The 52,581-nt window shown below is 58.1% G+C and carries 53 protein-coding genes (1 of these 53 running past the window's edge); 32 read left to right on the top strand and 21 right to left on the bottom strand.

What is annotated here, in order from left to right; translation table 11 throughout:
• Positions 1 to 113: 113 nt before the first annotated feature.
• The 12 genes from ABS758_RS12180 to rph all read right to left on the bottom strand — a co-directional run bounded on the left by ABS758_RS12180 (position 114) and on the right by rph (position 13,078).
• Positions 114 to 1,235, bottom strand: a complete 1,122-nt coding sequence (locus ABS758_RS12180) for a branched-chain amino acid ABC transporter substrate-binding protein (RefSeq protein WP_350382849.1) — start codon at positions 1,233 to 1,235, stop codon at positions 114 to 116.
• A 120-nt stretch (positions 1,236 to 1,355) separates the two neighbouring features.
• A complete protein-coding gene (locus ABS758_RS12175) occupies positions 1,356 to 1,880 on the bottom strand; it encodes a Dps family protein (protein ID WP_350382851.1) in 525 nt (174 codons plus the stop codon).
• A gap of 96 nt (positions 1,881 to 1,976) precedes the next feature.
• Positions 1,977 to 2,933 carry a LysR substrate-binding domain-containing protein gene (locus ABS758_RS12170; protein ID WP_350382853.1) on the bottom strand — a complete coding sequence of 319 codons (957 nt, stop codon included), beginning with the start codon at positions 2,931 to 2,933 and terminating at the stop codon, positions 1,977 to 1,979.
• A 13-nt stretch (positions 2,934 to 2,946) separates the two neighbouring features.
• On the bottom strand, positions 2,947 to 5,022 hold the full coding sequence (gene recG, locus ABS758_RS12165) for an ATP-dependent DNA helicase RecG (RefSeq protein WP_350382854.1): 2,076 nt from the start codon (positions 5,020 to 5,022) through the stop codon (positions 2,947 to 2,949).
• Between the two features lie 11 nt (positions 5,023 to 5,033).
• On the bottom strand, positions 5,034 to 5,420 hold the full coding sequence (locus ABS758_RS12160) for a Rid family detoxifying hydrolase (RefSeq protein ID WP_350382856.1): 387 nt from the start codon (positions 5,418 to 5,420) through the stop codon (positions 5,034 to 5,036).
• 68 nt (positions 5,421 to 5,488) lie between these two features.
• Positions 5,489 to 6,265: a ferredoxin--NADP reductase gene (locus ABS758_RS12155; RefSeq protein WP_350382857.1), complete on the bottom strand. Its 777-nt coding sequence runs from the start codon at positions 6,263 to 6,265 to the stop codon at positions 5,489 to 5,491.
• A gap of 50 nt (positions 6,266 to 6,315) precedes the next feature.
• Positions 6,316 to 7,854, bottom strand: a complete 1,539-nt coding sequence (gene ntrC, locus ABS758_RS12150; RefSeq protein ID WP_350382859.1) for a nitrogen regulation protein NR(I) — start codon at positions 7,852 to 7,854, stop codon at positions 6,316 to 6,318.
• Positions 7,851 to 8,804, bottom strand: coding sequence for a nitrogen regulation protein NR(II) (glnL, locus tag ABS758_RS12145; RefSeq protein WP_350382860.1), 954 nt, complete (start codon positions 8,802 to 8,804; stop codon positions 7,851 to 7,853). Before glnL ends, ntrC begins: the two co-directional genes overlap by 4 nt.
• Positions 8,805 to 8,814: 10 nt before the next feature.
• Positions 8,815 to 10,227, bottom strand: a complete 1,413-nt coding sequence (glnA, locus tag ABS758_RS12140; RefSeq protein WP_350382862.1) for a type I glutamate--ammonia ligase — start codon at positions 10,225 to 10,227, stop codon at positions 8,815 to 8,817.
• A gap of 254 nt (positions 10,228 to 10,481) precedes the next feature.
• Complete coding sequence (gene hemW / locus ABS758_RS12135; RefSeq protein ID WP_350382863.1) at positions 10,482 to 11,702, bottom strand: radical SAM family heme chaperone HemW; 1,221 nt, start codon at positions 11,700 to 11,702, stop codon at positions 10,482 to 10,484.
• Positions 11,703 to 11,714: 12 nt separating this feature from the next.
• Positions 11,715 to 12,329 (bottom strand): RdgB/HAM1 family non-canonical purine NTP pyrophosphatase, encoded by a 615-nt coding sequence (rdgB, locus tag ABS758_RS12130; protein WP_350382865.1) that lies wholly within the window; start codon positions 12,327 to 12,329, stop codon positions 11,715 to 11,717.
• Positions 12,326 to 13,078: a ribonuclease PH gene (rph, locus tag ABS758_RS12125; protein WP_350382867.1), complete on the bottom strand. Its 753-nt coding sequence runs from the start codon at positions 13,076 to 13,078 to the stop codon at positions 12,326 to 12,328. The genes rdgB and rph overlap by 4 nt, the downstream gene beginning before the upstream one ends.
• Positions 13,079 to 13,149: 71 nt before the next feature.
• On the opposite strand from rph, the gene ABS758_RS12120 reads away from it, so the two are divergent.
• The 4 genes from ABS758_RS12120 (at position 13,150) to ABS758_RS12105 (ending at position 17,274) form a co-directional block, all read left to right on the top strand.
• On the top strand, positions 13,150 to 14,058 hold the full coding sequence (locus ABS758_RS12120) for a YicC/YloC family endoribonuclease (RefSeq protein ID WP_350382869.1): 909 nt from the start codon (positions 13,150 to 13,152) through the stop codon (positions 14,056 to 14,058).
• A gap of 306 nt (positions 14,059 to 14,364) precedes the next feature.
• Positions 14,365 to 14,613, top strand: coding sequence for a hypothetical protein (locus tag ABS758_RS12115; protein WP_350382870.1), 249 nt, complete (start codon positions 14,365 to 14,367; stop codon positions 14,611 to 14,613).
• Entirely contained in the window at positions 14,610 to 15,569 is a 960-nt protein-coding gene (locus tag ABS758_RS12110; RefSeq protein ID WP_350382872.1) for a c-type cytochrome, read from the top strand. Before ABS758_RS12115 ends, ABS758_RS12110 begins: the two co-directional genes overlap by 4 nt.
• A 13-nt stretch (positions 15,570 to 15,582) precedes the next feature.
• Positions 15,583 to 17,274 carry a cbb3-type cytochrome c oxidase subunit I gene (locus ABS758_RS12105; RefSeq protein ID WP_350382874.1) on the top strand — a complete coding sequence of 564 codons (1,692 nt, stop codon included), beginning with the start codon at positions 15,583 to 15,585 and terminating at the stop codon, positions 17,272 to 17,274.
• Between the two features lie 27 nt (positions 17,275 to 17,301).
• Here ABS758_RS12105 and ABS758_RS12100 read toward each other — a convergent pair whose 3' ends face one another.
• The gene (locus ABS758_RS12100; protein ID WP_350382876.1) at positions 17,302 to 18,189 is read right to left on the bottom strand and encodes an urea transporter; all 888 of its coding nucleotides are present in this window, start codon (positions 18,187 to 18,189) and stop codon (positions 17,302 to 17,304) included.
• 187 nt (positions 18,190 to 18,376) lie between these two features.
• Here ABS758_RS12100 and ABS758_RS12095 point away from each other — a divergent pair, with 187 nt between their 5' ends.
• Positions 18,377 to 19,612, top strand: a complete 1,236-nt coding sequence (locus tag ABS758_RS12095) for an MFS transporter (protein ID WP_417276840.1) — start codon at positions 18,377 to 18,379, stop codon at positions 19,610 to 19,612.
• A complete protein-coding gene (locus tag ABS758_RS12090; protein WP_350382877.1) occupies positions 19,609 to 20,829 on the top strand; it encodes a CynX/NimT family MFS transporter in 1,221 nt (406 codons plus the stop codon). Before ABS758_RS12095 ends, ABS758_RS12090 begins: the two co-directional genes overlap by 4 nt.
• Positions 20,830 to 20,917: 88 nt before the next feature.
• Here the strand turns inward: ABS758_RS12090 and fabB are convergent, their stop codons facing one another.
• From fabB to ABS758_RS12075, 3 genes are all read right to left on the bottom strand, one after another.
• Positions 20,918 to 22,135: a beta-ketoacyl-ACP synthase I gene (fabB, locus tag ABS758_RS12085; protein ID WP_350382879.1), complete on the bottom strand. Its 1,218-nt coding sequence runs from the start codon at positions 22,133 to 22,135 to the stop codon at positions 20,918 to 20,920.
• Between the two features lie 11 nt (positions 22,136 to 22,146).
• Positions 22,147 to 22,659, bottom strand: coding sequence for a 3-hydroxyacyl-[acyl-carrier-protein] dehydratase FabA (gene fabA / locus ABS758_RS12080; RefSeq protein ID WP_417250857.1), 513 nt, complete (start codon positions 22,657 to 22,659; stop codon positions 22,147 to 22,149).
• Positions 22,660 to 22,805: 146 nt separating this feature from the next.
• Positions 22,806 to 23,261, bottom strand: a complete 456-nt coding sequence (locus ABS758_RS12075) for a hypothetical protein (RefSeq protein ID WP_350382880.1) — start codon at positions 23,259 to 23,261, stop codon at positions 22,806 to 22,808.
• A 21-nt stretch (positions 23,262 to 23,282) separates the two neighbouring features.
• Between ABS758_RS12075 and ABS758_RS12070 the strand changes: the two genes are divergently transcribed.
• The gene (locus ABS758_RS12070; protein ID WP_350382881.1) at positions 23,283 to 24,053 is read left to right on the top strand and encodes an NRDE family protein; all 771 of its coding nucleotides are present in this window, start codon (positions 23,283 to 23,285) and stop codon (positions 24,051 to 24,053) included.
• A 33-nt stretch (positions 24,054 to 24,086) separates the two neighbouring features.
• Complete coding sequence (locus ABS758_RS12065) at positions 24,087 to 24,548, top strand: GatB/YqeY domain-containing protein (RefSeq protein WP_350382882.1); 462 nt, start codon at positions 24,087 to 24,089, stop codon at positions 24,546 to 24,548.
• A 13-nt stretch (positions 24,549 to 24,561) separates the two neighbouring features.
• Here the strand turns inward: ABS758_RS12065 and ABS758_RS12060 are convergent, their stop codons facing one another.
• Entirely contained in the window at positions 24,562 to 25,584 is a 1,023-nt protein-coding gene (locus ABS758_RS12060) for an alkene reductase (RefSeq protein ID WP_350382884.1), read from the bottom strand.
• A gap of 172 nt (positions 25,585 to 25,756) precedes the next feature.
• Here ABS758_RS12060 and ABS758_RS12055 point away from each other — a divergent pair, with 172 nt between their 5' ends.
• The 9 genes from ABS758_RS12055 to ABS758_RS12015 all read left to right on the top strand — a co-directional run bounded on the left by ABS758_RS12055 (position 25,757) and on the right by ABS758_RS12015 (position 34,726).
• Positions 25,757 to 26,413 (top strand): potassium channel family protein, encoded by a 657-nt coding sequence (locus tag ABS758_RS12055; RefSeq protein ID WP_350382885.1) that lies wholly within the window; start codon positions 25,757 to 25,759, stop codon positions 26,411 to 26,413.
• 14 nt (positions 26,414 to 26,427) lie between these two features.
• Positions 26,428 to 27,792, top strand: coding sequence for a TrkH family potassium uptake protein (locus ABS758_RS12050; RefSeq protein WP_350382886.1), 1,365 nt, complete (start codon positions 26,428 to 26,430; stop codon positions 27,790 to 27,792).
• An 82-nt stretch (positions 27,793 to 27,874) separates the two neighbouring features.
• The gene (locus ABS758_RS12045; protein WP_350382887.1) at positions 27,875 to 28,690 is read left to right on the top strand and encodes a transporter substrate-binding domain-containing protein; all 816 of its coding nucleotides are present in this window, start codon (positions 27,875 to 27,877) and stop codon (positions 28,688 to 28,690) included.
• 133 nt (positions 28,691 to 28,823) lie between these two features.
• Positions 28,824 to 29,540 (top strand): ABC transporter permease, encoded by a 717-nt coding sequence (locus ABS758_RS12040; RefSeq protein WP_350382889.1) that lies wholly within the window; start codon positions 28,824 to 28,826, stop codon positions 29,538 to 29,540.
• Between the two features lie 32 nt (positions 29,541 to 29,572).
• Entirely contained in the window at positions 29,573 to 30,223 is a 651-nt protein-coding gene (locus tag ABS758_RS12035; protein WP_492329364.1) for an ABC transporter permease, read from the top strand.
• Positions 30,220 to 30,918 (top strand): hypothetical protein, encoded by a 699-nt coding sequence (locus tag ABS758_RS12030; protein ID WP_350382893.1) that lies wholly within the window; start codon positions 30,220 to 30,222, stop codon positions 30,916 to 30,918. The genes ABS758_RS12035 and ABS758_RS12030 overlap by 4 nt, the downstream gene beginning before the upstream one ends.
• A gap of 1 nt (position 30,919) precedes the next feature.
• Positions 30,920 to 32,302 carry an MFS transporter gene (locus tag ABS758_RS12025; protein WP_350382894.1) on the top strand — a complete coding sequence of 461 codons (1,383 nt, stop codon included), beginning with the start codon at positions 30,920 to 30,922 and terminating at the stop codon, positions 32,300 to 32,302.
• Between the two features lie 129 nt (positions 32,303 to 32,431).
• Complete coding sequence (locus ABS758_RS12020; protein WP_350382895.1) at positions 32,432 to 33,667, top strand: ABC transporter substrate-binding protein; 1,236 nt, start codon at positions 32,432 to 32,434, stop codon at positions 33,665 to 33,667.
• A gap of 57 nt (positions 33,668 to 33,724) precedes the next feature.
• Positions 33,725 to 34,726 carry a zinc-binding dehydrogenase gene (locus tag ABS758_RS12015; protein WP_350382897.1) on the top strand — a complete coding sequence of 334 codons (1,002 nt, stop codon included), beginning with the start codon at positions 33,725 to 33,727 and terminating at the stop codon, positions 34,724 to 34,726.
• A 22-nt stretch (positions 34,727 to 34,748) separates the two neighbouring features.
• On the opposite strand, the gene ABS758_RS12010 is transcribed toward ABS758_RS12015, so the two are convergent.
• From ABS758_RS12010 to ABS758_RS11995, 4 genes are all read right to left on the bottom strand, one after another.
• Positions 34,749 to 35,225 (bottom strand): c-type cytochrome, encoded by a 477-nt coding sequence (locus tag ABS758_RS12010; RefSeq protein WP_350382899.1) that lies wholly within the window; start codon positions 35,223 to 35,225, stop codon positions 34,749 to 34,751.
• A gap of 98 nt (positions 35,226 to 35,323) precedes the next feature.
• The gene (locus tag ABS758_RS12005) at positions 35,324 to 37,546 is read right to left on the bottom strand and encodes a glycyl radical enzyme family protein (RefSeq protein ID WP_350382900.1); all 2,223 of its coding nucleotides are present in this window, start codon (positions 37,544 to 37,546) and stop codon (positions 35,324 to 35,326) included.
• A gap of 355 nt (positions 37,547 to 37,901) precedes the next feature.
• The gene (locus ABS758_RS12000) at positions 37,902 to 38,246 is read right to left on the bottom strand and encodes a YnfA family protein (protein WP_350382902.1); all 345 of its coding nucleotides are present in this window, start codon (positions 38,244 to 38,246) and stop codon (positions 37,902 to 37,904) included.
• 20 nt (positions 38,247 to 38,266) lie between these two features.
• Entirely contained in the window at positions 38,267 to 39,322 is a 1,056-nt protein-coding gene (locus tag ABS758_RS11995; RefSeq protein ID WP_350382904.1) for a DMT family transporter, read from the bottom strand.
• A 388-nt stretch (positions 39,323 to 39,710) separates the two neighbouring features.
• Between ABS758_RS11995 and ABS758_RS11990 the strand changes: the two genes are divergently transcribed.
• The 15 genes from ABS758_RS11990 to ABS758_RS11920 all read left to right on the top strand — a co-directional run.
• Positions 39,711 to 40,748 carry a Fe(3+) ABC transporter substrate-binding protein gene (locus ABS758_RS11990; protein ID WP_350383064.1) on the top strand — a complete coding sequence of 346 codons (1,038 nt, stop codon included), beginning with the start codon at positions 39,711 to 39,713 and terminating at the stop codon, positions 40,746 to 40,748.
• A gap of 124 nt (positions 40,749 to 40,872) precedes the next feature.
• Positions 40,873 to 42,540 (top strand): ABC transporter permease, encoded by a 1,668-nt coding sequence (locus tag ABS758_RS11985; RefSeq protein ID WP_350382905.1) that lies wholly within the window; start codon positions 40,873 to 40,875, stop codon positions 42,538 to 42,540.
• Complete coding sequence (locus tag ABS758_RS11980; protein ID WP_350382906.1) at positions 42,537 to 43,337, top strand: ABC transporter ATP-binding protein; 801 nt, start codon at positions 42,537 to 42,539, stop codon at positions 43,335 to 43,337. The genes ABS758_RS11985 and ABS758_RS11980 overlap by 4 nt, the downstream gene beginning before the upstream one ends.
• Before the next feature lie 418 nt (positions 43,338 to 43,755).
• Positions 43,756 to 45,072: a tyrosine-type recombinase/integrase gene (locus ABS758_RS11975; protein ID WP_345797824.1), complete on the top strand. Its 1,317-nt coding sequence runs from the start codon at positions 43,756 to 43,758 to the stop codon at positions 45,070 to 45,072.
• 151 nt (positions 45,073 to 45,223) lie between these two features.
• Entirely contained in the window at positions 45,224 to 46,123 is a 900-nt protein-coding gene (locus ABS758_RS11970) for an Abi family protein (protein ID WP_345797823.1), read from the top strand.
• 48 nt (positions 46,124 to 46,171) lie between these two features.
• Entirely contained in the window at positions 46,172 to 46,465 is a 294-nt protein-coding gene (locus ABS758_RS11965) for a plasmid mobilization protein (protein WP_345797822.1), read from the top strand.
• Between the two features lie 57 nt (positions 46,466 to 46,522).
• Positions 46,523 to 47,206: a TrbM/KikA/MpfK family conjugal transfer protein gene (locus ABS758_RS11960; RefSeq protein WP_345797821.1), complete on the top strand. Its 684-nt coding sequence runs from the start codon at positions 46,523 to 46,525 to the stop codon at positions 47,204 to 47,206.
• Positions 47,207 to 47,218: 12 nt separating this feature from the next.
• The gene (locus tag ABS758_RS11955; RefSeq protein ID WP_345797820.1) at positions 47,219 to 47,854 is read left to right on the top strand and encodes a lytic transglycosylase domain-containing protein; all 636 of its coding nucleotides are present in this window, start codon (positions 47,219 to 47,221) and stop codon (positions 47,852 to 47,854) included.
• Between the two features lie 100 nt (positions 47,855 to 47,954).
• A complete protein-coding gene (locus ABS758_RS11950; protein WP_350382908.1) occupies positions 47,955 to 48,275 on the top strand; it encodes a TrbC/VirB2 family protein in 321 nt (106 codons plus the stop codon).
• A 3-nt stretch (positions 48,276 to 48,278) separates the two neighbouring features.
• Complete coding sequence (locus ABS758_RS11945) at positions 48,279 to 48,680, top strand: VirB3 family type IV secretion system protein (protein WP_345797818.1); 402 nt, start codon at positions 48,279 to 48,281, stop codon at positions 48,678 to 48,680.
• Positions 48,677 to 51,106 (top strand): VirB4 family type IV secretion/conjugal transfer ATPase, encoded by a 2,430-nt coding sequence (locus ABS758_RS11940; RefSeq protein WP_345797817.1) that lies wholly within the window; start codon positions 48,677 to 48,679, stop codon positions 51,104 to 51,106. The genes ABS758_RS11945 and ABS758_RS11940 overlap by 4 nt, the downstream gene beginning before the upstream one ends.
• Positions 51,107 to 51,210: 104 nt before the next feature.
• Positions 51,211 to 51,786, top strand: coding sequence for a hypothetical protein (locus ABS758_RS11935; protein ID WP_345797816.1), 576 nt, complete (start codon positions 51,211 to 51,213; stop codon positions 51,784 to 51,786).
• Positions 51,777 to 51,980, top strand: a complete 204-nt coding sequence (locus ABS758_RS11930; protein ID WP_350382909.1) for a hypothetical protein — start codon at positions 51,777 to 51,779, stop codon at positions 51,978 to 51,980. Before ABS758_RS11935 ends, ABS758_RS11930 begins: the two co-directional genes overlap by 10 nt.
• Positions 51,977 to 52,360 carry a hypothetical protein gene (locus tag ABS758_RS11925; RefSeq protein WP_345797815.1) on the top strand — a complete coding sequence of 128 codons (384 nt, stop codon included), beginning with the start codon at positions 51,977 to 51,979 and terminating at the stop codon, positions 52,358 to 52,360. Before ABS758_RS11930 ends, ABS758_RS11925 begins: the two co-directional genes overlap by 4 nt.
• A gap of 85 nt (positions 52,361 to 52,445) precedes the next feature.
• Positions 52,446 to 52,581, top strand: partial view of a TrbJ/VirB5 family protein gene (locus tag ABS758_RS11920; RefSeq protein ID WP_345797814.1) — the start only. Its footprint extends 575 nt past the window's final position; the window shows 136 of its 711 coding nt (coding positions 1-136); its start codon is at positions 52,446 to 52,448; its stop codon lies beyond the right edge, outside the window.

The following is a 52,581-nucleotide window of genomic DNA, read 5'->3' as shown; positions in this document are numbered from 1 at the left end:
GCCTGAGTCCGGTTCAATACCGAAATCAGGCCTTGGCCACTTAACCCTCGACTGTCCAACTTTTGGGGGTCAGTTCAAAATGAGGGCCTTGTTTTAACTGCATGAAGCCAGGATTACTTGAATACTGTCTTCGAGCCGTCAGCGTGCCATGTGAACACATCAAACTTGAAGGATTTCAAGTCGCCCTGTTTGTTCCAGGAGATGTTGCCAATTGGTGTTTTGACGGAATTGCTATGAAGCCAGGCGGCTACCTTGGTGGGGTCGTCTTTGCCCGCACCCTTGATACCTGCCACGATGGCATCCACTGCAGCGTAGGCGGTGAGCTGGAATGCCCCACCTGGATTACGGTTTTTGTCTTTGAATGCCTTGACCACAGCCGCGTTGGCGGGATCGGTGGTGAAGTCGGCAGGCAGTGTGACGAGCATGCCTTCGACAGCAGGACCGGCAATTGCGTTGATGTCAGGATTGCCCACACCTTCGGGACCCATGAACTTGGCTTCCAGGCCTTGTTCGGCACCTTGCCTTAACAGCAGGCCCATTTCGGGGTGATAACCGCCGTAGTAAATAAAATCTGCACCGGCAGCCTTGAGCTTGGTGATCACGGCGGAATAATCACTGTCACCCGCGTTGATGCCTTCGAACATGACGACTTTTACGCCGGCTTTTTCGAGATCGGCTTTAACTGCGGAAGCGATGCCTTGACCATAGGACTGCTTGTCGTGCAGGACGGCGACGGCTTTGGGTTTGATCTTGCTGACAATGAACGCGGCAGCCGCGGGGCCTTGTTGATCATCGCGACCAATGGTGCGGAAGATCATGTCGTAGTTTTTGCCATCAGTGACGGCCGGAGAAGTGGCAGATGGTGACACCATGACCACGCCTTCGTTGTTATAGACCGGTGCTGCTGCTATGGTGGCACCCGAGCACACATGTCCTACGACGTAGTGGATTTGCTCGTTGACCACACGGTTGGCAACGACAGGGCCTTGTTTAGGTTCGCAGGCATCGTCCATGACGACTGCCTCGAGTTTGTTGCCCAGCACGCCGCCGTTTGCATTGATGGTCTCGATTGCTGTATCTACGCCCTCTTTGACCATATCGCCATATTGCGTCAGTGCCCCGGTATAAGGCCCCGCGATGGCGATCTTGATTGTGTCAGCGGTCGCCGCGGAAGACATCATCATGCCGGCAACCAGCCCTATTGTGGCAACTGTCGGCGTCAAGCGAATGTTCATACAACCTCCTTTGAAAGACCCAGAAAGAATACACGAAACCCCCGTGTGACGGATCATGTCACGTACGGGGGTTTTCCCGAGATTATTTGGAAGGCAGCACCCGGATGCGTGCCGGAAGGTTTATGCCAGCAGGCTGCGCAACATCCAGGCATTTTTTTCGTGGACGTCCAGACGCTGGGTAAGGAGGTCGGCGGTGGGTTGATCGTTGACTGCGTCGGCAATCTTGAATGCCTTGCGGGCGGTCTTGGCCGCTGCTTCATTGCCTGAAACCAGCATCTGAATCATGTCCTGGGCATTGGGCACTGAGGTGGGCTCGGCGATTGAGCTCAGGCGTGCGTATTCGGCGTAGGTACCTGGCGCATAGTGGCCCAGGGCCCGGATGCGTTCGGCGATGGCGTCCAGTGCCTGCCAGGCCTCTGTGTATTGCGTCATGAACAGCTGGTGCAGGGTGCTGAACATGGGGCCTGTGACGTTCCAGTGGAAATTGTGCGTCATCAGATACAGGGTGTAGGAATCTGCCAGCGTATGGGCGAGTTCTGTGGCCACAGCGGCGCGATCTTTGTCAGAGATGCCAATGTCGATGGGCAATCCGGAGGGGCTGGTTTGAGCTTGTGTGGTTGATGTCTTTTTAGATGCTTTTGCCATGAAATACTCCGTTTTAGACGATGTGCTTACACAATAACATGGGGACAAGGGCACAAAATACAAGGGTGTGCGAAAAACTGAAACCTTTGCAATCCGTTAATTCACTAATACTGCGGAGGACACGGATTCGTCCAAATAACCGACGCCGGGCATCTTGCAATGGCGGACGGCCTCGGCCAATGCTTCAATGGCCGCCAGTCTGGGGAAGCTTTTGCGCCAGACCAGTACCACCCGCCGATCGGGCGCGGGCGGGTCAAAGGGGATAAATCGCAGCAATTTGCTTTCGGATCCCTGTACCTCGATCGCGCTGGCGGGCATCACGGTAATTCCGATCCCTGCCGCCACCATGTGCCGGATAGTTTCGAGGGATGAGCCTTCGAATGTGCGTTGAATGCCCTCGCTGGCTGCTGAATATCTGGAAAGCTCCGGACATACTTCAAGAACCTGGTCGCGGAAACAGTGGCCGGCACCCAGCAGCAACATGGTTTCTTCTTTGAGGCGCTGCGATGGAATGCTGGTTTCGTTGGCCCAGGGATGTCGGTGAGGCAAGGCTACAAAAAAGGGTTCGTCATACAGTGCGCATTGAGCCAGGCCCGTTTCCGGCAAAGGTAGTGCCACGATGGCGCAGTCAATTTCTCCCTGACGCAGCAGTTCAAGCAGACGGGTGGTGTAGTTCTCCTGCAGGAGCAAGGGCATTTGTGGTGTGCGACGAATCTGTTCGGGCACCAGATAAGGCAGTAGGTACGGCCCTACGGTGTAAATGATGCCGACCCGCAAGGGCCCTTCCAGCGGATCGTGCCCCTGGCGGGCAATCTCGCGCAAGTTGGCGCCTTCTTCCAGCACCTTTTGGGCTTGCGTCACTACTTTCAGGCCAACTGGGGTGATGCCGATCTCGGCCCCGCCACGCTCGAAGAGCACGACGCCGAGCTCTTCTTCGAGTTTACGAATGGCGACCGACAGGGTTGGCTGGCTGACAAAGCACGCCTCTGCCGCCCGGCCAAAGTGGCGCTCCCGGGCAACGGCAACAATGTATTTAAGCTCTGTCAGCGTCATACGAGTCCTCTTGCTAGCTGTTGAGGTATTGAGTGGCTCCCGCCATCCAGCGTTGCTGGTGTGCGCGGGCATGTTCCGGATAATCCGTGCGCAGGGTCTGGGCGGCCGTACGGGCCTGATCCAGGAGATCTTCGTCCGCGTTGAGGTCTGCAAAGCGCATCAGCAACTGGCCGGATTGCCGTATGCCGAGGAGTTCTCCCGGACCGCGTTGCGCCAGATCCCGGCGGGCGATTTCAAAGCCGTCTGTGGTTTCGTACATGGCGCGCAGGCGGTCGCGTGCGATGGCGGAGAGGGGTGAATGATAGAGCAGGACGCACGTGGATTCCTGGGCGCCCCGCCCTACTCTGCCACGCAGTTGATGAAGCTGGGCCAGACCAAAACGCTCGGCGTGTTCGATGACCATCAGGCTGGCGTTGGGTACATCCACGCCTACCTCAATGACGGTGGTGCTTACCAGCAAATGGATTTCACCGGCACGAAAACGCCGCATGGTTTCGGCCTTCTCGACTGCAGGCAAGCGGCCGTGCATCAGGCCGATATCGAGGTCGGGCAGCTCCGCGCACAAGTGCTGCCAGGTATCCACTGCGGTTTGCAGCTGCAAGGTTTCGCTTTCCTCAACCAGCGGGCAAACCCAATAGGCTTGCTGGCCCAGGCGCACTGCTGTCGCCACATGAGCCAGAACCTCATGGCGCCGTTCGCTGGCAAACAGGCGGGTTCGAACCGGCTTACGGCCGGGGGGCAACTCGTCGATCACCGAAACGTCCATATCCGCAAAAAACGCCATGGCCAGGGTTCTGGGAATGGGCGTGGCGCTCATGCTGAGCTGATGCGGTCGTACTGTGTGGTTATCACCCTTGCGGCTGAGCGCCAGCCGTTGCCCGACGCCGAAGCGATGCTGTTCGTCGCTGATGACAAGCCCGAGGCGTTGAAACTGGACTTTATCCTGAATCAGTGCCTGTGTGCCCACAGCAATCTGCGCGGCCCCAGAGGAGATGGCCTGCATGGCGTCGCGCCGGGCGGCAGTGGATAAGTGTCCTGTGAGCCAGGTGACCGCCACGCCAAGAGGTTCAAACCATTCGGAGAGTTTGCGCCATAGCTGTTCGGCCAGGATCTCTGTGGGTGCCATGACGGCTACTTGCACCCCGGCGTTGACCGCCTGCGCAGCTGCAAAGGCGGCCACCAGCGTTTTGCCGCTACCGACATCACCTTGCAGCAAGCGATGCATCGGGTGAGGCTGGGACAGGTCGGCCTGTATGTCGTTGATGGCGCGTTGTTGCGCGTCCGTGGGTGTAAACGGCAGCGAGGCCAGCAGTTGCTTGCTTAGTGTCTGCTTTTGCCGCAAGGGTTGGGCCATCTGAGCTTGTCTGGCGGCCCGGGCATCTGCCAGTGCCAGTTGTTGAGCCAGTAGTTCGTCAAATTTGATACGCCGCCAGGCGGGGTGTTGGTGGTTGGCCAGTGACGATAGAGAGATGTCCGGCCCTGGATGGTGCAGCAATCGCAGGGATGTCGCGAAGTCTGCCAGTTGATATTCTTTGCACAAGGCTGCCGGCAAGGTGTCTTGCAGATTGGTGCTGTCAAGTGCGCGGGCGATGGCCTTGCGCAAGCTTGCCTGAGACAGCCCCTGGGTGGTTGGGTATACCGGCGTCAGGGTCTGTGGCAGCGGTGTGTTGGGTTCTGTCAAAAGCGGATGCACAAGCTCCGGCCCTTGGTAGCCCATGCGGATCTCACCGCGCACACGCACACGCCTGCCCGGCGGTACGCGTGACAGCTGGCCGGGGTATACGTGTAGCCAGCGTAGCGCGAGGCGTCCCGAATCATCCGCCAGTGTGGCGTGCAGTTCGCGTCGGGGTTGTGTACGCAGATGGCTGTCCAGGATCTCGCCTTCGAAGACGGCATGCGTGCCACCCTGCGCCTGTGCGATTGGCGTGATGCGGGTCTCGTCTTCGTAGCGCAGGGGCAAGTGGACGATAAAGTCTGCTGCGGTGTTTAGCCCCAGGCGTTGAAATAGCCTGGCCTGCTGTGCAGCAGGCGTCTTGGCACCTGACTTTACCGTGCGGGAGTTGCCGGCTGCCACCGTCCGTGATGCCATTAACGGGTAGCTTAAAGCGCCAGAACGGCTTCTACCTCGAATTGTGCACCTTTGGGCAGGCTGGCGACGCCCAAAGTAGAACGTGCCGGGTACGGCTGGGGGATGATCTCGGCCATGATTGCATTGGCACTGGCGAATTTGCTGAGATCAGTCAGAAACAGGGTGAGTTTGACGATATTGTCGAGTGTGCCGCCTGCGGCTTCGATGACGGCTTGCATGTTGGCAAAAGACTGGCGTACCTGCCCTTCGAAGTTTTCCGAGACGAGTTCTCCGGTGCCGGGCTCGAGACCAATCTGGCCGGACAGAAAGACGAGTTGTCCAGCCGGCACTGCAACGGCCTGTGAGTATGGCCCCACTGCGGCAGGTGCTGAGTCTGTGTGTACGATGGCCTTGCTCATGGGATTTCCCTGAAAGAATTACATAACTATCAGAGTTTACAGATCAATAGCCAAAAATAAAAGATGGCTTATTTTTCTGCAAATGCGCGTTCGTAGACGTAGTCGCCAGGTTCGCCTACGCCTGGAGATACCACAAACCCGCGGGCATCAAGCATGGAACGGATGTCATTAAGCATGGCCGGACTGCCACAGATCATGGCGCGGTCGCGGGCGGGGTCCAGGGCCGGAAGCCCGATATCCTGGAATATCTGGCCGGTTTCCACCAGCGTAGTGAGCCGGCCCTGGCGCACATAGGGTTCTCTGGTAACTGTGGGGTAGTAAATCAGCTTGTCGCGCAGAAGCTCGCCAAGGAACTCGTCGTTGGGCAAGTCTCGGGTGAGGTAATCCGCGTAGGCGAGTTCGCTGGTGAAGCGCACCCCGTGCATCAGAATAACTTTTTCAAAGCGCTCGTAGACGTCGGGGTCTTTGATGATGCTCAGAAATGGTGCAAGGCCGGTGCCGGTGGCAAAAAGGTACAGATGTCGTCCGGGTTTGAGGTCGTCAACCACCAGCGTGCCCACGGGTTTCTTGCTGACCAGTACAGCGTCTCCGGGTTGCAGATGCTGCAGGCGCGAGGTAAGTGGCCCGTCTGGTACTTTGATGCTGAAGAATTCGAGATTTTCTTCGTGGTTGGCGCTGGCGATGCTATAGGCGCGCATCAGCGGCTTGCCTTCTACTTCTAGGCCCAGCATCACAAAATGGCCATTATGAAACCGTAGTCCGGGATCCCGGGTGGTCTTGAAGGAAAACAGGGTGTCGTTCCAGTGGTGCACACTGAGGACGTGTTCGGAAACAAAGGCAGCCATGAATAAAACCGGATTTTGAAGAAAATAAAAGCAAGAATACCGATTTTAGACTATTTGCCTGTTGGCTCGCCCATTAGCCTGTCGTGTTTTGCGGATGTTGCGCCGCTGTCCGGAAAATCCAGGCCTAATTCGCGGCATTTACGAGACAGCGTGTTGCGTCCAATGCCTAAAAACTCGGCAGCTTTGCCGCGGCGTCCTTCTGTGACCTCAAGGGTGGTGGCCAGCAGCAGGCGCTCGATTTCCTGTTGCAGCGACACCATGGTCGGGGTCCCTGGGGCTTTCAGCCGGGCACGGGCCTCAGCTTCGAGCGCTTGCTGCCATAAAGTGCCAGTGGCTGGTTTGGCAAGGTGGTCCTGCCCGGACACGTCTGGTGGCAGATCTTCGAGGGTAATCAAAGCGCTGGCTGTCATGACGGTAAGCCACTGACAGATGTTTTGCAGTTGCCTGATATTGCCTGGGTACGAGAACCTTTGTAATGCCTGCAGGGCGTCCGGATGCAGTGATCTGGGTGGCAGGCCCAGACTGGCGGCAGATTGCAACAGAAAACACCGGGCCAATTCGGGAATGTCCTCGGGTCGCTCCCGCAGGGCAGGCAAGCGTAGCCGGATAACGTTGAGCCGATGGAACAGGTCCGCACGAAACAGCCCTGCTTCCACCCTTTCTTCAAGTGGCTGGTGCGTGGCCGCGATGATGCGCACATCCACCTGAATCAGACCGCGCCCACCAACCCTGTAAAAGCTGTTGTCCGCCAGAACCCGCAACAGGCGTGTCTGCAGGTCTGCGGGCATATCACCGATTTCGTCCAGGAACAGCGTGCCGCCATGGGCCTCCTCGAAGCGTCCACGGCGTGCCTGTACCGCCCCGGTGAATGCTCCACGCTCGTGTCCAAAGAGCTCGGCCTCAAGCAGGTCGTGGGGAATTGCTGCGGCGTTGACGGCGACAAAAGGACCTTGAGCGCGCAGGCTGTGCTGGTGCAAGGCGTGTGCCACCAGTTCTTTGCCAGTACCCGATTCGCCTGTGATCAGAACGGTGGCGCTGGTGCGTGCCAAGCGGCCAATTGCCCGAAAAACCTCTTGCATGGCAGGTGATTGGGAAGGCAGGAGGGTGTCTTTCGTCTCTGGTCCATCGCCACTGATGTGTGGTGCGGTCTTATTGGCCAGCAGCCCGCCCGGCGCATCTTTTTGTGCTGATGCGCTATGAATTCCCGCCGCCGAACGCGCTGCACGGGAGATGAGATCGACGGCCGTCTGAATATCAAATGGCTTGGCCAGGTAGTCGAATGCCCCTTGCTGAAAAGCGGCCACTGTGGTTTCGAGATCCGTATAGGCGGTCATGAGGATGACCGGCAGTTGTGGATACTGCTGGCGTACGGCTGTCAGGACGGCCAAGCCGTCTGGGCCGGGCATCCGCACATCGCACACCAGTACGGCTGGTACCTGCCCCACCTGGTTGGTACCTGCCTGGCCAAGGGCATCAAGCAACGCGGTGCCGGTTTCGAAACTGCGTACCTCCCAGCCTGCCATTTTCAGGGCGCGGTCCAGTACCCAGCGCATGCCTGGTTCATCGTCGGCAATCCAGACAGTATTCATGAGGTACCCACAGGCAGCAGAAGACGGAATACGGTGTGCCCGGCTTCAGAATCATAATCAAGCACCCCACCGTGTGCATGGGCGCATTCTTGGGCCAGGTTGAGTCCCAGGCCCGTGCCTGTAGCTCTTCCGGTGACCAAAGGATGGAAAATCTTGTCGCGCAGCATGTCGGGCACCCCTGGCCCGTTGTCCTCGATGGACACCAAAACGCCCAGACGGTGCCGCCCCTGCAGCAACACTGGTTGCCGGACAATACGTGTGCGGATGCCAATCGTGGGTGTTGGTGTATCAGGCGACTCTGAGGCTGCCTGTGCGCCATTGCGTACAATATTCAAGATGGCCTGCATCAACTGGTTTCGGTCACCCAGCAGTTCTGGCAATGAGGCGTCGTAATCCCGGGTGATTTTCAGGGCACTGCCGAACTCCAGGCCAGCCAGTGCCAATGCGCGTTCGCAGATTTCATGAATATTGAAGTATTGGCGGTCGAGCACCTGGTGTTGCGGTGAGACCAAGCGGGTGACGAGATCTGCCAGGCGATCCGCTTCCTGGATGATGACCCGGGTGTAGTCCTTCAGTCCTGGGTCGGGGAGTTCGATGTCCAGCAGCTGGGCGGCAGCCCGCAAACCAGCCAGCGGGTTACGGATTTCATGTGCAAGATTGCGCATGGTCTCTCTTTGAGCCGCCCGTTCGGCCAGCGCCTGTTGCTGGTCATCCAGTTGGCCTGCCTGGTGCACCGGGATCTCGATAATGCTTGCCCAGGGCTGCCCAGGAGCAGATGTTTTTAGAACATGCGGGAAGCTCTTGAGAATGGGGGCTGCCAATTGACCCGTCAGCTGGCGGGCAGACAAGCCCAGTAGATCCTCGCAGGCGCTGTTGATCCAGATGATTTTCCCGGACTCATCCAGCAGCAGCACTGCTGTCTGCAGCCAGTCGAGCCCGGGCGTATCCAAGATGCCCTGCTTATAAAGTGTAGTAAAGGTCGAATTCAACAGGATGCGGGGTGACGCGCAGACGGTTGAGCTCGGACTCTTTAAGATCAAGGTAGGCGTCCAGCAGGTCGTTGCTGAATACACCACCTCGCGTGAGGAAATCCCGGTCACGATCGAGAGCCTCGAGGGCTTGCTCAAGTGAAGAGCAGACCGTCGGGATCTTGGCGTCTTCTTCGGGCGGCAGGTCGTAGAGGTTTTTGTCTGCTGGGTCGCCGGGGTGAATCTTGTTTTGCACCCCATCCAGGCCTGCCATCATCAGGGCCGAGAAGGCCAGGTAAGGGTTGGCAAGAGGGTCGGGGAAGCGGGCTTCCACACGCCGTGCCTTGGGATTGCTGACATAGGGAATGCGAATGGATGCCGAGCGATTGCGGGCTGAGTAAGCCAGCTTGACGGGGGCCTCATAGTGAGGCACCAGACGCTTGTATGAGTTGGTGCCCGGATTGGTGATTGCGTTGAGCGCCTTGGCATGATGAATGATGCCGCCAATGTAGTACAGTGCGAACTCGGACAGCCCACCGTAGCCGTTGCCTGCAAACAGGTTTTGGCCGTCTTTCCAGATGGATTGGTGTACGTGCATGCCGGAGCCGTTATCTCCCACCACGGGCTTGGGCATGAAGGTGGCTGTTTTGCCGTAAACGTGGGCCACATTACGGATCACGTATTTCATGGTTTGCGTCCAGTCGGCGCGCTGAACCAGTGTGGAGAACCGCGTGCCGATTTCGAGCTGGCCGCAGTTGGCGACTTCGTGGTGATGGACTTCGACCGGCACACCCATTTGTTCCATCAGCAGGCACATCTCGGAGCGGATATCTGCAAATGAATCGATCGGGGACACGGGTACGTAACCGCCTTTGATGGCAGGCCGGTAGCCCAGATTGGTGCCGTTGGCGTCATCTGCGTTGGACCAGGCGCCTTCGTTGGAATGAATTTTGACAAAACTGCCCGACATATCGGCGTTCCAGCTGACGCCGTCGAACACAAAGAACTCGGGCTCGGGGCCAAAATAGGCCGTATCGCCCAGGCCGCTGGATTTCAGATAGGCTTCGGCGCGACGAGCGAGGGAGCGCGGGTCGCGGTCGTATCCTTTGAGATCGGAGGGTTCGACCACATCGCAGGTAAGAATCAGTGTGTTTTCTTCGCGAAACGGATCCATACGGGCAGTTGTCGCGTCGGGGATCAGAAGCATGTCGGATGCCTCGATGCCCTTCCAGCCTGGCAAGGACGAACCGTCGAAGGCCACGCCGGCCTCCATGCGATCTTCGTCAACCAGGCCGGCGGGTACCGTAAGGTGATGCTCCCGGCCCATGGTATCGGTGAACCGGAAATCTACAAACGCAACCTCGCGTTCTGAGATCATGTGGACGACGTTTTCAGGGGTAGACATACGGGCTCCTGGGCCAAATGGGAAAAAGATATTGTCTTGAAAAATACACGGCAGCTTGTGGTGCCAGTACCAAAACCTACAAGCAAGCTTCATGCCAGGTATTGCTTCAACCCTGACACCGCTAAAAACGGGCATGTCCTGCAGCGAATGAGTGCATTGCATGCCAAGAAAATGTATTTTGGCACCAAAATGGTGCATCGCATAACTATTCATGCTCCATTTTGTTGCAGGGTTGTGCAGCGAAGCGCAAAGACTTAGTGCAGGAACTCCATTTGGAGATCGTTCAGGAAGCGCCAGCCTTGCGGGGTGGCCTGGATACGGTTAAGCCCTGGCTCTAGCAGACCGCGCTCGGCTGCGCGGCGCATGTCCGGCAGAAGCGACATTAATGACAAGCCCGTGCGCTCGATAAACAAACCACCCTCGACACCTTCACGGAGCCGCAATGCGTTGAGCATGAACTCAAAGCCCAGATCTTCGTGTTTGAGCGTGCGCTCTTCGACAATGTGTTTCCCCGTGCGCGCCTCCGCGAGACGCATCCATGCATCTGGCATCCGGGCACGCGCCTGGCGGATGATCCGGTTTTGAAATGAAATCTTGGAATGTGCCCCGGGCCCAATGCCAAGGTAATCACCAAATTGCCAGTAATTGAGGTTGTGCTGACAGATCTCTCCGGGGCGGGCATAGGCGGAAACCTCGTAGCGATTAAAGCCCGCGGCTCGTGCGAGTTCGGCCACGCGATCCTGCATGGTGGCGCTGAGCTCGTCACCAGGTACCGGTGGCGGATACTTGGCAAAAACAGTATTGGGCTCAAGCGTCAGATGGTAGAGCGACAAATGGCCTGTGTCATATGACAGGGCTTCCTGGATGTCGCGCTCGCATTCGGCAAGCGTTTGTTGCGGCAGTGCAAACATGAGGTCGAGGTTGACGCGATTGACGGCGCGTTGAGCCATTTCGATGGCCGCACGCGCCTGGGCGGCATCGTGGATGCGCCCCAAGCGCCGGAGCTTGTCATCATTGAAGCTTTGAATACCCAGAGAGATCCGGTTGACGCCGGCTTGTGCATACCCCTGGAACCGGGCAGCCTCCGCGGTACCGGGATTGGCTTCCAGTGTGATCTCGGTGTCGGGGGGCAAGCTGAGTGTGGCACGCAGCAGGCCGATGATCTGATCGATGGCGTCGGCAGACAGCAGGCTTGGTGTGCCACCGCCAAAAAAGACAGTGGATACCTGCCGGCCCCAGACATCTGGTAGCGCTTGCTCGAGATCTGCCTGCAAGGCTTGCAGGTATTCGCGCTCGGGGATTTCTCCGCCCTTTCGTTCGTGGGAGTTGAAATCGCAGTACGGGCACTTGTGCACGCACCAGGGCACGTGAATGTAGATGGACAACGGTGGCAAGGCCACCAGGCCCGGGCGGCCCCTGACGCCAGGGCGGCCGTCGTGTTCTTCTTCTTGCGGAACAGGTACCAGTTTCTTCATGGCCAGGTGTGCTCAGGATTTTGAGTTGAAGGATTCGCCCCGCAAGGCTTGCAGCAGCGCCCGAAGTGCCCGTGCGCGGTGACTGAGCATGGTCTTTTGTTCGAGCGGCAGCTCGGCGGCAGTCATGCCCAGATCGGGCAAATAGAATAAGGGATCGTAGCCAAAGCCGTTGTGCCCGCGCGGTGCGGAGAGCACTTCGCCGGCCCAGATGCCTTCTACCACGATGGGGCGTGGGTCTAGTGCGCTACGCAGATAGACCAGTACGGCCACGTAAGCGGCGCGGGCGTCGGTGTGGCCTGCCATCTCGGCGATCAGGTGCGCGTTGTTGGCAGCGTCGGAGCGGCTGCCGTCAGCGGCCATGGCATAGCGTGCCGAATGTACCCCCGGAGCCCCCCCCAGAGCGGAGACACAAAGGCCGGAGTCATCGGCCAGTGCCGGCAACCCTGTGATACGACTGGCGTGTCGCGCCTTGGCCAGCGCGTTTTCGACAAAGGTGTCAAAGGGTTCTTCAGCCTCGCTGACGCCGAGTTCGCCCTGTGGCACCATTTCGATGCCTGCAGCCGTCAGGCTGAGGGAGAATTCTTTCAGTTTGCCAGGGTTGTTGGATGCCAGAACAACACGGCTCATTGCGCGGCCTCCAGTGCCTGCTGCTGCGCCAAAATAAGCTGACGAATGCCGTGGTCGGCGAGGTCGAGCAGTGTATTGAGCTCTTTGCGCTGGAAGCTGCCGCCTTCGCCTGTTCCCTGCACTTCGACGAACCCCCCTGTGTCTGTCATGACGACGTTCATGTCCGTGTCGCAGCCGGAATCCTCGACGTAATCAAGATCGAGCATGGGTACTTTGTTGACCAGGCCAACGGACACAGCCCCAACCTGCCCGATAAGTGGCTCGCCTGATACCAGCCCTTGTGCCTTGAGGCCCTTGATGGCCAAGGCGGCTGCCAACCAGGCACCGGTAATGCTGGCGCAGCGCGTACCACCATCTGCCTGCAGTACGTCACAATCCAGCTGCAGGGTGCGCTCGCCCAGGGCGGCAAGATCAAAGACTGCGCGCAAACTGCGGCCAATGAGGCGCTGGATCTCTTGTGTACGGCCGCTTTGCTTGCCTCTGGCTGCTTCGCGGTCGCCCCGGGTATGGGTGGCACGGGGCAGCATGCCGTATTCTGCGGTTACCCAGCCCTGCCCTTTTCCCCTGAGGAAAGGCGGTACTTTGTCGAGCACGCTGGCGGTGCACAGTACGCGTGTCTCGCCCATGCAGGCCAGTACCGAGCCTTCAGCGTGGCGCGTATACCCGGTGATCAGTTGCACAGGGCGCAGGGCGTCAGGTGCGCGGTTGGCAGAACGGGAGGCAGGTACGACAGCGGGTGTGGAGGACATGTGAGAATTTCCAGGATCATGAGCCAGACTACAATATGTTCTTTATTGTAGAGAATCAGAAAGGCACGCAGATGATTCGTAGTATGACGGCCTATGGAGCCAGCCGCCTGGAGTCCGCACCTGGTGCCCTATCGGTTGAAATCCGCAGTGTCAATAACCGCTTTCTGGATCTCAATCTCCGGATTCCAGAAGACCTCCGCTTTGCAGAAGGCTCAATTCGCGACGCAGTGAGTCGTACTGCATTGCGGGGCAAGATCGAAATCCGGCTTAGCTATAGCGCCAATGCCACCGATGCCCCACGCCCCATCGATGAGGCGGCTGTGCAGGTGTTGGCCAAGCAACTAGAGTTTGCCCGTCGCTATATTCCCGATCTCGCAGCGCCCTCACTGGCAGAGCTGCCGCGTGAAGGCGTGGCCCGTTTGGGGCTGGATCCGGATGTTTGGCAAACGCTGAGCGATCAGGCGTGCGCTCAGGCGCTGCAAGAGTTTCAGGCTGCCCGCGAGCGCGAAGGAGCCCGGTTGGCCCAGGCCATGCTGCAAATGGCCGATGAAGTGGACGTGCTGGTCAAGCGGGTTGAGGCCGAACTCCCCGAGTTTGTGCGCCAGCATCAGGCACGCGTGGCACAACGTCTGCGTGATGCCTTGCTGGCAGCGAGCCCCGAAGGTTTTGAAGCCATCAGTGGGGCAGAACTCACAGCCCGTATCGCCCAGGAGGCCAGTCTGTTTGGTCTGCGGGTAGATGTGGCCGAAGAACTCACCCGTCTGCAATCGCATTTACAAGAACTGCGCGACATCCTGCACGGCCGACACACCTCTGCCAGCAGGGGGAGTGGCAAGCGGTTGGACTTTCTGTTTCAGGAGATGAACCGCGAAGCCAATACCCTTGGATCAAAGGCCGCTGCGTTGACGGTTACCGAGGCGGCCATCGACCTCAAACTGCTGATTGAGCAGATGCGTGAGCAGGCGCAAAATATCGAGTAGCACAGACTGCTCCCGCCCTTGGTGGGGTTGAGTTGGTACCGCTCATGGAAAGTCCCTGTTTCATGTAATTATTGATGCAGGTTAAGGAAATTCCAACATATATCCGAGAGCCTTTCAGCAAGGCTGCTGCCGGCCCCTTGCTTTGGCAATGATTTACGCTCAGCTAAAGCCCTGTATGCAACGTCCGTATCAAGACGACAACTATTAGAAACGATTGGTTTTCGATACGTGAGTAAGGATATCCACCCGCGCTGCGGTGCTGCTCCCTAGACTGAGTCTGCCGCTCAACCTACTTGGGAGAACTACATGGCGCAGCGCCTCATTGACGTGGTCTTGTCTGCCCTTGCTGGTCTGGTCAGTGTGCTGCTGTCTTGGCCATACTGGCGCAGTTTCAGTTATTGGGCCGAATCCCCTAGCATGTGGCGAGTCTACATGGTGCTGGGGTTTGTCTTGGCTGTTTATGTTTTTTACGTGTTTTTAGGCTGTCTGCGTACGCTTTTTCAGCATGATGCCCTCACGCGTCAGGCAGATTCCTCCAAGGAGGGCCAATCATGAGCTGCGCCAACGGAACCGATTGCCGCGAAGGGGCCAAACGTCATGTGGCGCTTGCAGTACTTGCCCTGATGCTGATTGTATTTTTACTGCTGTCTGTCTGGTCGTTTGTGCCCTCTCACAAACAGGCAATTCCCAACAACACCTATTATGGCGACGCCGACGCGGTGATGGGTAAACGGGTGTTCCAGGCATACAACTGCATGGGGTGCCACACCATCGTTGGCAACGGTGCTTATTTCGCGCCGGATCTAACCAATATCTACGAAGACGCGGGCCCCGCCTGGCTCAGTGCATTTTTACCCTCTGCCGGGGGCTGGCCCACTGAGGCTGCAGTCAAGGTCCAGCTTCAAAATGCCATGGTGCAAAAGGATGCGGGGACGGCAGAAATCACCGACTACCTGAAACGCTATCCGGGTGCCGTCGAGCGGATCCACCAGCGTGGCGGGCAGCACACACTGATGCCAAACCTGCCGCTTAGCGCCACCGAAATCACCCAGCTGATTGCCTTCTTCAAATACACCTCTGCCTTAAACACCGAGGGCTGGCCGCCCAAGCCCAATCCTGATCGCCGCTTACCTGCAGTGGCATTGGCCGCTCAGGCCCAGGCTGCCACAGGCCCTGTCTCTGGCACATCTGCCCAGGCACCTGCCGTGGATGCTGCACAGGATCCGGTGCTTGTTGGCAAGCAGCTGGTAAATAGCCTGGGTTGTGTGTCGTGTCACGCCACCGACCAAAAGCGTCTGGTTGGGCCTGGGTGGGGCGGGCTGTCAGGTCGCCAGGTCACGCTGGCGGATGGCACAAGCGTGGTGGCCGATGACGCCTATCTGGTTCGGTCGATCCGCACCCCGGATGCGCAGGTCGTCGAAGGTTATCCACCTCACGTAATGCCACCTTATGACACGCTTGTCAGTGAATCCGACATGCAAGCCATTGTGGCTTATCTGCGCAGCCTTTAATGGGGAAACCGTCATGATCAAAATCGAATACCGTACTCAACGGCTCAGTTTGCGGTTTTTCCTACTGATGCTGGTGCTGTTTCTGTTTCAGATGTTGTTTGGCTTGATTATTGCCACCCAGCACGTCGATCCAACCTTGCTGGCAGGGATTGCCAATTTCAATATCTTGCGGGCCGAGCACACCAATCTGGGGATTCTATGGATTCTCTCGGGTTTTATCGGCACCATTTTGTTTATTGGGCCCCTGCTCTCCAAACGTGAGCTCGCGGCTCCGTGGCTGATTCAGATCTTGTTTTATGCACTGATTATCGTCACTGTCTGGAATGTCGCCACGCAAAGCTTGGCGGCGGACGGCGTGGCCGGTTGGTGGGCGGGTCAGCCCTGGCTGCAAGAGGGGTTGGAGTACCTCGAAGCCGGCCGTGCTGCTGATGTTGTGATCTTCATTGGCTTTGCAATCCTGGCGTGGGTGGTGTTGCGCACATTTCCCCCACGTCGCGAATGGAACGAAATCCACTGGGGGCTGGCCATCGGTGTGACGGCACTTACCTTTGTCTGGCTGTTTGGAGTGTTTTTCATTGATCGCCTTGACCTCCAGGAGTATTTCCGCTGGTATGTTGTTCATTATTGGGTTGAAGGCGTCTGGGAAGTCATCCACATCAGCCTGGTGGGGTTCTTGCTGGTATTGATGTTCAAGGCGGATGTGAAGTCCGTGGGGTATGCCGTCTTTTGGGGGGTGGCTCTGGTGTGGCTCTCGGGCCTGATCGGCAATGCGCACCATTACTTCTGGATTGGCACCCCTGCCTTCTGGCAGTTCTGGGGCTCTTTGTTCAGTGCCCTCGAGCCCCTGCCTCTGGTATTTTGCTTCTGGCATATTTACCTGGATGCTCACCAGGACAACAAACCCCTGGCCAATGCCCCTGCGTTCTACTTTATCCTGGGCTCTGTGGTGCTCGAACAAGTGGGTGCCGGCATTCTCGGTTTCACCATGACCTTCGCGCTGACCAACGTCTGGTCGCATGGCACGTGGGTGACGCCCAGTCACGCACATCTGGCGATGTTTGGCACCTTTGGCATGCTGGGTATCGCGTCAGCCTACTATGCCGTTCCCCTGTTGCGCGGCGTCAAGTCTTTCGACCAACGCCTGGGACGGGTGGCTTTCTGGCTGGTTCTCACCGGTATGCTGGGCATTGCCTTTGCCTTTGCCATTGGCGGCACCATCCAGGTGTTTCTGTACCGCTCCATGGGCCTGAACTGGTTTGGCGGAGAAGTATTTCCAGCCATGCAGTTTTATAAAGTGCTGATCCCGATCTTCGGTCTGGTATTTGCAGTGGGCACAGGCCTGCTGGTCTATGACCTGCTTACCTTGGGTTTGCGGCAGCCTTCGGCAGTAGTCCCCGAGCCGCGCCTGCATGCGGCACCCAGGGCTGGTTGGGGCTCGGCGCTTAAGGGGTCCGAAGCCAGCCTCTGGTTGATGGGGATGTGGATTTTTGGAGCCATCATCACCATGGGTTTGCTCAGTTTCAACCTTGATGCGGTGTCCAAGGGAGATCCCACTATCCCGTACGTGCTGGCAGGCATCGGTTATCCAGGCCTCTTGCTGATTACGCTGCTGTTTGTATGGCGCTTCCTGGCATCTTTGCAAACACGCCCCCAGCCTGCTGCTGCCCCGGAGGCCTCACCAGCCATGGCGCAAGTCACGTCATAAGATAAATTACCCACCAGAACAGTGGCCTCAGATGTCGCCGTGGCGGCGTCTCGAGGCCACTTTTTCAATCACCCAGGTGCTCAAAACAAACGGGGCGGTTAAGGCGGGAATCGTCAGTTGCTGAAATCCCCGCATGAGCAACAAGCTTAAAAGGATGCCAACTGTCCACAGCAGCCAACGCCCTGGCTGTGCCTGGTGCAGTGCCTCGGAAACCAGCACTGCATTAAAGCCATACAAGCCCATGAGAATGGGATCCAGCGGAAAACCGAGCCCCCATGCCGATGCCATCATCAGCGCTGAGACAAACAAAGTTCGAGCAGCCGTCCAAGGGTTTGCCCAGGCCAGCCCCAGTACGCACAGCAAGCCGGATGCCGGGTGATCCATAAACAGAACTTGTGCCACCCCTCGCAGGACGCCGGCTGTAATGCCCCAGTGATCGGCAAGCAAGGTGGCCGGCGCTGATGCCTGTGCAGGTGGCCATCCAGCCCAAGGTGCTATAGCCAATACCAGCCAGATAGTGGCGATAAAGGGAGCGGTATACGGCGAAAGCGTATGTGTCTTGCGCCAGTGATGTGAGCAAATGGTGGCGATAATGCCCAGTGTCGTGGCCAGCAGGCAGGATAGTGCGGAGGGCGAGAGAGCCACCAGAACACCAATGCCGATAAGCCCGCTGTTATACCCGTACAGCCCGGCTCTTCTGGCGGGTGCGGGATAAAAGACAGCCGCGTAGGCTGTGGCCGTCAACGCACCCAGCAGGCAAGCCAGGGCAGCCATCCGAGACTGAACGAAGACCGCCAACAGAAAGCACAGGCCTGCCCCCGCGTGTGGCTGCAAAAAAATTTGCCCGATACCCCGCAGCGTATCTTGCACGGCGGTGCGGACACGAGAAATTATCCAAAGCAAAATGGCCGTCATTTTGTGAAGTCTCTGAGACTGTCCTGTCGCGGGTTTGATATTGCGACCGCAATGCTACTGCAGTCGGCGATCTGGTGGATCACAATTTGCATATGGTGCTCATACGCCCAGCCGCCGGGTACCCGGCGGGGCATGGCCTGATACATCAGCGTACAATCAATCGAATCCGCCCTTTCACGGATTTTTCATGAAGACCACGTTCGCTTCCAGTGCCGCGGCACCCATGATTCGCCCTGAGCCCCCGGCTGCGCAGCCGGGGGTTGCGTTTCCAGTGTTGGGTGCCATCAGCTTTACCCACCTGCTCAACGACATGATGCAGTCGGTGCTGCTGGCTATTTATCCTGTGCTGCAAGGCCGTTTCGATCTCAGCTTTGTACAGGTTGGTCTCATCACCCTCGCCTTCCAGTTTTCTTCTTCTCTACTGCAACCGCTGGTGGGGCGCTTCACCGATCGTAAGCCTCTGCCCTACTCCCTACCTATCGGGATGAGTTTCACCTGCGGTGGGCTTTTGCTGCTGTCACAGGCCTGGAGCTTTCCTCTGGTCGTGCTGGCCGCCACTCTTGTGGGAGCCGGGTCTTCAGTGTTTCACCCAGAGTCCTCGCGGGTGGCACGCATGGCGTCTGCCGGCCACCATGGTTTGGCCCAATCCATCTTCCAGGTGGGTGGCAATATAGGTTCGTCTATTGGCCCCTTGTTGGCCGCCCTTTTGATTGTGCCCCGTGGGCAAGGTAGCGTGGCCTGGGTGTCCCTGGCTGCGCTGCTGGGCATCTGCATCCTGATTGGTGTCAGCCGCTGGTATGCGGCCAACCTGACATCTGTGCGGGGGCGCAGCTCTTTGGGCAAGGTAGATAACGGTCTGGCTGATCGTCAGGTGCGTGGTGCGCTGATGATTTTGCTCTTGCTGATTTTCAGCAAGTATTTTTATCTGGCCGGTCTCAACAGCTATTTCACATTTTTCCTGATAGATCGTTTTGGGCTGGATATCCAGCAAGCCCAGTATTCTCTATTTGTGTTTCTGGCCGGGGTAGCTACGGGTACGCTGGTGGGTGGCCCGGTCGGAGACCGCATTGGCCGCAAGCGCGTCATCTGGGGTTCAATTCTTGGCACGGCGCCGTTTTCTTTGGCCTTGCCATACGTCAACCTGCAATGGACCCTGATCCTGGTGTTTTGCGCAGGCGTCATGATTGCTTCCGCATTTCCGGCCATTATTGTTTATGCGCAAGAGCTGATGCCGGGCAAAACCGGCACTGTATCCGGGCTGTTTTATGGCCTGGCCTTTGGCATGGCTGGTATTGGTGCAGCGGTGCTGGGCAAGCTGGCTGATCTCACCAGCATTGCATTTGTGTATCACTTGTGTGCCTATCTGCCCCTGCTGGGCCTGGCCGCGTTTTTCCTGCCGGATATGAGGCGCCAATCTGCATGAGGTCTGACCACACCCAAAAGCTCCTGGGCCGTGTGCTGGTGGCGGCCGCACTGCTTTTGCTTGCGTTTAATCTGAGGCCTCTTTTTTCCAGTACAGCAGTGCTGTTGCCGGATATCATCCGCGGCCTGAACTTAAGTGCTGCAACGGCCGGGTATCTCACCACCTTGCCGGTGTTGTGCATGGGTGTTTTCGCACCGCTTGCTCCACGCATCGCCCAGCGCATTGGGGTCGAGCGCACGTTGCTGCTGGTGTTGGCACTGATAACACTGGGGGTTGGCCTGCGTGGTTTTGTCAGCACCAGTGTTCTGATTCTGGGCACCGGCCTGGCAGGTGCCGGTATTGCGGTTGGCAATGTGCTGTTGCCTAGCCTGATCAAGCGTGATTTTGCCGACAAAGCTGCTCTGATGACAGGTCTGTATACCACTTCGCTGGTTGGCGGCGCGTCGCTGGCAGCAGCCAGCACTTTGCCATTGGCGCAATGGTTCGGAGAGCACTGGTCCTGGGGGCTGGCCTTTTGGGCAGTGCCTGCATTGTTGGCTACCCTGGTGTGGTCACCCGTCGCCATTCGGGCAGGCGGGCGCTCATCCAATGGGCGCCATATTTTTCCGGTCAGGGGCTTATACCGGGATCCCCTGGCATGGGCCGTGACGTTGTTCATGGGTTTACAGTCCGCCCTGGCGTATTGCGTACTGGGCTGGATGGCGCCCATTTTGCGCGCAGGCGGACTCAGCGGCACGGAGGCCGGCCTGGTTACCTCGGTGTCTTTACTTCTGCAAGTAGTGTCTTGTCTGGTCACACCGTGGTTGGCCATGCGGTTTCACAGCCAGCGTGGGTTGGCCGTATGGCTTACCTCTCTGGCAACGCTTGGCCTCATGGGCATGGTGCTGGGCCCACGCTGGGCAATCTGGCCGCTGGCTGTATTGCAGGGGCTGGGGCAAGGTGGCTTGTTTGCACTGGCCTTGATGTTTATTGTCTTGCGCTCGCGCGATGCCAATGTGGCCGCCCATTTGTCCAGTATGTCGCAAGCCACTGGCTACATACTGGCAGCCAGCGGGCCGCTGTTGGTGGGTGCCTTATTTGCCTGGGCAGGTTCTTTTCAAGTAACCAGCGCCCTGTTTGCGTTTCTTGGGCTTACGACCGGCCTGGCCGGCTGGTATGCAGGCCGCCCGGCGTATGTGAAGGCAGTGGCTGTGGGATCATCGGCCGATGATGCCTAGCTTGGCCACTGGCCCCCAACAAAAAGGCCTGCAATTTGATTTTGCAGGCCTTTTTTTTAGGGGCTAAAAGCACACACTGTAAATATGCCTACAGTGTGGCTTTTGAGAACACCAGTGTTGCGTTGGTACCGCCAAAGCCAAAGCTGTTGGACAGCGCTGTTTGGATATTTGCGTGGGTGGCAGTTTCGCGCAGGATGTTCATCCCTTCGGCAGCTGCATCAAGGGTATCGATGTTGGCTGATGCGGCCACAAAGCCATGTTTCATCATGAGCAGTGTGTAGACGGCTTCGTTGACGCCCGCAGCGCCCAGCGCATGGCCCGACAAGGACTTGGTGGAGGCAATCAAGGGCTGCTTGTTGCCAAATACAGCCCGAATGGCCTCGAGCTCTTTGACATCGCCCACTGGTGTGCTGGTGCCATGTGTGTTGATGTAGTCGATCGGGCCCTGAACACCTTCGAGGGCCTGGCGCATGCAGCGCTCGGCGCCTTCACCGGATGGTGCCACCATATCGTAGCCGTCGGAGGTTGCGCCATATCCGATGATTTCGGCCAGGATGTTGGCACCCCGTGCCTTGGCGTGTTCGTATTCTTCGACCACGAGAATGCCGCCGCCTCCGGAGATGACGAAGCCGTCGCGATCTGCATCGTAGGTGCGGGAGGCGCGATTAGGGGTGTCGTTGTAGCGTGTGGACAGCGCCCCCATGGCGTCGAACATGAAGGAAAGCGACCAATGTTCTTCTTCGGCACCGCCCGCAAACACGATGTCTTGCTTGCCCAGCTGGATTTGCTCGACCGCATTGCCGATGCAATGCGCGCTGGTGGAGCATGCAGAACTGATCGAGTAGTTGACACCCTTGATCTGGGCACCCGTAGCCAGGCAAGCCGAGACTCCACTGGCCATTGCCTTGGTAACCATGTATGGACCAACACGGCGAACGCCTTTGTCGCGGAGCGTCTGGATGCCCTCGAGAATAGCGGAGTGAGAGGCTCCGCCAGCGCCGACGATAAGGCCTGTGCGCGGATTGGATACCTGGTCGGCAGACAAACCAGCGTCCTGAATGGCCTCTTGCATGGCCAGCCAGGCGTAGGCATGGCCATCAGCCATGAATCGGCTGAGCTTGCGGTCGATCTGACTGAGTGCATCCAGGTGCACGGACCCCGCCACATGGGAACGCAAGCCTTGTTCGGCGTACTCTGGTTGGTAGGTAATACCGGAACGACCGGTGCGTAGGCTGTCGAGAACCTCGGACTGGTTGTTGCCCAGGCTGGATACGATGCCCATGCCGGTGACGACCACACGACGCATAATCGGGCCTCCTAGAAGTTGTCTGTACGGGTGAACAGACCCACCCGCAAATCATGAGCCACATAGATTTCGTGGCCATCGACTTCCATCCGGGCATCTGCGATGCCCATGACGAGCTTGCGCATCATGACGCGTTTCATATCGATGTGATAGCGTACCTGGTGGGCTGTAGGCAATACCTGGCCGGTGAATTTGACTTCACCCACGCCCAGTGCACGACCACGCCCCTGGCCACCACAGCAGCCGAGGAAAAATCCAACCAGTTGCCACATGGCATCCAGGCCCAGGCACCCGGGCATGACAGGGTCTCCCTGGAAATGGCAGCCGAAAAACCAGAGGTCAGGACGGATATCGAGCTCGGCGATGATTTCGCCTTTGCCATGTGAGCCGCCATGATCGTCGATGTGGGCGATTCTGTCGCACATCAACATGGGTGGCAAGGGCAACTGCGCATTGCCCGGGCCAAAAAGTTCTCCGCGCCCGCAAGCCAGCAGTTCTTCGTAGCTGTAGCTGTTTTTTTCCATGATGCCCCGTTTGAAAACCGGTGTGCCAGACGCCCTGAAAAATATCAGAACGCAAGCCTTCTAAGTAAGTAAGCCTAACAGTATAACCCGAGCACTCCGTGCTGTTATCCGGGCCACGGGTGACGGGCAGGGAACCATTGACGAGCCTAGGGTGCGGTGTACCAAACGATGATCGTATCGCGCACGAACACGGGTGGATGGTCGTTTCCCCACCCCAATACCTTGTGTACCAGCCGCCAGGGCCCCGTGGCCGCTTGCCCGTCGAACCGGCCTGTGTTGATGTGTGAGCCTTGCAGCGGTACACACGACCCGCCAGTAAGCCCATGGCAAAGCTGGGTGGAGATCTGCGCCGTGCTGTCAAACCGGCGTGCAGCATACACATGCGTGACCACTGCATTGACGGGCATATTGAGTTGCACGGCTGCGTCTGGCTTGAAGACCACCGATACCGGCTGCCCAACCGTGTGCAAGGCCTCGCTGGTGCGATCCTGCGTCCAGGCAGGGTCGCCAGCCATGGCATGGCCCGAGCCCAGCAAGCAGGCAGCCAAAGTGGCTGCCGCACGATGCGCCCAATGCGGGTGGATTCTGTACAGAGATTTCATGGGGCGAGTATATTGCGGCTCATGTGTATCGCCTATCTTTCTTTGGGTCACCCCGAATGGCCGGTGCTGGTAGCAGCCAATAGAGACGAGTTCCATGCGCGTCCCACCCGTGCCGCTGGGCCCTGGCCCGGACATCCGGAGCTGCTTGCAGGCCAGGACCTGCAAGCAGGGGGTACTTGGCTGGGGTGTGCCGCGGGTGGCCGTTACGCTTTGCTGACCAATTACCGTGAGCCTGGCACTCCCGCGCCAGACAACGCCATTTCCCGTGGCGTGCTGGTGCGCGATTTTTTGCTGGGCAAGCAGGCGCCCGAGGCCTATGGCCAAGAGATTTTGACGCACCGGCAGCGGTGGGCAGGTTTTAATCTGATCATCGGCGACCTTGCCAGCAGCTGGTATCTCAGCAACAGGGATGCTGTTGCGGGCCCTCACCGGATTGCGCCTGGTACCCATGTCTTGTCCAACCACTTGCTGGATACTGCCTGGCCCAAGGTGCGACGCTTGCAGGGCGCGCTGGATGTCTGGCCCGCAGAGCAATGGGCCACAGCGCCTGAAGAGGTTTTTGTTCGTCTGTATGACGTCACCCAGGCGTCGCCCACGCAATTGCCTGCCACCGGCCTGAGCCAGCAAATGGAGCAACTGCTGAGCAGTCCGTTTATCGTCAGCCCCGAATATGGCACGCGCTGCTCCAGCGTGATTGCCATCCATGCAAGTGGCGCTACGGTGCTGTGCGAGCAAAGCTATGATCCGGCCGGCCAGGCAACAGATCGGCACGACTGGCGTTTGCCTCGTTAAAATGGCTTTTTTATTAATTCACAGGACACTCTCATGAGCTCTGGCCTTGCAAGCCAAATTACGGAATCCGTCAAATCTGCCATGCGCGCGCACGATTCCGTACGATTGGGGACGTTGCGCCTGCTGCAGGCAGCGATCAAGCAAAAAATGGTAGATGAACGCATTGAGCCCGATGATGCCATGATCATTGCCATCATCGAAAAACAAGCCAAGCAGCGGCGAGAATCCATTGCGGCATTCGACTCTGCTGGCCGTACCGATAGCGCCAACCAAGAGCGCGCTGAACTCGATATCCTGAAAGAGTTTTTGCCTCAGGAAGCCAGCGAAGAAGAAATCTCTGCCGCCATCGAAGCCGCTGTGGCTGTGGTTGCCGGAAAAGGGCTGCAAGGAGGCGCCGCCATGGGTGCCATCATGGGCCAGCTTAAAACCGCACTGACGGGCCGTGCCGATATGTCGGCCGTGTCGGCCAAAGTAAAATCGCGCCTCGCTGCTTAGGCCGTTAAAAGCCTTAAGCCAACGAGAGTGCTTCGGTGCATGGGCGCAAGGTAAGGCCCTCCCGGGCCCGCTCTACCAGGTCCGGGTTACATGCAAATGCCCGGCCAAAGGCCACCGCATCACCCTCGCGGGCTTGCATGGCCTGCTGGGCAGAAAGCAGGTCGTACCCTTCATTGAGAATCAAGGCGCCACTGAACGCATGACGAATCGTCGGGGTTAGTGCGTCGCTGCCGGGGCGTTCGCGTATGCAGACAAATGCAGCCCGGCGGCTGCCCAACGCTTGACCTACATGGCGATACAGGGCAACCGGGTTGGAGTCCTGCATATCGTGGCGATCTCCACGGGGAGATAAATGAACGCCTACCCTCCCCGCACCCCAGACACCGATGCAGGTGTCCACGATCTGAAGCAGGAAACGGCTGCGGTTAATCAGGGAACCGCCGTATTCGTCCTGCCTGCAGTTGGAACCGTCATGCAAGAACTGATCGATCAGGTAGCCGTCTCCTGCATGGATCTCAACACCGTCAAACTCTGCCTGGCGGGCATATCGGGCAGCCTGGTCAAAATCGGCCACGATACGCTGGATCTCGCTGATGTGCAGGCTGCGGGGTACGACGTAATTTGGACAGGGCTCTGTGTGTTCTGCCTCTGGATCCTGACCACGGCACGGAATGGCACTGGGCGCCACAGGCATTTCTCCAGACAGGTACTCGGGATCCGATACCCTGCCGGCGTGCCATAGCCGTAAAAATATTCGCCCGCCGCGCTCATGCACGGCCTGGGTTACCCGGCGCCACCCTTGTACCTGGGCGGAATTCCAGATCCCGGGCATGTCGGGATAGCCGATACCCAGCGGTGAGACCGAGGCGGCTTCAGTAACGATTAAACCTGCGCTGGCGCGTTGCGCATAATAGGTGCGCAATATGTCATTGGGTACCCGCCCCTGTGCGGGCCGAATGCGGGCAGACGGCGCCATGACGATGCGATTGCGAAGCAACACATCGCCCAACTGCAGTGGATCAAGCAAACTTGTCATATCATGCGATTTGTACGACGAGACCAGAGTCGCGACACAGTTTGCTGCAACGCACCATCCGGACATCAAAAGCTTTTAAAAATCTATCAGGGTTTTTACCAGATTTTTGCAATAATGGCTATCCCGGTGATCTGTCACAATAACTCAAGCACCGCTCATCAGCAGGAGACCCATGGGACAATTTGCCGTTATTGGATTAGGGCTGTTTGGTGCAGCCACATCCCTCGAGCTCATGCGCCTGGGGCATTCTGTTCTGGGAATCGACCAGGACAGCAAGGTGGTCGACCTCCAGGCCGACAAACTTACCCGCGCGGCCATTGCCGATGTCACCGACCGTAATGCCTTGGCCGAGCTGGGCCTCGAACAATATGATGTCGTGCTGGTCGCCATCGGGGCTGACCTCCAGGCCAGTCTGGTGTGTACTGTGCACCTGAAATCCCTGGGGGTACACGAAGTCTGGGTCAAGGCCACCTCTCGTGCGCACCACCTGATCCTGACCAAGCTGGGCGTCAGTCGGGTGATTCATCCCGAAGAAGAAATGGGTATCCGGATTGCCCAAGTGCTCAGCTATCCCATGGTCAACGACTACATCGCCCTGGGTAACGGTGATTTTGTGGTTGAGCTCGAAGCCAGCGAGCATCTGAATGGCCGAACCCTGGGTGATGCCCTGACCACAGACCCTCCCGACCAAATCCATGCTTTGCTGGTCAAGCGCAAGGGCGAAACAACGCTCGAGCCACCAGAGCAGTTCACGCTTCGTACCAAAGATACGCTGATCCTCTTTGGGCCATTGCAGCAGCTTAAGCTGGCTGCGCCCAAGTTGCGCTGAGGCTGCTTTCTTATATGGCACGCTTTACTATCCATCCCTTTCGGGCGTACCAGCGTGCACGACACACCGGGCAGCTGCAAGCCAGCCCACCGGCGGTGCTGGCTGGCAGTTTTTTGGTGTTGATCCTGCTGGGTACGGGTCTGCTGCTCCTGCCGGCAGCACAGGCGCGGCCTATCAGTTTCTTTCAGGCCTTGTTCACAGCAGTGTCTTCTGTCACGGTCACTGGCTTGACGGTGATCGATCTCGCAACAGATCTCACAGTACTGGGGCAAGGCATTGTGCTGGTTCTCGTTCAGATTGGCGGGATCGGGTTTGTCACCTTCGCCATTGTGGCGTCACTGACGCTAGGCAAGCGGCTAAGTTTGCGCTATCAGGCGTTGGCACTCGAGGCGTTCAACCAGACCAGTGTGTCGCGTATTGGCCATACCGCGGCAACGGTCATCAAATTTACGCTGGCGATCGAGGCGGCAGCCATCCTGATTCTTACTCTATGGTGGTGGCGCAACGATTCACTGGCCCATGCGTTTCCGATGGCAGTTTTCCATGCCGTGTCGGCATTCAATAACGCCGGTATCACGCTGTTTTCCGACAGCCTCGAGCGCTTTGTGAGTGATCCTGTCACCACATTCGTGATAACCGGCTGCATTATTCTGGGCGGTATTGGCTTTAGTGTATTGGCTGATATTTATCAGAAGCGTGCGTGGCAATCACTTGCGTATTACACCCGCATCATGCTGATTGCCACGCTGGTGCTCAACCTCAGTGCATGGGCCCTGTTTTGGCTGATCGAATCCCAAAATGCAGCCACACTGGGAGGTATGCCGCTGGCGAGCCAGGGGCTGGCTGCCTGGACACAAGTGGTCGGGGCGCGCACAGCGGGCTTTGCCAGCATGGATGTCAGTCAGCTCCATGACAGTACACGCTTTCTACTGGTGCTCCTGATGTTTATCGGTGGTGGATCCTTGTCCACTGCCAGCGGCATCAAGCTGGGCACTTTTATCATTCTTATTGCAGTGGTGCGTGCCTATGTGCTGCAGCGCAAAGAAATCGTACTGATGCATCGGCGGATTGCCCCGGAAGCCGTGCATAAGGCGCTGGCCTTGCTCATGGTATCGGGCAGCCTGGTGTGTATCGGGGTCTTTTTGCTCAGTCTGCTCGACCATCAGCCCTTTATGATGATTTTGATGGAAGTGATGGCAGCCTTTAGCACCACGGGCCTTAGTCCTGATTTCACCCGTACGCTAAGCCTGCCAGGCCAGATGCTTTTGATCGTGCTGATGTTTGTCGGACGAGTGGGGCCCCTGACGCTGGTCTATAGCCTGGGCACTCGGAAAAACAGCCGCGTCCGCTATCCAGAAGGCACTATCCAGATTGGTTGATCCCACACCTGCAACAAAGCGGGGCTGGCCTTGATGTACTACTATTGCGGTTTCCGAAACCCGTCAAAAAAGGATGCTGTCCATGGTGACCTCCATTGCACGAAAGGCGCTGCTGTGCGCCGCGCTGGGCCTTGCCGGCCTGGCCACTGCTGCCTCGGCAGCCACCCTGAAAATCGGCACCGAAGGCGGGTATCCGCCCTGGAGCATGGTCGATGCTCAAGGCAAGGTCACCGGCTTTGATGCTGATGTCGGGCACGCACTGTGCAAGAAGCTGGACATGAAATGCCGTTTTGTGGTGCAAGCTTTCGACAGCCTGATCCCCGCTCTTGAAGCCGAGCGCTTTGATCTGGTGATTTCGGGCATGTCCGTTACGGCCGAGCGCTCTAAGGTGATTTCCTTCAGCATTCCCTACGCCACCGAAGACTCTGCATTTGTCCTGCCCGCAGGCAGCCCCCTGTTAAAGGCGGCAGACCAGAAAACGTTGTTGCAAGGCTTGGCCGGCAAGACGGTGGGCGTGCAAAGTGGCACTACTCAGGGGGCATTTTTGCAAAAATATGCACCCGACCTGAAACTGAAAACGTATGAAACGCAAGACCAGATGCAGATGGATCTTTCTGCGGGTCGGCTGGATGCGACGTTCTCCGAGGTTACCCCTCAAAGCCAGTTTCTCAGCACCAGTGGCAAAGACAAATTTGCTCTGGCCGATTACGTTGTCAAAAGCAGTGCTGATCCCGATATTTTGGGCCTGGGCATCGGCGCGGGCATCAACAAGAAAAACACCGAGCTCAAAACCAAGGTCGACAAAGCCTTGTGCGAGCTGATCCAGGATGGCACCCTAAAGACGTCCAGCCAGAAATGGTTTGGTGTCGATCTGTCCAACTACGCCGCCTGCAAGTAAGCTTTTGTCTTGTTGCTTCCGCCTTGGGCTTGTCGCGCACCGGCTGTGTGACGGCCCAAGGCCGGTTTTCTTTTTTGGCACCCAATGCCAAGGTGCCTGAAGTTCCATCCAAGGCCACCGTGCCTGCCATTTCATGAATGCTTCCCTGACCGAGATCCTGAGCGCTGGCTGGGGCACCATGCTGTTGCGCGGTGCCGGTATGACAGTGTTCATCAGTGTGTGCGGGATCATGCTGGGACTGGCCATCGGCATCTCCGGCGCGGCACTGAAATCCGGAGGCCACTGGTTGGCGCGCAGCCTGATCAGCCTGTATACCCTGCTGGTACGTAGCGTCCCCGAGCTTCTGATCATTTATCTGCTTTTTTTTGGTACGGTGCAGTCCGCTGCCGATCTGGCTGATTGGCTCGAGTGGGACGACCTGATGAGCAAGGTTTTTCCCATACTGGTGGGGATTCTTGCCATTGGCCTGATCTCCGGCTCATATAGCGTTGAGGTATTCCGCGGGGCATTCAAAGCCATCGACAGCGGTCAGATCGAAGCAGCCCGTGCCATTGGCATGAGCCGCCCCCAGGTATTGCGGCGCATTACTTTGCCTCAGTTGTTTTGGTATGCGCTGCCGGGTGCCAACAATGTGTGGCAAAACGCCCTCAAGGACACGGCCTTGATCTCTCTGGTGGGCCTGGTCGAACTCATGCGGGCGGCCGTGTTGGGTTCTGCCGCCACTCGGGCGCCGCTTACCTTATATTTGCTGGCAGGAATCCTCTACTTTCTGATCGGTGCATGCAGTCAGGCCATTTTTGTCTGGGCTGAGCGCCACTTTGGGCGCGGCATGCAAGGAGCCCGCAGATGATTGAACTCATGCAGAAAGCATTTCCTGTTCTCATCGACGGGTTTTGGATCACTCTGCGGATTGGTTTGTTCTCAATTGTGTTTGCTTCTTTGCTGGGCCTGGGCAGCGCCCTGATGCGCAGTGCAAACAATCGCCTGGTGGCTGGCATCGCTTTTTTTTACAGCACTATATTTCGCGGCACACCACTGTTAATCCAATTGTTTCTGCTGTACTACGGCATTGGCACACTTGGCTTTGTGCATGATCAACCCTGGTTATGGTGGCTTTTCAGCGATGGGGCACGTTGTGCCATCCTGGCGATCAGTCTCAATAGTGGTGCTTATATGGGCGAAGCCATCCGCGGCGGCTTGCAATCTGTAGCCAGCGGGCAGATTGATGCTGCGGTATCGTGTGGCATGACCCGTCTTCAGGTGTTTCGTCGCATCCGGTTTCCCTTGGCAATCCGCCAGGCGTTTCCCGCCTACAGCAACGAACTGGTTCTGGCCATCAAAGGCACCAGCCTGGCTTCCACGATTGCTGTGATGGAACTCACGGGAATGGCGCGGCGTCTGATGAGCCAAAGCTACCTGATTGTCGAAACCTTTGTTATCGCGGGCCTGCTGTACTTGATGATCAACGTTACCCTGCTGGGATGCGCGTGGTTGTTCGAGCGCAGCCTCAAACTTCAGGTGAGGTCTTCATGATGCGATATTGCTTTCGATCCGGCACAACCGTTTGTGTGGTGATGGCGGGATGCTTGGCGGCACCCCTTGCCGCAGTTGCCAGCGGCACTGCCGTGGTGCAGACACGGCAGGATACGGCCACGTTGTCGTGGCAAACTGACGGTCCTGTGCGCCTGGGGCGTCAAGGCCAGAAGGACTACGTTGTCGTGCGTGACGGCAAACCGTACACAGTTACATACAAGATGGGCGGCCCCGTGGTGATGGAAATGGGGGGGCTGGTGCAAGGCCTCAGCGCACTGACGCAGTCACAAGGCCAATACACACTGCCCGATCACGTCAATTCGGTGCGTGATCTGCATAAAGTCGAGACCATCGCAGGTATTCAGGGGCACGTATATCAGCTGAACTACACTGACACACAGGGCAAGGCGCATGTCACCGATGCTGTATTAACGGATCAGGTGGCCGTTGTTGACATGAGCACGACCTACCTGCACACCTTGCAGGCCCTGATGAGCTCGGACAGTGCCCAGCGGCTAGCCAGCGCCCTGCCCGCGCAGCGTCGCGGCATTTTGCGCATTGGGCAGGATTTCACCTTGCAATCAATTTCCACGCAAACGCCGCCGGCCAGCCAGTTTGCGCTGCCGGCAAAGCCCACCAATTTGCAAAACCTGCTTGAGGGGCTGCAAGGTCTGACAGGACTGCAAAAGCACTAAGATGCCAGATACACATGCAGCGCCCATCCACCGGGTTCCGGCCTTCGTTACTGTTGGCCTGGCATTGATCATGACATCGGTGGATTCGACAATCGTCGCCACCGTTTTGCATGAATTGCAACAAGGCCTGGATACCTCCATTAACTGGGCTGGCTGGACACTCACCGCATTTGCGTTTGGTTTCGTGCTGATGCTGCCCGTTGCCGGCAAGCTTAGCGAGCGTCTGGGCCGCCGGCGTGTATTTCTCATTTCAATCAGCGTGTTTACGGTAGCGTCGCTGCTGTGCGGCCTCACCAGCAATATCGCAGTCCTGATTGTGTTGCGCGTCCTGCAGGCGGCCGGCGGGGCCGGCATCACTCCTTCCGCCACAGGCATTGTTGTTGATTACTTTGGTAATAGCCGCGATCGGGCGGTGAGTCTGTTTGGCAGCATTTTCCCCATTGGGGCCATGATCGGGCCCATTTTTGGTGGGCTGTTTGTCACCTACTGGAACTGGCGCGGCGTATTTTTTGTCAATGTGCCCATTGGCCTGCTAATACTGTGGATGACCCTGCGATATATCCCGCCAGACCCACCCCGAAGCCAGCGCCCTGACGCTCGAATGGATTACCCGGGCATTGCCTATATTGGCGTGTGTTTGCTGGCAGGCATGCTGGCTGCCAGTTTTCTGGGAGAACACAATGTTCCGTTTGGTTCACCACGCATTTTGATCCCGGCAGTGCTGGCCTTGTTGGCTGGCTGGCTGTTTTTCTGGCATATCCGTCGCAGTGATCATCCTTTTATTGCGCCTCCACTGATTTACGGGCCTGGCTTTGGGGTGGTGAATCTGATCAACGTGCTCTACGGCGGCATCACGATCGGTGCGGTGGCGCTGATTCCCCTATATGCCACCAACCGGTATGGCTTGAGTGCCCTGCAAGCCGGCTCTTTGCTGGTCTCTCAAGGCGTGGCGGCTATTGCGTTCTCACTGGCATGCACGATGGCTATCCGCCGTACCGGATATCGCGTTCCTTTGTATATTGGCGCCAGCCTGATCGGCCTGGGGATGCTGCTGGTGGCTTTGCCGCCCTGGTTTGGCCTGTCACCTTTTACCTGGTTGATGGCCGTCACATTTTTGCTGGGGATGGGTACCGGCACGGTGAACCCCGCCAGTAGAAACGCTGGCTTGCAGTTGGCGCCAAAATCCGCAGCCATGCTGGCAGCCATCAGAACGCTGTCTATTCAGGTAGGCACCATCACTTTTATTTCGATTGTCACCATGGTGCTGTCCGTATCCTCCGACCCCGGCATCAGCCAGGCCTGGCTCTATGGCTTCTGGGCAGTGCTGGTGGCGGCATCAATGCGGCTTATTGCGTCGGTGCCCGAGCACCATGGTGCCTGGTAAGCGCTGTTTTTTACAGCTTACCTTGAAGCATTGACGTCGTGCTTTACCCCTGCTCAAGTAGGCATACTCGTGCCTATACTGCGTCGGGCTGGCATCATATCGACTTTCTCCTCTTTTGTGGTTTGCACCATGAGACACCCTCTTTCAGTTGCCCGCCTGGCGCTGTCCGCCGCCGCATTGACGTGCGCCCTGGCGCCTGCACAGGCGGCCGGCATTTCAGATAACGTTATCCGCATCGGCTTCATTACCGACATGTCGGGTGTCTATGCCGATGGAGACGGGCCCGGAGGCGCACATGCCATCCGTATGGCTATCGCGGACGCTGGTGGCCAGATAAATGGCCACCCTGTCGAGCTTTTGGTAGCTGATAGTCGCAACAAGGCGGATGTGTCCTCTGCCCTGGCCCGCGACTGGTTTGATAACCAGAAACTGGATTTGCTGATTGGCGGAACAAGCTCTGCCGCCAGCCTGGCGATGTCTGCGGTGGCCGCCGAAAAGAAAAAGCCTTTCATCACCTCCGGGGCAGGCTCTTCGGCCTTCACCAACGACCAATGCAACCCCTATACCATTCAGTACACATATTCCACGCGTGGCCTGGCCCGCGGGACAGGTGCGGCGGTGGTTCGCGAGGGTGGATCCTCCTGGTTTTTCCTCACCACCGATTACACCTTTGGCCATGAGCTCGAGCACGATACGGCTGCCGTGGTCAAAGCCTCGGGTGGAACCGTGTTGGGGTCGGTCCGTACACCACTGGGCACCCCGGATTTCTCCTCGTTTTTGTTGCAAGCACAAAACTCCGGAGCCAAAGTCCTGGCCTTGGCAAATGCCACGGCAGATTTTGTCAATTCCTTAAAAACAGCCGTCGAGTTTGGCCTGACCCGTACCATGATTCCGGTGGGGCTGACTGCTACTTTGCTGGACATCCACGCGCTGGGCCTGGAGGTTACCCAGGGTATGTATTTCACGGTGCCGTGGTACTGGAACAAAAATCCGGACTCTGAAGCGTGGTCGAAGCGCTACCTGAAGGATATCGGGCGCATGCCCACCTATGGCCAGGCCGGTGATTACTCCGCAGCCACAAGCTATCTCAAGGCGGTGAGCCAAGCAGGCACCGATGACGCCGACACCATCATGGCATGGCTCAAATCGCATCCCGTAAACGACTTTTTTGTTGATCATGGGGTCATCCGCGCCGATGGTCGGATGATGAACGACATGACACTGCTGCAGGTGAAAACTCCGGCCGAGAGTACCGGCCCCTGGGATCTTCATAAAGTGGCGGCAGTCATTCCCGCCGAAACCGCTTATGGTACGCTGGACGAGTCCACCTGCCCGATGCTGAAAACAGCCATCAAAGCGCAATAAAGGCTGGGTCGACGCGCCATCATGGCCTACCCGGTGATATCGTAAGCAGTCTGCTTCGTGCTTCTCGATATCAAGGTCACTACCATGCTCGCCTACTTTGCCCAGATTCGACACAACGCCCTCCAGATCCAGCCACAGCAAGTATCCACGCCTGCGCCCGGCCCACAGCAATTATTGGTGCGGGTACGTGCAGCAGGCTTGAACCGCGGTGAAATCCTGGCACTGCGTCAATCTGCATCTCGGCAACCCAAGCCTTTGGGTGCCGAGGCTGCGGGTGAGATCCTGCAACTGGGCCCGGATTGCGCTGGATTCAATCCGGGCGACCGGGTGATGGGGCGCTGTCATGGGGCCTTTGCCGATGCTGTCCTGATGGATGTTCAGGATGCCATGAAGGTACCCGACACCTTGTCCTGGGTGCAGGCAGGCGCCCTGCCGATCAGCACGCAGGTGGTACACGATATGTTGATTGGCCAAGGGCACCTTGCTGCGGGTGAGTGGCTGCTGATTACCGGTGTGGCATCTGGTGTAGGCGTAGCGGCATTGCAACTGGCCAAATCACTGGGTGCCCGTGTAATCGGTACGTCAGGATCCTCAGACAAATTGGCGGCTCTCCAACCCCTAGGGCTTGATCTCGGGATCGCCACGCGCCGCACTGATTTTGATGACACCGTGCTGGCCGCCACCGACGGCCAGGGCGTCAACCTGGTGGTCAATATTGTAGGGGCCTCGATGCTGCCCACCTGCATACGTGCACTGGCGTTTCAGGGCCGCCTGGCGATGGTGGGGTATATGGATGACGAGCACGAGGCCACGCTGGACATCCGCGCGGTACATAGCCAGCGGCTGCACCTGTTTGGGGTGTCCAGCAAGCGTCTCAGCCCATCTCAACGGCATCGTATTGTCCAGGGGGTCGTCGACGATATCCTGCCCCGGATGGCCGATCCGGCCATGCAGCCACTCATCGACCGTGTCTACCCCATGTCCCAACTGGCCGAAGCCCTGGAGCGTATGGAAGCCAACGCCCAGGTAGGCAAAATCGTGATACGTGGTCTGGATTAAAAAGAGTCCTGCACCAACGGCGTCATTGCTGCTGAGCAGTGACGTCCTTTTGCATGCGCTGAACATCTGCGGGCCAGGTGCTCTTGATGTAGGTTAGTACCGCGACGATCTGGTTGTCGTTTAGCACGCCGCCAAAGGCCGGCATATCGCTTTGATAACCTGGCGGTGCCGTACGCCCGGGCACCAGGCCATGTTTAACGAGATCGAACAGCACAGCGTCGGGATGGTGCCAGGTGTGCCCCGTCTGATCGTGTGGTGGCGCAGGCAATCGCCCGTTGGCCATGCGCTCGCGCCAGCTTGGCTGGCCTTGCAACATTGCGCCATGGCAAGCTGCACAGCTGCTAGTGTAGATCGCTTGACCCTGGACGATCAGATCTTGATCTGTGGCATTGATCAGCGTTTTGTGTGACGCCCCGCCGGCAAGAAATACGTAGGCGCCAATACCCACGCCGGCAACAACAATTGCAGCCGTGGCCCATACTTTGGAAAAACGTGTCATTGGCACGAATCATCACCTGCCGTGTTAAGAGTTGGGGCACAAGCTTAATGCTTACCATAGTGGGAAGGTCAAGGCACGGCCCCAATCATTCAACCTGCTTAAAACGTCAGTTCGCACGCTCCACCAACGCACGCCTGGCTGGCCAACTGATCCGCATCCGTGTAGCGAGGCTCACCTAACCTTTGGGCAAAATCGATAGGTACCAGGGTATTGAGTATGCTGTGCCATTTGTGCAAGTTATGGCAATCTTTCAGGCAAAACGAAGTTTGCAGAATATCGCCACCAAAGTAGTTGTGCGCAAATTTCTCAAAGCGGCGCACCCAATCGCGTTTCAGCAAATCGCTGGCATTATCGGACAGCGTCAGGCCCTGCCCAAGGGCAGTGTCGCAGGCCAGCCAGATATTATCGTTAAAGGCGTGCAGTCCATCGACGATCAGCCCTGAGGCGAACATGGCCCCCTGGCCGTAACGGGCCGTGATCTGTTCAGCTGTATGGATTTGCGTAAACGGGGCTTGTGGGTAGGCCCGATCGCCATGCTGCGCCAGTAGCGACACACCCGCAAACCACTGGCGATTATCAAACAAATATTGTTCAAGCTGGTCCCAGTCGTCTACGGTGACGGTATTGGACACGTTATGCCGCAAGCCCGGTTCTCGGCAGAGTGCTGGATCGGTGCCCTGGGCAACCCAGCTGCGCTGTACCTTTTTTACGTATTCCAGCTGCTGTATGCCCAGTAGTTGATCTTTGAATAAAGAGCCCACCTTGGGGATCATGGGAAACGCTACGACGATATCCTGTTGATTCCAGACGGATGCCTCGCACATTGTGGGGTTTTCTTGCTGCAGCAGCCGGGCCACTTCGTCCATGCTGTTCATCTGCACATGCCGCAGGTAGCGTGGTGCGTGTTCGCCATGAATACCCGAGGCCGTGCCCAACAACACCGAAGCGTTGCCGCTGGGCTTGACGCAGGTGGTGCGGGCCGCAGGCCGTATCCCCAACAGGCCCGCAACCTGCCGGTTGGTGGCGCGTACCAGGTCGGCGCCTTCGCGCAGCAGGTCTTCATCAAACAACACCTTGGGGTTGTTCATCCAGCCTGTGATGGAGACCCCGATCAGGGCCTCGCGTTCGGTGATCTGGCACGAGGCATCGTCCAGGTAGTGGAAATCGGTATATCCAGCTTGCAGGGTACCCAAGACGGACGCAGCATGGCACGCCTGCAGAAAGACCTCGCGTGTGGTGCAAGCGGCGCCGTTGATTTCAGACAGGTTGCAGAACTGAAAGCCGGAGCGGCCATCCTCTGCTACCGGATACAAGCCGATTTCCACGCAGGGGTTAAAGCCAAAATCCAGGTTATCGGTAAATACAAAGCCAGGTTCGCCGTAATCACGCACCGAGCGCATGATGCGTGCCCACTCGGCCCGGGTGAGTTGGTCGCGCTGGATAATGACCGAATTATTGCTGCGTCCGCGCTGTGGATTATCCACGTACCAGTTGCCTGTTTTAGCCGCCAGCATGGCTTCGTCGTTTTTATCAAACAGGCAGATGGTGGCGGAACGCCGCACTCCGCCAGACAACACCGCATCGGCCATGTGCATGACAAAGTCGTACACCACAATGGGAGACAGCACTTGTTGCCCTTGAGCCAGTACGCCTTCAATCAGGGCTTCGCAGCGCTCCAGCGCCCGGCGAAGGCCGTCTGGCCCTGGTGCCTTGAAGCCGCCGCTGATCATCGAGCCTGCCGGGCGGATACGGCTGTAATCAAAGTGCACCGGCGCCCCCTGATAATCAGGAAACGCCCCACTCCGGACAAAATACGAAGACAGCAGGACACCAAAGGCATCGGCCCAGCCCTCGATGCAATCCGGAATCTGAAAAATACGGGCTTGGCCGGCCGCACGTGCAGCGATGGGTGGCAATTTTTGGACGTGCCGAGGTTGCACCGAAAAACCAACACCGCAGCCGCACAGCAGCAAGTACATGGCTTCCTGGAAAAACGCGGGCCGGTCTGCGTAGGAAAAACTGCAGTTGTACATCTTGGCTTCGTGCTTGCGAATCTGCTCGCCGCCAAATTGCAGGGCACGCTGCGCGCCTAGTACAAGTTGGTTTTCGTAGGCGCTCTGGGCCTGTGCCATCAGTGCAGAGAGTTCTGGCGTCAGGCGATGTGCGTACTTCTCTTTGTGCATGCGCATCACCCGCTCAATGGCCCTGGGCCAGGTTTCGTAGGCGTTATGGGCTTCATCCCAGCGGGCATAACCCATGAAGAATTTACTTTGGGCCAGCATCTGCTGGCCGATGTCTGGCGATACGGGTTTGATTTGCATGGATGGTCGCTCTTTTAAGTGGGCGTGAGAAGACCGCAGAGGCAGACCAAAATGGCTGCGATGACTGCGACATGACGCTTGGTTTGTTTCTGCTTATTAATACTATATATTGTGCATTATTTATTTTTTAATACAACATATAGTATTTTTGCCGAGCAAACATATCCTTAACATACGTTAAGAATACGGTATTAAAAAGTGTGTTTGGCAGTGTGGATATGTCTTTTGTGCCGTACGCCATGCTCGGCTGTCAGCCCTGCTCGCTGGACCAGCATCTGATGTTCCAATACGGGTCAGTTCGGCATATTTAGCCTTTAATACAGCGCTATAAACGTACAGCTGTGGTGTTTGGGCCTCAGTTGCTTCTGGGCCCCAGCACAATAAGGCTTACACCGACCAGGATTGTTAATACGCCCGCCAGATCCCAGCGATCTGGCCGTTGGCCCTCTACAAGCCACAACCAGCAAAGAGCAATCGCCACATACACCCCACCGTATGCTGCGTAGGTACGTCCCGCTGCAGTTGGGTGCAGTGTCAGCAGCCATACAAACAGCGCGAGTGAAACGGCTGCAGGTACTAGCAAAAACGCTGAGCGTCCTTGTCTGATTACCAGCCAGGGAAGATAGCAGCCAACAATTTCGGCGACAGCGGTTACCGCAAATAGCGAGACTACTCTGAAAAAGCCAAGTGAGGGTTCCATAGCTCGGGATTGTGCACCATCTAAGGAGAATGATGATGCTGATGGTGAATGTCCGGGTAATGCGGATGACGGTGCGTGATGGGCCTATGCTGATGCAGGTGGGTGTGGGGTTCCGTGCCGTCCCAGGGAAAGTCGTGTTGATGCTGGTGGTGCTCATCATGCACATGCGGATGGCTATGCACCAGTGCGTCGTGCGTGTGCATGTGGTCGTGGCGCTCAGTGAGGTGCAACCAGACACCAACTGCCATCAACAGGGCGGCAGCCCAGAATATGATGGAGGTTGCTTCACCATAGCCGATGATGGCGATGACAGCGCCCACGAAGGGCGCCGTAGAGAAATAGGCTCCTGTGCGTGCAGAGCCCAGGCCACGCAGCGCCAGCACGAAAAGCACGAGGCTCACGCCATACCCCGCCAGGCCCAGTCCCATGGATTCGGCCGCCAGTGGCCATGCGGGCAGAGAGTAGCCCAGGGCCAACGCAATGGCAGTATTGGTGGCACCAGCCACCAACCCCTTGGTGCCGGCCAGAAACAGTGCATCTGTCGCCGACACCTTGCGAGTCAGGTTGTTGTCCAATGCCCAGCACAGGCAGGCAGCCGCCACCGCAAGATTGCCCAGCGCACTGCCGGATGCAAGCCCCCCACCCTGCGGGACTGCCAGAGAAAGGCCGCCTGCAACAATGAGACACATGCCAAGAATGATACGTTGATCGGTATGTTCGTGAAACACGATCCAGGCGAGTACGGCTGTGAGGACAGCTTCCAGATTAAGAAGCAAAGAGGCCTGCGCAGCAGAGGTGTAACTTAGCCCCACCATCAGGAGGACTGGACCGAGAATCCCTCCAAAGACAATGGCGCACGCAAGCCAGAGCCATTCTGGCCCGCTCAGGTGGGGTATATCAAGCCTGCGTGATTTCGCCAGGCGAAACACCCACAGGCCGATGCCACTGCCGAGATAAAGCAAGCCCGCAAGCATGACGGGTGGCATATCGCCTACGAGCTGCTTGGCAAACGGTGTGCTGGCACCAAACAGGGCCGCGGCTGCAAGTGCCGCGCCTGCTGAGCGGGTCAGGTTCATGGCGTGGCCAGCGTCAAAACAGGCTGTGACTGCATTACCTTTCCTCAACTTTAGCCAAATCTGCCACTGGTTTGTGGCCGTGACCGCACACTGCATGTCACAGGTACCTTGGGCAGATCAAAACCCGGGCGTGTGTCCCCATAACCGTAAAAGCTACCTGCATTTTACAAGCCAACTGCGTTCAACAAGCAGCCACGCGCAAACCATGTGGGCTGCACATTGTCGATGACGTGCCTGTACGGCCTCAGGCCACCAGGATTCTCCTTAAATACCCCGTATTTCAGGTTGACGTCAGGATTGCCAACAGCTAATCTACGTGCGAACGATTTCTATTCAGCAAAAATATCTGGTGGCTGTTCAGCCGCCTCGCCTCCCACTTACCAAGGATATGTCGATGAAATCTCTCGCTCTACGAGCTGCCGCTGTTGTCTTGGCGTCCACCTTTGCCGCCCCAGCGGCTTTGGCGGCACAAGAGGTCAATCTCTACACCACGCGAGAACCGGCTTTGATCCAGCCGTTGCTGGACGCCTTCACCAAAGACAGTGGGATAGAAGTCCGGACAATCTTCATCAAGTCTGGTTTGCTGGAACGCGTGCGCTCTGAAGGCGAGCGGTCCCCCGCCGATGTGCTCATGACTGTCGATATCGGGAATGTGCTGGATCTGGTTGGCGCCGGTGTGACCCAGCCCGTGCACTCAAAGGCCCTGGAAGAAGTCATACCGGCCAACCTGCGTGGCAAGGATGGCCAGTGGTTTACGCTTTCCCTGCGGGACCGAGTGCTTTACGCAGACAAAAACCTGCCGCTGACAACTTTCACCTACGAAGAACTGGCTGATCCGAAATGGAAAGGCAAGGTTTGCATCCGCTCGGGGCAGCACCCTTACAATACCGCGCTGATCGCCGCAATGATTGCTCACAACGGGCCTCAGGCTACGGAGACCTGGCTTGAAGGTGTCAAACAGAATCTCGCCCGCAAAGCAGCTGGGGGCGATCGTAACGTTGCCAGGGATATCCTGGGCGGCATCTGCGACATTGGTATCGCCAATGCATATTACGTCGGCCGGATGAAAAACGATAAGCCCGGCTCGGAAGGTCGCGCCTGGGGGGATGCCATCAAAGTTGTGCGCCCAACCTTCGCCAGCAATGCTGATGGCGGCACCCACGTCAACATCAGCGGCGCTTCGCTCGCCAAGAACTCACCTAACCGTGGCAACGCAGTGCGCTTTCTGGAGTACCTCATCTCGCCCGAAGCCCAGGCGATCTATGCCAATGCAAACTACGAGTACCCTGTGCGTGCCGGCGTAAAAGTAGACCCCGTCATGGCCGCGTTGGGGCCTCTGAAGGCTGACTCGCTGGACCTGGTTGAAATTGCCAAGCATCGCAAACAGGCAAGTGAGCTGGTGGATAAAGTCGGCTTCGACAACTAAGGTTTTACAATTGAGTGTGCCGAATCGGATCCATGGGTTCGATTCGGTCTAAGTATTTTTATATGGCGAGAGTCCTTTGGGCCAGCGCATTTCCAACCCCCCTTTGCCCTATGCTCTTGCCTGAATGAAAATCCACAACCTTCGCTATTCTCGGGCGGTCCGAGGATCATGGGCTCCATCTGGAGCCATTCTCATTAGCCTGGCTGTCATTACCCCCATCCTTGCCTTGGCTTGGCACGCACTGGGGAGCGATCTGGATCATTGGCAGCATCTGGCGGGCACGGTGATGCCAGCCGCTTTGCGCGATACAGTGATTTTGCTGGCTGGAGTTGGTCTGGTGGTCAGCCTGCTGGGTGTCGGGAGCGCCTGGTTGGTCACTGCTTATGATTTTCCGGGCCGCTCGATACTTGCCTGGGCTTTGTTGCTCCCGCTGGCTGTGCCAACATATATCATGGCCTATGCCTACCTGGATCTCCTGCATCCGATCGGGCCGGTGCAATCCATGCTGCGGGCGTGGTTGGGGTATGCCAGCCCGCGCGAGTTCAGGTTGCCGGACATCCGTAATATGATCGGCGCCATCCTGGTGCTGGGCTTTGTGCTTTATCCGTATGTGTATCTCACCATGCGGTCCATGTTTCTTACGCAGGCATCCAATCTGCTTGAGGCCGCCCGGACATTGGGCGCGCATAAGGCAGAGGTGTTTCGGCGCGTTGTATTGCCACTTGCCAGGCCAGCCTGGGCCATTGGGCTGAGCCTGGCCCTGCTGGAGACACTCAATGATATTGGCGCCTCAGAATTCCTCGGTGTGCAAACCCTGACTGTCTCGGTTTATACGTCGTGGACCACACGATCAGATCTGGCTGCGGCTGCGCAGATTGCGCTCACCATGCTGGTTATCGTGGTTGGGCTTATTCTCATGGAACGAAAAGGACGTGCGCGCCAGCGCTTTGCCAATGCCCAGCGCATGCAGCCAATGCGCGCACGGGTATTGCGTGGTACGCCTGCCGCTATTGCGCTTTTGCTTGGTCTGTTACCGATTTTTGTGGGCTTCGTGTTTCCAGCCGCCTACCTGGTCGCCGAAGTCGTGCAGCGGTTTCATGAAGGACACGGGATATCCGATGCGCTAAGCCGCAGTCTTTCCAGTACTGTTATGCTCGCTGCGCTGGCGATGGTAGTTACGGTTGCAGCGGGCCTGATGGTTGCCTGGGCAAGCCGCATGCTTCGTGAGGGTGCCTGGCGTCAACCCGCAAGATCGATGGCGCGTGTCGCAAGCCTGGGTTACGCGGTGCCGGGCACCGTACTGGCGATTGGCTTATTGACTCCGGTGATGCTGATTGAACAAACACTTGGCGAGCTGATAGGCGGCCAGGGCCTGTTTCTCATGGGGTCTGCAGGGCTGCTGGTCATCGCTTATACCATCCGGTTTCTCGCGATCCCGGTTGGCGCGATAGAGGCTGGTCTGACGCGAGTGCCCGTTTCACTGGAACACGCGGCCAGAACTTTAGGAGCCAGCCCTGCCAAGGCATTGTGGCGCATTCACCTGCCGTTGTTGCGCCCTGTCCTGGCGGCCAGCGCATTGTTGGTTTTTGTTGAGGTCATGAAAGAATTGCCGGCCACGCTATTGTTGCGCCCTTTTGATTTTGACACATTGGCCACGTGGCTATACGCGGAAGCGTCCCGCGGGAGCTATGAAGAAGGTGCGGTGGCGGCTTTGGCCATCGTGCTCGCCGGCCTGTTGCCTGTGATTCTTCTCGCCCGGACAAATCTTTCCTATGGACATCAGAAGCAATGAGTTCAATTCAATCTCCCGCCCCAGCGGGACAGACCGGCGGTGATGATTCATTCCTGAATCTGTCGCACGTCAGGATCGCCTACGAGACACCTGACGGACCCGTTACGGTGATCCATGATTTTTCTTTGTCGCTTCAGCGAGGCAGTGTTGGGTGTTTGCTAGGCCCGTCAGGCTGCGGAAAATCGACAGTTCTCAGGGCAATCGCTGGATTCGAGCCTGTTATCGGTGGTGTTCTGTCACTGGGTAATAGAACCTTATCGTCGCCAACCACACATATCGCGCCGGAAGATCGGCATATCGGCCTGATGTTTCAGGATTACGCCTTGTTTCCACATCTGACGATAAACGAAAATATTGGATTTGGCGTGCGCGGGGTTTCTCGCGCTGAGCGTATGTCCCGCGTTCAGGAGATGCTGGAGATCGTGCACCTTGCGGACATAGGCCGCCGCTATCCACACGAGCTCTCGGGGGGCCAGCAACAGCGTGTGGCATTGGCCAGGGCACTGGCGCCCTCGCCCGAACTGCTCCTGCTGGACGAGCCGTTCTCGAATCTGGATGTCAATACCCGCACCCATCTTGCCAGTGAAGTGCGCGACATCATCAAGACAACAAATCGAACCGCCATTGTGGTGACACATAACCAAGACGAAGCGTTCGCCATAGCGGATCAGATCGGCGTGATGTGCGATGGCTGCTTGGAACAATGGACGGTTCCATCCTCCCTGCGTCTCAAACCCGCCTCGGATTATGTGGGCCGCTTCCTGACCGATGCCATGAGTCACTCGCAGGCTGGCTAGTCTGCGTATTTTCCATACGCTGTGGTAGTGTCCTTATCCACCATGATCGAGCGGCATAAGGCGCCGGGCTGATACCATGGTGGTATTCACACAATACGGAGAAGATCAATCACTAGGCCCGAAGTGGAAAGGTGCTTGATTGGTGAGCTTAAAGTAATAGTTTAAGTTTGTTTAATATATATTTGATTAATAACGATATTTGTAATCGAATGAAACTCGCCACCTGCACTTCGGATTAGCGTCTCAAGTTGCGCCAATACGTTCCTAACATGCTGTTATTTAACTACAACGTCTTGAATTTCAGCTTCTGAGCATGCCATGATGACCCCTGGCATCACACCCTTTCCGGGTAGCTAGGTGGGTAGCTAGCAGCGATTCAGATCGCTAGCTACCCAGGAACACCTAGCCAGGGGCAGTCTTGGCAAATTCAACGAATAAACTCAACGACATCCAGCTTCGCAACTGGGTGGCGCAACGCAAACCCGTCGCCCGATCTGATGGCGGCGGGCTGACTTTCACGCTCTCTGGTTCCGGTACCGCGACATGGGTACTGCGCTACCGGTTGGGCACCCGCCACAACGGTCAGGCTGTACGGCGTGAACTCACGCTGGGCAACTATCCCGACATCTCATTGCGAGAAGCCAGGATTCTTGCAGGAAAACACCGTGCAGCCATTGATGGCGGTAATGATCCAGCCATCGAAAAACAATCCGAGAAAACACGGGTTCGAGCCGATTGGACCATCCGTGAACTGGTGAAGGACTATCAGGACAAGGTTCTGGTTGAACCAGATTACGCGGCGGACACAATCGAGTATCGAAAGTCTGACTATGAGCAAGTCATCCTGCCCCACCTAGGCTCCCGACTGACCTCATCCGTCACATCCATAGACATCGTGGGGATGCTCGTAGAAGCAAAGCGCACCTGGACCGTCAGCAAACGCATCCTGACCTCGGCATCCATGCTTTTTGATCATGCCTGCGGCCAGATGCTGATTCCGGCAAACCCCTGCACAGGGATTCGGTTGTCGGCCATCATGGGACCACGCCCTCCAGTTCGCCAACGCATCATGCTGCAAGAAAATGAGCTCCGGGCATTGCTGCCGGATATCGACATCATTGGCATAGAAAACGCACTGGCCTTCCGTATCCTGCTCGCCACCTGCGTGCGTGGCATCGAACTGGCAAGCGCCAAAAAAGAGGATCTGTTTCTGGATCGCGGCGTCTGGTGGATTCCAGATGAGGCGGTCAAAACAAGAAAAGGATTCCTGGTTCCCATCGTGCCTGCCGTTGCCGCCTGGTTTGAAGCGCTGATTAACCTGTCCGGCGAATCCATCTACCTGCTGCCAGCCCGTCAGGAGCGACGGCGGCGCAAGCACCAGGGAGACATCCACGTTGGAACCACAACCCTGTGGGCCGCTTTCAAACGTGCCTTTGACCGCCAGGACATTCCGATCAGGCACTTTACGCCACACGACACCCGATCAACCGCCAAGGGGCACCTGAGAAACATGGGTGTTTCTCGGGAAATCTCGGAAATCGCGCTGAACCACACGCTCAAAGGCATGGAGGCCATCTACGATGTCCGCGAAGAAATCCCCGAGCGGCGGCAGGCGCTGGCCATGTGGGCGGATTTTCTGATTGCCTGCGAGACAGGAACGTCATCCCCCCAGGCATCCAAGCCCACGATCAGCAATATCATCCAGTTCAGAAAATTCGCCGGGACCCACGCATGAACCCAAAATTGGAATTCCTTTCGTCACCCGAAGCATGTATAATTAACGGTGACAAGACCCGCCAAGGCTATGTACGAAAGTACACCCTCAAACCGGCGGGTTACTCATTTCTGGCCCGCGAAACAGCAATAAGCAGACGGATGGGCCTGCAATGACACGCCATCCTCTTCCCTTCGCCAAACCGGCAACGACCTATGCCGAACAGGTAGCCATCCTCGAACGGCGCGGAATGGACGTTGATGACCATGCGGCAGCGGAATTCTACCTACAGCACCTGAACTATTACAGGCTCAGCGCCTATTGGTTGCCCTTTGAGGCCACCCACACGCCCCATACCTTCATCCCGGGCACCCGTTTCACGGACGTTCTGAACCTATATCTGTTCGACCGCAGCCTACGCCTGCTGGTGCTGGATGCAATAGAACGCATTGAAGTTTCGATCCGCAGCCAATGGGCTTACCAAGTCTCCCAGCGACACGGCCCCCATGCGTACCTGGACGCCGGATTGGCCGCAAACCGAGGCCGTTGGGAATCCGACCTTACGAAACTGGAAAAAGAGGTTCAAAGGTCCGATGAAGTGTTCATCAGACACCTGCTGGCAACGTATTCGGAGAAATTGCCCCCGGCCTGGGCAGTCTGCGAGGTCATGTCCCTGGGGCTGCTCTCGCGCTGGTACGGCAATCTCAAACCCATGCAGACTCGCAGCGCCATTGCATCAGTCTACGCCGTCAATGAGAAGGTCTTGGGTTCCTGGTTGCACCACCTGACGATGGTGCGAAACACCTGCGCACACCATAGCCGCCTATGGAACCGGGAGTTCACCATCACCCCGCTGATTCCAAAGACCAAGCCCCAAAACCTGCTGCATCAGTTCCAGCCAGGCTCCCGCAAGATATACAACACGCTGACGCTCTTGCTGCACTGCATGGACATCGTCGCCCCGCACCATAGCTGGAGGCAACGGCTAAAAGCCCTGATCGAGCAACACAAGCCACCCACCCGGGCCATGGGCTTCCCACCACGATGGGAGCAGCTATCCCTCTGGCAGTAGCCAGCGCGATGGTCAGGCCGAATCGCTCCATTCTTCCTGGAAATCACCATGAATGAACCTCTCTCCGAAGTCATCCGCATCCGGGTGACCTCGGCTCATGCTGCGCGTCTGGGCGAAGCAGCGGCCATATCCGGCCTGTCACTGTCCAATTACATCCGCCGCCGTCTAGCTGCCGACGACACGCTACAGGAAGAACTGGCGTTGCTGCGCCAGATCGTGGCCGAATTGGGCCAGCTCCGCGACACCCGCACCGCTGCGGTTGAAACCGCCCATCTGGTGCGGGCCATGGCCAAGCCCGAACACATCGCCCTGGCCCAACAAACACTGCTGCGACGCCGCTAACCCCTCCCCGGCCACCCTTCGGCCAACCGCTGTCCCTTCTCCCCAGGAAATCTCCCCATGCACACCCTTCCCGCTTTGCGGGCCAGGACGCTGGCGCTTGCCTGCGTCCTGGCTCCCCTCGCCCATGCCTCCGGCACCGCCGACGCTGATCCGTTGACCGGCATCCCCCGGCTGGCCTGCGAAGCCACGCTCTGCCTGTCGTCCAGCCTGCGTCCAGGCGAATGCAGCCTATCACTGGATCACTATTTCGGCATCCTCAAATACAACCGCCATGGCCTGGATTGGGGTGCGACGGTCGCCGCCCGTCGCGCCTTCCTGGCGCAATGCCCTGCTGCCACGGAATCCGGCATGGCCGACCGGGTGAACACCATTTCACACGGGGCAGGCAAATGCGATGCCGACTATCTGAATCGCAGCTACGCGGACACCGCCTACAAATGGCGGCTGCGCGGCTACCGATACGACGCATCCACCAGCACCCGGGAACCCATCTACGAAGTCCAGCCGTTGCCCACCGTGACGCTGACGCAGTTGCCCGCCTGGTGCGTGGCCTACAACGATCACGCCTGGACTTATGAACTGTCCATCCGCTATGTCGGTCGCCCGAGCATGGGCGGGCGCTGGGTCAAGGCCGTGGACTATGACGCGGCCCAGGCGAAATGGGACGCGGATCACAACGGCCAATGGGCAGCAGGCTGGAATTTCTCATTGTCCGATCCCAGGCACAGGGCCGGTTTCTAAAGGGGCCGCGCCATGCTTTCTGCCCTGGCCTCCCTCGCCCTTGCCTGCGCACCACACATTCACCCGGTCACGCTGGACGCACTGATTCGCCACGAGTCGGGCGCACGGCAATACGCCATTGGGGTGAACAGCAAGCGCCAGGCCTTCATCCAGCAACCCGGCACCCTGGAAGAAGCCCAGCGCACCGCGCAAGACCTGATGGCCCAAGGCGTGGATTTCGACGCAGGCCTGGGCCAGATCAACGTGCGCAACTGGCACTGGCTGGGCTTGGACAGCACAACGGTTTTCGATCCCTGCAAGAATCTGACCGCTGCCCAGACCGTGCTATCCACCTGCTACGCCAGGGCGCTGCGCCACCATCGTCACCCGCAACAAGCCTTGCGGGCGGCACTGTCTTGCTACAACACCGGCAACCTCACGCGGGGCTTTGCCAATGGCTATGTGGGCAAGGTACTGGCTCAGGCGGGCATCGTGGTCCCGGCCCTCAAGTCAGACCCAGACGATGCGGCATCCGCTAACGACGCGCAACCCGCCACGGCGGACAGCCCGGATACCGCACCAGCCCCGACACCCACCCAGCCACCTGGCACCCCGGACGGCTTCACAGCACATCCCATCGCCGATGGCTTTCAGCCACCGGCCCACTGATCCCTCCGCAGCACCGCATCCAGCGGCCCGCAGCCTCCCCCTTTCTTTTCCCACCCCACACCCCAACACGCCTGCCGGCGTCTGGGGCAGGAGTCATGCCATGCAGAATTTGCCACACCTCACACCCCAGACAAGACCGCGACATTTCATGGACAGGCTGGTGACACTCTGGATACTGGCAACGGTCAGTCACGCGACATGGGCGCAGTCTTTGGGCGGCCTGTCTCGCGCCCGAACCACCCTGCAAACCCTGAAAGACAATTTGGACATCATTCTGCCGATTGCCGCCGTCATCATCGGCGTCATCATCTTCGTGCTGTATTCGGCGGAAGTCATGCGAAAGGATGACGCCATCCGCTGGGGCATTGGCGTGCTGTTGGCCGGGTCCGCAGCCGAACTCGTTGTGCTGCTCTGGAAGTAAGCCATGGCGATCCGCACCAGCAGCACACGCGCCGCCCGCACCGGCCACACAGACCAGTCTCCCGACCATCAGCCCCCGAACACCTATCCCGTGTTCAAGGGCCTGGGCCGCAAGGCGACCTTCATGGGCATCCCCACCACCTTGATGCTCGGCGCGTTCGCATGCGTGGCCATCATTGCCATGACAGCCGGGCTGGCCTGGTGGGGACTACTGCTGGTCGTGATGCCCACGCTGGCCATGCTCACCCGCGATGACGACAAAGCCATCGACATCCTCTGGCTGGAACTCAAGACCCGTCGCACGAATCGCCAGCAGCAATTCTGGCGCGGTTCCAGCTATGCCCCGCAGGGCTACCACCGCAACCGGCCCTGGCGCCGTTTGCTTTCCCGAAGGACTCTGCCATGACCGCAGCCACCGCACTGGCCGTTGATGAACGGCTGGTTTCCCGCTATCTGCCCTATTCCCACCATGTCACCGACCGCATCATTGCCTGCGACAACCACGAATACCTGGCGGTCATCAAGGTCGCTGGTCGGGCACCGGACGCCTACGGCCAGGCTGAACTGACAGACTGGATCGAGGCCCTGCACAATGTGCTGCGCGGCCTACCCATGGGCTCGCTCGGCCTGTATTCTCACATCATCCGCAGGCGTGTGACGGAATATCCCGACAGCACGTTTGCACAACCTTTCGCCACCCGTTTTGATGCGGCCTACCGGGCGACATTCGACACCGCGGGGCTAATGGTCAATGACCTGTACCTGAGTGTGCTGATTCACCCCGTCGCAGACCCTGTGCTGGGCACCTTCGCCAGCCTGGAAAAGGCGGATGCAAAACGCCTGGCTCACTGGCAGGATGAATCCATCGAGCGCCTGGACAGCGCCGTGCGGGCACTGACCGCAGGCCTGTACCGCTACGATCCGCAGATCCTCGGCATCGTGGATCGCCAGGGGCTGGCGTTCAGCGAAACGGCTGAATTTCTGGGATTCCTGCTGTCGGGCACCCATCGGCCCGTGCCGATCAGCCGGGAACGGCTGCGCGAAACCCTGCCGCAGGCCCGTCCCATCTTTGGCCGCCACGGCGAGTTGGGCGAACTGCGCACTGTCGCCGGGTCACGCCTCTTTGGCATGATGGAATTGCGCGACTACCCGGAAGCCACCAAACCGGGCCACCTGGACCGGCTGCTGGGCCTGCCCCATGAGTTTGTGCTGACGCAATCCTGGGGCAGTCACACAGGAGCCGCCGCCAAGAAACTCGTCAAGAAACACCACAAGCTGCTTGTGGACTCAGGTGACGATTCGGTCAGTCAGGTCACGCAACTGGCCGAAGTGATGGACGATCTGACATCGGCCCGTCTGGGCCTGGGGGATCACCATGCCACCCTCCTGGTGTATGGCATCTCGGCAGACAGTGTGCGTCAGGCACTGGCGCAGACGGCCACCGCCCTGGCCGAAGACGCCGTAGGCTTCCGGCCCCTGGACCGGGCCTTGGAAGCCGGGTTCTGGGCGCAACTGCCGGGCAACTGGCATTGGCGGCCTCGGCCCGTGCCTGTGACCTCCCTGAATTTCCTGTGCTTTTCCAGCCTGCACAACCAACTGACGGGCAAGCCTGCCGGAAATCCCTGGGGGCCAGCCGTCACCATGCTGAAAACACAGACGGGATCGCCCTTTTTCTTCAACTTCCATGCCTCCACGGAAGACCTGGACGAAACCGGCAAACGCCGCCCGGGCAACACCCTGATCATCGGCATGACAGGCACCGGCAAAACCGTGCTGCAAGGCATGTTGCTGACCCAGGCGCAGAAATTCGGGGCTGCCTGCGTGGTCTGGGACAAGGACCAGGGCATGCAGGTGCTCATCATGGCCCTGGGTGGGCGCTACTTCAACATCCGCCTGGGCGAAGCGACCGGCTGGAACCCGTTTCAGATGGAGCCCACCAAGGGCAATGTCGCCTTCATGGTGCGCCTGGTCGTCTACCTGGCCGAACGCCGGGGCGAAGCGGTCAGCACTCGCCAGCGGGCCGATATCACCCAGGCCGTGCAGCAGCTGGTGACGCTTATCGACCGGCCAGCACGCACGTTTTCAACCCTGAACACCCTGCTTCCGAACCCCTACAGCGAAGACGAGTCGCACAGCACCATCCATGCGCGACTCGCCCCCTGGTGTCAGGGCGGGGAATACGGCTGGGTGTTCGACAATCCCGGCGATCACCTGGATCTGGAGGCCGCGAGCGGCAAGCCTGCAATCTTTGGCTTTGATCTGACCGAACTGCTGGATGATGATGACGTGCGCGGGGCTGCCACCCTGTATCTGAAGCATCGGATCGACGCCCTGCACGACGGGCGGCGCATCATCAATCTGTACGACGAGTGCCAGCACCCCCTAAAGGACGCGCACTTTCAGGAGTCCATGCAGGACGCGAGCCGCACGATCCGCAAAAAGAACGGCGTGCTTGCCTTTGCTACCCAGGAACCGGGGGCCATCACCGAAAACCCGGTGGGGCCGTCCCTGGTGCAGCAGACCGCGACGCTCATCCTCTTGCCCAACCCCAAGGCCCGCGCCCGCGATTACATCGAAGGCTTCGGGCTCACACCTGCGGAATTCGCCCTGCTGCAAAGCCTGGGCGAAGCCAGCCGCAAATTCCTGGTCAAGCAGGGGGCGAGTGTCACCGTGGCGCAGCTGGACCTGTCCGGCTGCGAAGACGAGTTGCTGGTGTTCTCCGGCAGCCCTGATATGGCCGAAATTGCAGAACAGGCCGTGGCCCAGGCGGGTTCGGACCCCGCTGCCTGGCTGCCGGTCTATCTTGCGGCCGTTCGACAGACTCACCGTTAGGCAATCCAGGCCCAAGTCAGGCCGCCATCAAAAAACCACCCAGACCATTTTCGTGACGCCACGAAGATGATCGCCGCACGCGTCCCACACAAGGAAACCACACCATGAAGCATGAATCCCATGCTCAGGATCGGCTGCGCGCGAACGAGTCGCACCGCCGGGATCTGGAACAGTCGAAACAAAACGATCTTCAATCAGCGCAGGATCACCACCAGCACGACCCCGCCTTTTATGACCGTATCGGCCTACCTGACTCCGAACCAAAATCAGGTCACCCCGGAGAACGCTTCCTGATTTCGATCTATGGCGAACGCTGGACACCTGAAGACCGAGAGGCAGGCCAATTCAGCGAAGGCACCGCTGAAATCGAGCGCGAAACGGTCGATACCGACACGCTGCAGCGCATCGGCCAGGACTACGGCCTGGACCTGGCTTCTGCCTCCGATCCCCGCCACACGCCGTATCTCTGGTTTTCATCCAGCACCCCGCGCGAAGATCAGGAGTATTTCGGGCAAGGTGTACACAAGTATTACAGCCTGCACATCCACGAAGTGAATGGCCATCGGCCAGAACCGTCGGACATCCAGCGGATTGCCGATCTCATCGGCGTGCGCTTCGATCACCCTCTGCAACTACAGGCACCGACGCATGAACAGGAGGGCCCCGACCTATGTCTATGACCCCTGCAAACCTTGACCGGCCACCCACCGCTGACGAAGCGATGGGCATGGCCTGGTGGAACATCCTGAAACCGACAGAGCGCGCGACCTGGCTTACAAAAGCTGGGCCCGCCTGCAGCGTGGCCGATGCCTGGGCCACCTTCAAGCGGCACCAGGCGAACCCTACCAACCCATCACCACAGGACACCCCATGAATCGACGACATTTCATTGCCACCGCCGGCGCCACCCTGCTGACCTTCCTGGGCGGATGCAAGACGGAACCGGATGGGGAGAAGTTCGTGGGGTATTGGTTGACCGACCTGGGGCGTTATCCGCCCACCCTCATCCACATCAAGCGCAATGGCGACAGCCTGCTGTTCACCGTGAACGGCTGGAACAACATCGGCAAGGTTGGCTACCGGGTTCACACCGCTCCAGCGACGCCTGGTGATGCTGACAATATTCTGGTCGTGGCAGGCACCAAACACATTGCCTATGACGAAGCCTCCGATCAGATCACCACGGATGGCACAACGGCCAAACGCATTACCCAGGCCGAGTACGAAGCCGAGCTGACGAAAAAGCGCAGCTGATCTACCAGCCAACCTGATGGGCCTACCTGAAAGGACAGGCCCATTCCTGGGTAGCGTCTGCTGCCCATCTTTCCTTGGAGTTCCCATGACACGCTGCAAGCTGCTTGCGGCGGGCATTGCCCTGTCCGCTGCTTTCATGAGCCCAGCCCACGCCAGTGGCATCCCCACCATCGACGCCGCCACCATCGCCCAGCTACAGGAACAGTTGCTCACCGCCCGAG

The organism is Castellaniella sp. FW104-7C03 (assembly GCF_040276085.1).
In the GTDB taxonomy this organism is placed as follows: Bacteria; Pseudomonadota; Gammaproteobacteria; order Burkholderiales; family Burkholderiaceae_B; genus Castellaniella.
The sequence above is the reverse complement of the archived record's forward strand: the minus strand, read 5'-3'. Positions and strand labels throughout refer to the sequence as shown.

Coding starts and splice junctions, on each gene's coding strand:
- ABS758_RS12180 (WP_350382849.1), bottom strand. CDS start 1,235: ATGAACATTCGCTTGACGCCGACAGTTGCCACAATAGGGCTGGTTGCC.
- ABS758_RS12175 (WP_350382851.1), bottom strand. CDS start 1,880: ATGGCAAAAGCATCTAAAAAGACATCAACCACACAAGCTCAAACCAGC.
- ABS758_RS12170 (WP_350382853.1), bottom strand. CDS start 2,933: ATGACGCTGACAGAGCTTAAATACATTGTTGCCGTTGCCCGGGAGCGC.
- recG (WP_350382854.1), bottom strand. CDS start 5,022: ATGGCATCACGGACGGTGGCAGCCGGCAACTCCCGCACGGTAAAGTCA.
- ABS758_RS12160 (WP_350382856.1), bottom strand. CDS start 5,420: ATGAGCAAGGCCATCGTACACACAGACTCAGCACCTGCCGCAGTGGGG.
- ABS758_RS12155 (WP_350382857.1), bottom strand. CDS start 6,265: ATGGCTGCCTTTGTTTCCGAACACGTCCTCAGTGTGCACCACTGGAAC.
- ntrC (WP_350382859.1), bottom strand. CDS start 7,854: ATGAATACTGTCTGGATTGCCGACGATGAACCAGGCATGCGCTGGGTA.
- glnA (WP_350382862.1), bottom strand. CDS start 10,227: ATGTCTACCCCTGAAAACGTCGTCCACATGATCTCAGAACGCGAGGTT.
- hemW (WP_350382863.1), bottom strand. CDS start 11,702: ATGAAGAAACTGGTACCTGTTCCGCAAGAAGAAGAACACGACGGCCGC.
- rdgB (WP_350382865.1), bottom strand. CDS start 12,329: ATGAGCCGTGTTGTTCTGGCATCCAACAACCCTGGCAAACTGAAAGAA.
- rph (WP_350382867.1), bottom strand. CDS start 13,078: ATGTCCTCCACACCCGCTGTCGTACCTGCCTCCCGTTCTGCCAACCGC.
- ABS758_RS12120 (WP_350382869.1), top strand. CDS start 13,150: ATGATTCGTAGTATGACGGCCTATGGAGCCAGCCGCCTGGAGTCCGCA.
- ABS758_RS12115 (WP_350382870.1), top strand. CDS start 14,365: ATGGCGCAGCGCCTCATTGACGTGGTCTTGTCTGCCCTTGCTGGTCTG.
- ABS758_RS12110 (WP_350382872.1), top strand. CDS start 14,610: ATGAGCTGCGCCAACGGAACCGATTGCCGCGAAGGGGCCAAACGTCAT.
- ABS758_RS12105 (WP_350382874.1), top strand. CDS start 15,583: ATGATCAAAATCGAATACCGTACTCAACGGCTCAGTTTGCGGTTTTTC.
- ABS758_RS12100 (WP_350382876.1), bottom strand. CDS start 18,189: ATGACGGCCATTTTGCTTTGGATAATTTCTCGTGTCCGCACCGCCGTG.
- ABS758_RS12095 (WP_417276840.1), top strand. CDS start 18,377: ATGAAGACCACGTTCGCTTCCAGTGCCGCGGCACCCATGATTCGCCCT.
- ABS758_RS12090 (WP_350382877.1), top strand. CDS start 19,609: ATGAGGTCTGACCACACCCAAAAGCTCCTGGGCCGTGTGCTGGTGGCG.
- fabB (WP_350382879.1), bottom strand. CDS start 22,135: ATGCGTCGTGTGGTCGTCACCGGCATGGGCATCGTATCCAGCCTGGGC.
- fabA (WP_417250857.1), bottom strand. CDS start 22,659: ATGGAAAAAAACAGCTACAGCTACGAAGAACTGCTGGCTTGCGGGCGC.
- ABS758_RS12075 (WP_350382880.1), bottom strand. CDS start 23,261: ATGAAATCTCTGTACAGAATCCACCCGCATTGGGCGCATCGTGCGGCA.
- ABS758_RS12070 (WP_350382881.1), top strand. CDS start 23,283: ATGTGTATCGCCTATCTTTCTTTGGGTCACCCCGAATGGCCGGTGCTG.
- ABS758_RS12065 (WP_350382882.1), top strand. CDS start 24,087: ATGAGCTCTGGCCTTGCAAGCCAAATTACGGAATCCGTCAAATCTGCC.
- ABS758_RS12060 (WP_350382884.1), bottom strand. CDS start 25,584: ATGACAAGTTTGCTTGATCCACTGCAGTTGGGCGATGTGTTGCTTCGC.
- ABS758_RS12055 (WP_350382885.1), top strand. CDS start 25,757: ATGGGACAATTTGCCGTTATTGGATTAGGGCTGTTTGGTGCAGCCACA.
- ABS758_RS12050 (WP_350382886.1), top strand. CDS start 26,428: ATGGCACGCTTTACTATCCATCCCTTTCGGGCGTACCAGCGTGCACGA.
- ABS758_RS12045 (WP_350382887.1), top strand. CDS start 27,875: ATGGTGACCTCCATTGCACGAAAGGCGCTGCTGTGCGCCGCGCTGGGC.
- ABS758_RS12040 (WP_350382889.1), top strand. CDS start 28,824: ATGAATGCTTCCCTGACCGAGATCCTGAGCGCTGGCTGGGGCACCATG.
- ABS758_RS12030 (WP_350382893.1), top strand. CDS start 30,220: ATGATGCGATATTGCTTTCGATCCGGCACAACCGTTTGTGTGGTGATG.
- ABS758_RS12025 (WP_350382894.1), top strand. CDS start 30,920: ATGCCAGATACACATGCAGCGCCCATCCACCGGGTTCCGGCCTTCGTT.
- ABS758_RS12020 (WP_350382895.1), top strand. CDS start 32,432: ATGAGACACCCTCTTTCAGTTGCCCGCCTGGCGCTGTCCGCCGCCGCA.
- ABS758_RS12010 (WP_350382899.1), bottom strand. CDS start 35,225: ATGACACGTTTTTCCAAAGTATGGGCCACGGCTGCAATTGTTGTTGCC.
- ABS758_RS12005 (WP_350382900.1), bottom strand. CDS start 37,546: ATGCAAATCAAACCCGTATCGCCAGACATCGGCCAGCAGATGCTGGCC.
- ABS758_RS12000 (WP_350382902.1), bottom strand. CDS start 38,246: ATGGAACCCTCACTTGGCTTTTTCAGAGTAGTCTCGCTATTTGCGGTA.
- ABS758_RS11995 (WP_350382904.1), bottom strand. CDS start 39,322: ATGAACCTGACCCGCTCAGCAGGCGCGGCACTTGCAGCCGCGGCCCTG.
- ABS758_RS11990 (WP_350383064.1), top strand. CDS start 39,711: ATGTCGATGAAATCTCTCGCTCTACGAGCTGCCGCTGTTGTCTTGGCG.
- ABS758_RS11985 (WP_350382905.1), top strand. CDS start 40,873: ATGAAAATCCACAACCTTCGCTATTCTCGGGCGGTCCGAGGATCATGG.
- ABS758_RS11980 (WP_350382906.1), top strand. CDS start 42,537: ATGAGTTCAATTCAATCTCCCGCCCCAGCGGGACAGACCGGCGGTGAT.
- ABS758_RS11970 (WP_345797823.1), top strand. CDS start 45,224: ATGACACGCCATCCTCTTCCCTTCGCCAAACCGGCAACGACCTATGCC.
- ABS758_RS11965 (WP_345797822.1), top strand. CDS start 46,172: ATGAATGAACCTCTCTCCGAAGTCATCCGCATCCGGGTGACCTCGGCT.
- ABS758_RS11960 (WP_345797821.1), top strand. CDS start 46,523: ATGCACACCCTTCCCGCTTTGCGGGCCAGGACGCTGGCGCTTGCCTGC.
- ABS758_RS11955 (WP_345797820.1), top strand. CDS start 47,219: ATGCTTTCTGCCCTGGCCTCCCTCGCCCTTGCCTGCGCACCACACATT.
- ABS758_RS11950 (WP_350382908.1), top strand. CDS start 47,955: ATGCAGAATTTGCCACACCTCACACCCCAGACAAGACCGCGACATTTC.
- ABS758_RS11945 (WP_345797818.1), top strand. CDS start 48,279: ATGGCGATCCGCACCAGCAGCACACGCGCCGCCCGCACCGGCCACACA.
- ABS758_RS11940 (WP_345797817.1), top strand. CDS start 48,677: ATGACCGCAGCCACCGCACTGGCCGTTGATGAACGGCTGGTTTCCCGC.
- ABS758_RS11935 (WP_345797816.1), top strand. CDS start 51,211: ATGAAGCATGAATCCCATGCTCAGGATCGGCTGCGCGCGAACGAGTCG.
- ABS758_RS11930 (WP_350382909.1), top strand. CDS start 51,777: ATGTCTATGACCCCTGCAAACCTTGACCGGCCACCCACCGCTGACGAA.
- ABS758_RS11925 (WP_345797815.1), top strand. CDS start 51,977: ATGAATCGACGACATTTCATTGCCACCGCCGGCGCCACCCTGCTGACC.